The sequence below is a fragment of the Acinetobacter johnsonii genome, from assembly GCF_048551975.1.
Lineage (GTDB): Bacteria > Pseudomonadota > Gammaproteobacteria > Pseudomonadales > Moraxellaceae > Acinetobacter > Acinetobacter johnsonii_A.
This window is the reverse complement of record NZ_JBIMCF010000009.1, coordinates 1-57671: the sequence shown is the minus strand read 5'-3', so window position 1 is coordinate 57671 and position 57671 is coordinate 1. Positions and strand designations below refer to the sequence as shown.

The 57671-nt window shown below is 41.2% G+C and carries 52 protein-coding genes and 5 tRNA genes (1 of these 57 running past the window's edge); 33 read left to right on the top strand and 24 right to left on the bottom strand.

Annotated elements, in window-relative coordinates:
- From ACG9ZB_RS09210 to ACG9ZB_RS09195, 4 genes are all read right to left on the bottom strand, one after another.
- Positions 1-262: the 5' end (the start) of an ABC transporter permease subunit gene (locus ACG9ZB_RS09210; RefSeq protein ID WP_419325435.1), read on the bottom strand. The gene continues 422 nt to the left of window position 1, outside the view; 262 of the gene's 684 nt are visible here — the first part of the coding sequence; it begins with the start codon at positions 260-262; its stop codon lies off the left edge, out of view.
- Positions 262-1005, bottom strand: coding sequence for an amino acid ABC transporter permease (locus ACG9ZB_RS09205; protein WP_419325434.1), 744 nt, complete (start codon positions 1003-1005; stop codon positions 262-264). The genes ACG9ZB_RS09210 and ACG9ZB_RS09205 overlap by 1 nt, the downstream gene beginning before the upstream one ends.
- 68 nt (positions 1006-1073) lie before the next feature.
- On the bottom strand, positions 1074-2018 hold the full coding sequence (locus ACG9ZB_RS09200; RefSeq protein WP_419325433.1) for a transporter substrate-binding domain-containing protein: 945 nt from the start codon (positions 2016-2018) through the stop codon (positions 1074-1076).
- A 663-nt stretch (positions 2019-2681) separates the two neighbouring features.
- The gene (locus ACG9ZB_RS09195; protein ID WP_348928465.1) at positions 2682-3104 is read right to left on the bottom strand and encodes a hypothetical protein; all 423 of its coding nucleotides are present in this window, start codon (positions 3102-3104) and stop codon (positions 2682-2684) included.
- 287 nt (positions 3105-3391) lie between these two features.
- Here ACG9ZB_RS09195 and ACG9ZB_RS09190 point away from each other — a divergent pair, with 287 nt between their 5' ends.
- From ACG9ZB_RS09190 to ACG9ZB_RS09175, 4 genes are all read left to right on the top strand, one after another.
- Positions 3392-3670, top strand: coding sequence for a hypothetical protein (locus tag ACG9ZB_RS09190; protein ID WP_419325432.1), 279 nt, complete (start codon positions 3392-3394; stop codon positions 3668-3670).
- A gap of 163 nt (positions 3671-3833) precedes the next feature.
- Entirely contained in the window at positions 3834-5540 is a 1707-nt protein-coding gene (locus tag ACG9ZB_RS09185; protein WP_419325431.1) for a mechanosensitive ion channel, read from the top strand.
- Between the two features lie 61 nt (positions 5541-5601).
- Complete coding sequence (locus ACG9ZB_RS09180; protein ID WP_419325430.1) at positions 5602-5793, top strand: hypothetical protein; 192 nt, start codon at positions 5602-5604, stop codon at positions 5791-5793.
- A gap of 167 nt (positions 5794-5960) precedes the next feature.
- Positions 5961-6113 carry a hypothetical protein gene (locus ACG9ZB_RS09175; protein ID WP_168158387.1) on the top strand — a complete coding sequence of 51 codons (153 nt, stop codon included), beginning with the start codon at positions 5961-5963 and terminating at the stop codon, positions 6111-6113.
- A 21-nt stretch (positions 6114-6134) separates the two neighbouring features.
- Here ACG9ZB_RS09175 and ACG9ZB_RS09170 read toward each other — a convergent pair whose 3' ends face one another.
- The 5 genes from ACG9ZB_RS09170 to ACG9ZB_RS09150 all read right to left on the bottom strand — a co-directional run bounded on the left by ACG9ZB_RS09170 (position 6135) and on the right by ACG9ZB_RS09150 (position 11730).
- Positions 6135-7334, bottom strand: a complete 1200-nt coding sequence (locus tag ACG9ZB_RS09170; RefSeq protein WP_419325429.1) for an NAD(P)/FAD-dependent oxidoreductase — start codon at positions 7332-7334, stop codon at positions 6135-6137.
- Between the two features lie 64 nt (positions 7335-7398).
- Positions 7399-8268, bottom strand: a complete 870-nt coding sequence (locus ACG9ZB_RS09165; RefSeq protein ID WP_419325428.1) for a 1-aminocyclopropane-1-carboxylate deaminase/D-cysteine desulfhydrase — start codon at positions 8266-8268, stop codon at positions 7399-7401.
- Between the two features lie 63 nt (positions 8269-8331).
- Complete coding sequence (locus ACG9ZB_RS09160) at positions 8332-9486, bottom strand: HlyD family secretion protein (protein WP_419325427.1); 1155 nt, start codon at positions 9484-9486, stop codon at positions 8332-8334.
- Positions 9487-9519: 33 nt separating this feature from the next.
- Complete coding sequence (locus tag ACG9ZB_RS09155) at positions 9520-11169, bottom strand: MFS transporter (protein ID WP_419325426.1); 1650 nt, start codon at positions 11167-11169, stop codon at positions 9520-9522.
- A gap of 12 nt (positions 11170-11181) precedes the next feature.
- Positions 11182-11730: a TetR/AcrR family transcriptional regulator gene (locus ACG9ZB_RS09150; protein ID WP_126035733.1), complete on the bottom strand. Its 549-nt coding sequence runs from the start codon at positions 11728-11730 to the stop codon at positions 11182-11184.
- A 545-nt stretch (positions 11731-12275) separates the two neighbouring features.
- Between ACG9ZB_RS09150 and ACG9ZB_RS09145 the strand changes: the two genes are divergently transcribed.
- On the top strand, positions 12276-12479 hold the full coding sequence (locus ACG9ZB_RS09145; protein ID WP_419325497.1) for an NF038215 family lipoprotein: 204 nt from the start codon (positions 12276-12278) through the stop codon (positions 12477-12479).
- 207 nt (positions 12480-12686) lie between these two features.
- Here ACG9ZB_RS09145 and ACG9ZB_RS09140 read toward each other — a convergent pair whose 3' ends face one another.
- Together ACG9ZB_RS09140 and ACG9ZB_RS09135 are read right to left on the bottom strand one after the other, a co-directional pair.
- Positions 12687-13142: a DIP1984 family protein gene (locus ACG9ZB_RS09140; protein WP_419325425.1), complete on the bottom strand. Its 456-nt coding sequence runs from the start codon at positions 13140-13142 to the stop codon at positions 12687-12689.
- Positions 13143-13705: 563 nt separating this feature from the next.
- Positions 13706-15325, bottom strand: a complete 1620-nt coding sequence (locus ACG9ZB_RS09135) for an oleate hydratase (RefSeq protein ID WP_419325424.1) — start codon at positions 15323-15325, stop codon at positions 13706-13708.
- 446 nt (positions 15326-15771) lie between these two features.
- Here ACG9ZB_RS09135 and ACG9ZB_RS09130 point away from each other — a divergent pair, with 446 nt between their 5' ends.
- The 4 genes from ACG9ZB_RS09130 (at position 15772) to ACG9ZB_RS09115 (ending at position 18243) form a co-directional block, all read left to right on the top strand.
- Positions 15772-16395 (top strand): LysE family translocator, encoded by a 624-nt coding sequence (locus tag ACG9ZB_RS09130; RefSeq protein WP_419325423.1) that lies wholly within the window; start codon positions 15772-15774, stop codon positions 16393-16395.
- A gap of 111 nt (positions 16396-16506) precedes the next feature.
- Positions 16507-17178 carry a CsgG/HfaB family protein gene (locus ACG9ZB_RS09125; protein ID WP_419325422.1) on the top strand — a complete coding sequence of 224 codons (672 nt, stop codon included), beginning with the start codon at positions 16507-16509 and terminating at the stop codon, positions 17176-17178.
- 13 nt (positions 17179-17191) lie between these two features.
- A complete protein-coding gene (locus ACG9ZB_RS09120; RefSeq protein WP_419325421.1) occupies positions 17192-17569 on the top strand; it encodes a DUF4810 domain-containing protein in 378 nt (125 codons plus the stop codon).
- On the top strand, positions 17566-18243 hold the full coding sequence (locus tag ACG9ZB_RS09115) for a DUF799 domain-containing protein (protein WP_419325420.1): 678 nt from the start codon (positions 17566-17568) through the stop codon (positions 18241-18243). The genes ACG9ZB_RS09120 and ACG9ZB_RS09115 overlap by 4 nt, the downstream gene beginning before the upstream one ends.
- A 108-nt stretch (positions 18244-18351) precedes the next feature.
- Here ACG9ZB_RS09115 and ACG9ZB_RS09110 read toward each other — a convergent pair whose 3' ends face one another.
- The gene (locus tag ACG9ZB_RS09110) at positions 18352-19317 is read right to left on the bottom strand and encodes an MBL fold metallo-hydrolase (protein WP_419325419.1); all 966 of its coding nucleotides are present in this window, start codon (positions 19315-19317) and stop codon (positions 18352-18354) included.
- Positions 19318-19424: 107 nt separating this feature from the next.
- Between ACG9ZB_RS09110 and ACG9ZB_RS09105 the strand changes: the two genes are divergently transcribed.
- A complete protein-coding gene (locus ACG9ZB_RS09105) occupies positions 19425-20273 on the top strand; it encodes a restriction endonuclease (RefSeq protein WP_419325418.1) in 849 nt (282 codons plus the stop codon).
- Between the two features lie 66 nt (positions 20274-20339).
- Here the strand turns inward: ACG9ZB_RS09105 and metG are convergent, their stop codons facing one another.
- Complete coding sequence (gene metG / locus ACG9ZB_RS09100) at positions 20340-22412, bottom strand: methionine--tRNA ligase (protein WP_419325417.1); 2073 nt, start codon at positions 22410-22412, stop codon at positions 20340-20342.
- Positions 22413-22632: 220 nt separating this feature from the next.
- On the opposite strand from metG, the gene ACG9ZB_RS09095 reads away from it, so the two are divergent.
- From ACG9ZB_RS09095 to ACG9ZB_RS09085, 3 genes are all read left to right on the top strand, one after another.
- Complete coding sequence (locus tag ACG9ZB_RS09095) at positions 22633-22938, top strand: HNH endonuclease (protein WP_419325416.1); 306 nt, start codon at positions 22633-22635, stop codon at positions 22936-22938.
- 85 nt (positions 22939-23023) lie between these two features.
- Positions 23024-23824 (top strand): hypothetical protein, encoded by an 801-nt coding sequence (locus tag ACG9ZB_RS09090; protein WP_419325415.1) that lies wholly within the window; start codon positions 23024-23026, stop codon positions 23822-23824.
- A 149-nt stretch (positions 23825-23973) separates the two neighbouring features.
- Positions 23974-24438, top strand: a complete 465-nt coding sequence (locus ACG9ZB_RS09085; protein WP_419325414.1) for a hypothetical protein — start codon at positions 23974-23976, stop codon at positions 24436-24438.
- Between the two features lie 43 nt (positions 24439-24481).
- Here ACG9ZB_RS09085 and ACG9ZB_RS09080 read toward each other — a convergent pair whose 3' ends face one another.
- On the bottom strand, positions 24482-24811 hold the full coding sequence (locus ACG9ZB_RS09080; protein WP_419325413.1) for a hypothetical protein: 330 nt from the start codon (positions 24809-24811) through the stop codon (positions 24482-24484).
- 316 nt (positions 24812-25127) lie between these two features.
- Here ACG9ZB_RS09080 and apbC point away from each other — a divergent pair, with 316 nt between their 5' ends.
- Positions 25128-26405, top strand: coding sequence for an iron-sulfur cluster carrier protein ApbC (gene apbC / locus ACG9ZB_RS09075; protein WP_419325412.1), 1278 nt, complete (start codon positions 25128-25130; stop codon positions 26403-26405).
- 66 nt (positions 26406-26471) lie between these two features.
- On the opposite strand, the gene ACG9ZB_RS09070 is transcribed toward apbC, so the two are convergent.
- The 3 genes from ACG9ZB_RS09070 to ACG9ZB_RS09060 are packed head-to-tail and all read right to left on the bottom strand — an operon-like array spanning position 26472 to position 29943.
- Positions 26472-28466 carry a TRAP transporter permease gene (locus ACG9ZB_RS09070; protein ID WP_419325411.1) on the bottom strand — a complete coding sequence of 665 codons (1995 nt, stop codon included), beginning with the start codon at positions 28464-28466 and terminating at the stop codon, positions 26472-26474.
- Positions 28463-28936, bottom strand: coding sequence for a DUF1850 domain-containing protein (locus ACG9ZB_RS09065; RefSeq protein ID WP_126035754.1), 474 nt, complete (start codon positions 28934-28936; stop codon positions 28463-28465). The genes ACG9ZB_RS09070 and ACG9ZB_RS09065 overlap by 4 nt, the downstream gene beginning before the upstream one ends.
- Positions 28933-29943, bottom strand: coding sequence for a TAXI family TRAP transporter solute-binding subunit (locus tag ACG9ZB_RS09060; protein WP_004694518.1), 1011 nt, complete (start codon positions 29941-29943; stop codon positions 28933-28935). The genes ACG9ZB_RS09065 and ACG9ZB_RS09060 overlap by 4 nt, the downstream gene beginning before the upstream one ends.
- Positions 29944-30304: 361 nt before the next feature.
- Between ACG9ZB_RS09060 and ACG9ZB_RS09055 the strand changes: the two genes are divergently transcribed.
- From ACG9ZB_RS09055 to ACG9ZB_RS09030, 6 genes are all read left to right on the top strand, one after another.
- Positions 30305-30898, top strand: a complete 594-nt coding sequence (locus ACG9ZB_RS09055) for a LysE family translocator (RefSeq protein ID WP_201704000.1) — start codon at positions 30305-30307, stop codon at positions 30896-30898.
- Positions 30899-31011: 113 nt separating this feature from the next.
- Positions 31012-31581, top strand: a complete 570-nt coding sequence (gene dcd, locus ACG9ZB_RS09050; protein WP_004694514.1) for a dCTP deaminase — start codon at positions 31012-31014, stop codon at positions 31579-31581.
- Between the two features lie 236 nt (positions 31582-31817).
- Positions 31818-33260: a hypothetical protein gene (locus ACG9ZB_RS09045; RefSeq protein ID WP_419325410.1), complete on the top strand. Its 1443-nt coding sequence runs from the start codon at positions 31818-31820 to the stop codon at positions 33258-33260.
- Between the two features lie 9 nt (positions 33261-33269).
- Complete coding sequence (locus ACG9ZB_RS09040; RefSeq protein ID WP_419325409.1) at positions 33270-33953, top strand: DUF6160 family protein; 684 nt, start codon at positions 33270-33272, stop codon at positions 33951-33953.
- Positions 33954-33979: 26 nt separating this feature from the next.
- Positions 33980-36265 (top strand): DUF6160 family protein, encoded by a 2286-nt coding sequence (locus ACG9ZB_RS09035; protein ID WP_419325408.1) that lies wholly within the window; start codon positions 33980-33982, stop codon positions 36263-36265.
- Positions 36266-36288: 23 nt separating this feature from the next.
- Positions 36289-37608: a hypothetical protein gene (locus ACG9ZB_RS09030; protein ID WP_419325407.1), complete on the top strand. Its 1320-nt coding sequence runs from the start codon at positions 36289-36291 to the stop codon at positions 37606-37608.
- Between the two features lie 59 nt (positions 37609-37667).
- Here ACG9ZB_RS09030 and ACG9ZB_RS09025 read toward each other — a convergent pair whose 3' ends face one another.
- From ACG9ZB_RS09025 to ACG9ZB_RS09010, 4 genes are all read right to left on the bottom strand, one after another.
- Positions 37668-39386, bottom strand: a complete 1719-nt coding sequence (locus tag ACG9ZB_RS09025; RefSeq protein ID WP_279701182.1) for a proline--tRNA ligase — start codon at positions 39384-39386, stop codon at positions 37668-37670.
- Positions 39387-39481: 95 nt separating this feature from the next.
- On the bottom strand, positions 39482-42586 hold the full coding sequence (locus ACG9ZB_RS09020) for an efflux RND transporter permease subunit (protein WP_419325406.1): 3105 nt from the start codon (positions 42584-42586) through the stop codon (positions 39482-39484).
- Positions 42587-42607: 21 nt separating this feature from the next.
- Complete coding sequence (locus ACG9ZB_RS09015) at positions 42608-43735, bottom strand: efflux RND transporter periplasmic adaptor subunit (RefSeq protein WP_419325405.1); 1128 nt, start codon at positions 43733-43735, stop codon at positions 42608-42610.
- Between the two features lie 57 nt (positions 43736-43792).
- Positions 43793-44431 carry a hypothetical protein gene (locus tag ACG9ZB_RS09010; RefSeq protein WP_339399950.1) on the bottom strand — a complete coding sequence of 213 codons (639 nt, stop codon included), beginning with the start codon at positions 44429-44431 and terminating at the stop codon, positions 43793-43795.
- Between the two features lie 280 nt (positions 44432-44711).
- On the opposite strand from ACG9ZB_RS09010, the gene pilG reads away from it, so the two are divergent.
- The 6 genes from pilG to ACG9ZB_RS08980 all read left to right on the top strand — a co-directional run bounded on the left by pilG (position 44712) and on the right by ACG9ZB_RS08980 (position 53260).
- Positions 44712-45095, top strand: coding sequence for a twitching motility response regulator PilG (pilG, locus tag ACG9ZB_RS09005; protein ID WP_004694493.1), 384 nt, complete (start codon positions 44712-44714; stop codon positions 45093-45095).
- 28 nt (positions 45096-45123) lie between these two features.
- A complete protein-coding gene (locus tag ACG9ZB_RS09000) occupies positions 45124-45492 on the top strand; it encodes a response regulator (protein ID WP_004694491.1) in 369 nt (122 codons plus the stop codon).
- 5 nt (positions 45493-45497) lie between these two features.
- Entirely contained in the window at positions 45498-46034 is a 537-nt protein-coding gene (locus tag ACG9ZB_RS08995) for a chemotaxis protein CheW (RefSeq protein WP_004694490.1), read from the top strand.
- A gap of 50 nt (positions 46035-46084) precedes the next feature.
- Entirely contained in the window at positions 46085-48157 is a 2073-nt protein-coding gene (locus tag ACG9ZB_RS08990; RefSeq protein WP_348927725.1) for a methyl-accepting chemotaxis protein, read from the top strand.
- A 164-nt stretch (positions 48158-48321) separates the two neighbouring features.
- Positions 48322-52800, top strand: coding sequence for an Hpt domain-containing protein (locus tag ACG9ZB_RS08985; protein WP_419325404.1), 4479 nt, complete (start codon positions 48322-48324; stop codon positions 52798-52800).
- Between the two features lie 4 nt (positions 52801-52804).
- The gene (locus ACG9ZB_RS08980; protein WP_419325403.1) at positions 52805-53260 is read left to right on the top strand and encodes a hypothetical protein; all 456 of its coding nucleotides are present in this window, start codon (positions 52805-52807) and stop codon (positions 53258-53260) included.
- Between the two features lie 65 nt (positions 53261-53325).
- Here the strand turns inward: ACG9ZB_RS08980 and dapE are convergent, their stop codons facing one another.
- From dapE to ACG9ZB_RS08965, 3 genes are all read right to left on the bottom strand, one after another.
- Entirely contained in the window at positions 53326-54459 is a 1134-nt protein-coding gene (gene dapE / locus ACG9ZB_RS08975; protein ID WP_419325402.1) for a succinyl-diaminopimelate desuccinylase, read from the bottom strand.
- A 116-nt stretch (positions 54460-54575) separates the two neighbouring features.
- Positions 54576-54722 (bottom strand): entericidin A/B family lipoprotein, encoded by a 147-nt coding sequence (locus tag ACG9ZB_RS08970; protein WP_010326244.1) that lies wholly within the window; start codon positions 54720-54722, stop codon positions 54576-54578.
- A 157-nt stretch (positions 54723-54879) separates the two neighbouring features.
- Positions 54880-55758 (bottom strand): DUF1853 family protein, encoded by an 879-nt coding sequence (locus ACG9ZB_RS08965; RefSeq protein WP_419325401.1) that lies wholly within the window; start codon positions 55756-55758, stop codon positions 54880-54882.
- A gap of 97 nt (positions 55759-55855) precedes the next feature.
- Here ACG9ZB_RS08965 and ACG9ZB_RS08960 point away from each other — a divergent pair, with 97 nt between their 5' ends.
- The 7 genes from ACG9ZB_RS08960 to ACG9ZB_RS08930 all read left to right on the top strand — a co-directional run bounded on the left by ACG9ZB_RS08960 (position 55856) and on the right by ACG9ZB_RS08930 (position 57548).
- Positions 55856-56248: a YbaN family protein gene (locus ACG9ZB_RS08960; RefSeq protein ID WP_078388416.1), complete on the top strand. Its 393-nt coding sequence runs from the start codon at positions 55856-55858 to the stop codon at positions 56246-56248.
- Positions 56248-56751, top strand: a complete 504-nt coding sequence (gene elsL / locus ACG9ZB_RS08955) for a cell wall-recycling L,D-carboxypeptidase ElsL (RefSeq protein WP_419325400.1) — start codon at positions 56248-56250, stop codon at positions 56749-56751. Before ACG9ZB_RS08960 ends, elsL begins: the two co-directional genes overlap by 1 nt.
- 306 nt (positions 56752-57057) lie before the next feature.
- Positions 57058-57133 (top strand) — tRNA-Val (locus ACG9ZB_RS08950).
- Positions 57134-57158: 25 nt separating this feature from the next.
- Positions 57159-57235: transfer RNA gene (locus ACG9ZB_RS08945), tRNA-Asp, on the top strand.
- Between the two features lie 49 nt (positions 57236-57284).
- Positions 57285-57361 (top strand) — tRNA-Asp (locus ACG9ZB_RS08940).
- A 21-nt stretch (positions 57362-57382) separates the two neighbouring features.
- A tRNA-Val gene (locus ACG9ZB_RS08935) sits at positions 57383-57458 on the top strand.
- Between the two features lie 13 nt (positions 57459-57471).
- Positions 57472-57548 (top strand) — tRNA-Asp (locus tag ACG9ZB_RS08930).
- Positions 57549-57671 lie beyond the last annotated feature (123 nt).

The window sequence follows — 57671 nt, the reverse complement described above, 5'->3', positions numbered from 1 at the left end:
CTGTGGTGTAGATGAACGGTACAGCAAAGTAGAACCACATCAATACCAACAGCAGAGGAATCGAGCGAAATAAATTGACATAGCCTTGGGCAATTAAATTCAGGATGCGAATTGAAGACAAACGCATCAGTGCCAACAGCGTGCCAATCAAAATACCACCAAAGGTGGCAATACAGACGACTTTCAAAGTGATACTTAAACCATGCCATAGGGCGGGTGCAGATAACTGCAAATCATGGGTAAATGCGGTGAGCCATTCCATTATTTAGCTCCTGCAATTAAACCTGGAACACGTAAACGTTTTTCAAGCAGCGTCATTAAGGTAATTAAACATACGTTGATAACGATGAAAATAATCGTGACATAGGTATAGATTTCGATGGTGTTCTGCGTATATTCGCTGATGGTTTTCATCTGAGAAATAATCTCGGAGACCCCAACTAAAGAGGCGACAGAAGTATTTTTGACGCAATTGGTCAACTCTGAGCTCAGAGGCGGCAAAATCGTACGGAAGGACTGCGGTAAAATAACATAGCGATATAGTTGTGCAGTACTAAACCCCATGGCATAACCTGCATTGATCTGTCCAGTAGGTAAAGCTTCAATACCTGTGCGAACTTGTTCGCAGACACGTGCTGCGGTAAACAGTCCAAGACCGATACTGGCTGAAATCAGTGCTGTTGTTCCTGCACTTAAATCATTAATCCACCATGACTTAATCGGGCCAGGTAAGAAATTCGGCACCACATAAAACCAAATAAATAATTGGATCAGTAACGGTACATTACGAAAAATGGTGACGTAGCCAGTGCCGATAGCACGTGCGGTTTTATTGGGAAGCGTGCGCATAATGCCGAGAATACTTCCGAGCACCATTGCAATGCTCCAAGCCACAATGGCAATAACAACCAGCCAGCCTAAACCAATTAAAATCCAACTGAGATAGGTGCTATCTCCGACGCCTGTGGATTGCCAAAGGACGCCCCAGTTCCAGGTATAATTCATGACAATCCCCTAAAATAGGTCAGGCAAAGAAACTTTGCCTGAGTGAACATTAATTCTTCCTTTATCGTTTACTGATCACGGTCATGTGGGTTTGCAATTAAGGCTTTAAGTTGGTCTGACATAGCAAAGTTCAGGTTAATGTTTTTCGGTGGAATTGGTTGTTCAAACCATTTGTTGTACATCTTGTTAATTTCACCTGAGCTATAAGTAGCTTTAATTGCATCATCAACCACTTGTTTAAAGCCAGTATCGCCTTTACGCAACATACAGCCATAAACTTCTTGAATTGGTGCTGTACCGACAATGTGCCACTTGTTTGGATCTTTGGCTTTCGATTTTTCTCCAGCAAGTAAAATGTCATCCATCATAAACGCAGCAGCACGACCACTTTGCAGCATCAAGAATGATTCAGCATGGTCTTTGGCAGAAATCACCTCACCAATACCGAGTTCTTTTTCATGCTGACGGATATAGCGTTCAGAGGTCGTTCCTGCTGTCGTTACTAATTTTTTGCCTTTTAAGTCAGCAAAGTCCTTCACACCTGAATCGGTTGCAGTAAGTAAACGTGAACCCACTTCAAAGAAGCCCACAGAAAAATCAACTTGTTGCTGGCGTTCTTTGTTGTTTGTAGTTGAACCGCATTCAAGATCGACTGTGCCATTTGAAACCAATGGAATACGGTTTTGGCTGGTGACTAAGTTATAGCGAACTTTCAAATCAGGCATATTCAGCTTTTGTTTAACAGCCTCAACCACTTTGAGCTGTAAATCATGTGCATAACCGACAGGTTGATTTGGATTGTCTGCGATATAGGAGAATGGAATAGAGGAGTCACGGTAACCTAAAACAATGGTTCCTGATTTTTTAATCTTATCTAAAGTGCCTGACTGTGAAGCATCTGCGCCAGTGCTAGTTGCATCCGCTGCAGGTGCTTTGTTGTCGCTACATGCACTAAGGCTCAGCGCAAGTACACTTGCACAAAATAAAGTAGAAAGATTACGTTGCATGGTCATGTACAAACTCCTTTTGTTTGCAGCATCAATTGCATTGTTTTTATCAAAAACGTCAGAATTGGGTTAAAGCTTTATTCTGTGCAAAAGATGTTCTTTTTATGGTATTTTTTTACAGCTTAGTCTGCATCTTAATCGAGATTGCTTTTGCTGCTCAAGAGGGATATTTAATATTTTGTTAATAATGCTTTAAATAAGTGCATCACTATATTCCTCTGATATTAAAAAATAAAATTATGCATAATGTGTGCCATTTCAAGTTTTCTAATTCATTTTATTGGGCTAATGTCTAATGCTATAGGGTTGGTTATGCGTTTCGTTATGGATGCATGACAGAATGGCTTTTGTTCGTGTAGAACATGCTAAAACGGCAATAAAAAAGAAAAGTGCTTTATTTTGAAGATGAACTGTTTTATGACGCAGTATATAAAGGTTAGTTAGATTCGGTTTACTGTCCTACGCTTTCCGCAGGGGGATTAAAAACTAAAAAATAAAAGCGACTGTACGTTATGAACAAATGATATAGTCAAATCATTATAAAACCAATACAAATCATTCGGTGAATTATTTCGAGTTTTTTTCGAATCCTGTATGGATAATAAAGTAGTTTGACTATAGGGCACAATCGCAATGCGAGGATATGAGCAGATGTGTATCAAGAAGTGCTTAGTGCACAAACATATCCATATATTCACGGATTTCAGAAATAGCCGTTTCAATATCCGTCGTCAGCCATGTTGGCTCAAACAGTCCAATATAGTGATCTAAACGGTCTTGAGGTACAACTAAACGCACTGGACATTCTTCTTCCAGTAAGCGCCAAGGAATGATGGGTGTTTCATTATCTAAAAAGGCTTGCACATTTCGAATGTCAATAATCATGGCATTGACACATTCAGGAAAAGGCATCACTGAAAACTCTTCAGTACGACGACGGAAAAACTCCAGATCACCCCATTTTAAAATATAACTAGGCTTAAAAAATTCAATAATACCAATAAGATGTTGGTCTCGCGTGTAGTGCAAATGACATTGGTGCGTAACATCAGTGTCTAAATCAAGCGTTACACTTTGTTGACGATATGCCATAAAGTCCAAAAACAGCTAAAACAAGATGCATAATTATAACGCAAATTCATTTAAAGAACGCTGTTCGCCAGACTCTTTTTGTCTATGCCTATATGAAATACTTTTTATATGACTTTTAACACTGAATTGACAGAAGAGTTACTGTTTTTAAAAGTATAAAAAATAATAACTTAGATCAAAATAAAGCGTTTGTTTACTATCTCACTATGCTTTGAAACACAATGCTACACAAGCAGTTGTTAGTATAAAAACTCGACAACTTGATAATAGAAAATTGAGGGGGAGCTATGCCACATGATTTCAATAAACCGTCCCATGTGCAAACGCCAGAGGAGCGGCAGAAAAAAAAACGCGTGCCCTTGTATATATTGGCATTGGTCGGAATTTTCTTAATCGCATTATTATTTTATATGTTTGCAGATACCAAGCCAAATCCGAATGAGGCCCCTCCAGGACATCCGAATCCGAGTGCAGAGCCTGCAACACCAAATAACAGTACCACTGCAACAGCAGGTGACGAAGCGACAGCCAACGATAGCAATACGGCGGCTGCAACAGATCGCTAAATGTGACTAAAGCCCTTGTAATGTACAGGGGTTTTTTCTTTAGCAGTCATCAAAAGGTATTCCATTTCTCATTCATACCTCATGGCAGACAATCACTTCAAAACTAAAATCTGTAGTTGAGCAAAGGTCGCTGTGATGTAGACACAACAAGAGGGAGAACAAAATGAATGATTATGTAGGGCATCAGGGTCGATTTGATGCGATGTATTATTGGGACCAGTTTCACCCGATCCTGTCCGCAATCGCCATCCTGATCATTGGTTGGATTATTGCATTATTGATTGCAGGTGCTGTGAAAAAGGTTTTAACCAAACTCGGGACCAACCAAAAACTTTCCAGTGCTACTGGCCATCGCTCGAATATTGAAAATATTATTTCTCGAGTTGTGTTTTGGCTGATTTTGATTATTGCGGTGATCGGTGCACTCAATGTTCTCAATCTCACCAGTGTAAGTGGGCCATTTAGTAATATGGTTCAACAGTTCTTGTTGTTTATACCACAATTGTTGGCTGCTGTTGCTGTGGGCTTTATTGGCTGGATTGTGGCAAAGCTGGTCAAAGTGGGTTTACAAAAAGGATTGGATCGGACTCAGTTAGATGAAAAACTCAGTCAGGATGTCGGAGTCAGTACGCTGAGTCAAAACATTAGTGAAATTGTCTATTGGTTGATTTTATTACTATTCTTACCCATTGTTTTGTCTATACTCGGTCTGACTGGGCTGCTCTTTCCGATCCAAAATATGGTCAATGAAGCAGTACTGTATCTACCAAATATCTTTATTGCGGGTGTAATTGTTTTTGCTGGTTATATTCTAGCCAAAATTGTACGGGGCATTATTGAGGGCTTATTGAGAAGCCTAGATGTACAAAAACAGGTTGAAAAAGTAGGACTGTTTAAAAACTCAGATTTGGCTAAAGTGCTCGGATCTTTTATTTTTGCAATCGTTATTATCACAGCGCTGATTATTGCGTTTGAAGCTTTAGGCATTGATGCAATTTCTCAACCAGCGACGGCCATGCTGTATGAAATCATGAATGCAATTCCGCACATCATTGCAGCGGCATTAATTTTAATTTTGGCCTATGTGGTGTCACGTTTTGTCGCAAGTCTTGTGGTTGAAGTCTTGTCGGGAACAGGTGTAGATGACATTCCAAACAAAGTTGGCTTGCAACGTTTCTTAGGAAACACCAAAGCATCTTGCGTTGTGGGTTATTTTATTGTGTTCTTTACCATGCTATTTGCGGTCTCTGAAGCAGCAAATCGACTCGGCTTTGAACAGATCAGTGGTTTGATTGCGATGTTTATCCAGTTTGGTGCAAACATCCTATTAGGTGCAGTCATTCTGGGCGTGGGCTTCTGGCTGGCGAACTTGGTTGCTCAGGTGATTGAGCGTGGTGAATACAACAGCTCTCGTTGGGTGGCGAACATTGTACGTGTCTTGATCATTGGCTTGGTATTGGCGATGGGCTTGCGTGCAATGGGTATCGCAGATTCGATTGTGAATTTGGCCTTTGGCTTAACGCTTGGTGCGGTTGCTATTGCTTTTGCACTGGCTTTTGGTCTCGGTGGGCGTCAACCTGCGGAACGGGTTTTGACCGATTTGTTAGATAAAGCCAAAAAAGAAGGTACGCAACCGAATCCACTTTATCTGGCCAAAGCTGAAAGCACACAATCCGCACAAGGCAAAGAAGAGCATGCCTCACTGAAAGAACAAATGGATACACCAACGGTTGCAGAAGAATATCAACATGCAGATGATATTCCAACTACAGCAGAGGTCGATCCTGCGCATAAACCTTTAAATAAACCTTTTGGTTCAACGGGTGAAGCTGAGCAAGATATTGATGTTCATCCCAAAGATCCAGACTAAATTAATCACACTAAACACCGACCGCTGATGGCGGTTGGTGTTTTTTTATTGGAGTAAACTCATGTCAAAAAAAGCCCCAAATAAATATTTTGCCCCAATCATCATCGCGGGTATTACGGTTGGATTTTTTGTGAGTGCTTATAAATTTGTATTTGCAAAACCGAAGACTAGTGAGATAAAACATACCAATGCCGAAAGAATACCGACTGCGGCAACTGAAGGCCGTGATGCGGATGAATCTGATAAAAAATAATACAAAAGTCTATAGTGTTGAATGAACTTTAATTTGGTATATTTAATGCATATGGAATATGGATATTTCATAAATTAGAAATACTTAAATGCCTACACTTTTATTATAGCTGCATGGACATTTCACGATTTATTTTTATAAATTGCAGTTTAAAAAGGAAAAAACAGATGATCCAAATATTAAAAAAAACTTTGATGGCGAAACGTTCAGTAATCCAGCCGAGTCATGTCCATATTGCCATTGCGAAAATGGACTTAGCACTTGCCCGTCAGCAGAAGCAAAAGCAGTGCGTACTGCTACGCACTGACTATTTGGAATAATTTATAGCTTCAGTACATGGCCTAGACATATTCTGATGCGGCATGCGCAGATGACCATGCCCATTGGAAGTTAAAGCCGCCCAAATGTCCTGTCACATCCAGTATTTCACCGACAAAGTACAAGCCTTTTTGCTTTTTACTTTCCATGGTTTTCGATGAGACTTCAGTAGTGTCTACGCCACCTAAAGTCACCTCAGCAGTACGGTAGCCTTCGGTTCCTGATGGTTTGACTTCAAATGCATGTAAACGCGTTGCAATGTGCTCCAGTTTTTCATCAGACAGTTGACCAATTGCTGTTTCTGCCAGCTCAGGCCAAATGAGGTTTTGCAGTTCAACCACCACACTTTTAGGCAAATGTTCACCCATTAAAGTGCGAAGTAAGGCTTTGGGTTGACTGTGCTTCTTAGCTTTTAAATAGTCGTGCAAATCCACACTTGGCAGGAAGTCAATTTTGAAGCTTTGTCCGACATCCCAATAATTCGACAGTTGTAGCGAGCTTGGCCCACTGAGTCCACGATGGGTAAATAAAAGGGCTTCGGTGAACGCGTTTAAGTCATTCGATAAAGTCGCATCGACCGCGTTGCCACTTAAGCGTGTGGTCACTTCTTTGAAGCTATCCGAAAAGGTAAAAGGCACCAAACCCGCGCGGGTTGGATAAACATGATGACCAAATTGTTTGGCAATTTCATAGCCAATCCCTGAGCCGCCTAAGGTCGGAATAGATAAACCACCCGACGCAATGACTACAGATTCGGCTTCAAAATAACCCAGTGTCGTAGCAATTTGAAAACCTTGCTCATCGAGTGCGGTGATGGCTTTCACTTCACAGTTGGTTTTAATGTCGACCAAACCTGTTTTTTCACACTCGCTCAATAGCATGGCTAAAATTTCTTTGGCACCTTTTAGGGTGAACAGCTGACCGTGTTTACGCTCTTCATATTCAATGCCGTACTCACAAACCATCCCAATAAAGTCCCAATTGGTATAGCGAGTGAGGGCTGAAATCACAAAGTGTGGATTATGTGAAATAAAGTTGCTTGGCTCGACATACAGATTGGTAAAGTTACATTTACCCCCACCTGACATGAGAATTTTTTTGCCGACTTTATTGGCTTTTTCTACCACCACCACTTTACGTCCACGTTGAGCTGCCATATAGGCTGTCATTAAGCCAGATGCACCTGCACCTAAAATTAAGACATCATATTGATTTGTGGACATGACACACTCACGGGAGAATAAAGCAGGGCATTATAGACCATCTTTTTTGCTTTTTCAGGACTATCTAAAGCGCGACTAAACGACCTTGAAGTCCGCCAGAATGAATCACTAAAATGCGATGATCTTTGGGGAATGAACCTTCTTGAATTAAATCGGTTAAGCCCAATAGCATTTTGCCTGTGTAAATCTGTTCCAGTGGAATGTCATATTGCTGCTCAAAGTCTTGAATAAATTGCAGTAGTTCAGGCGTGGTTTTGGCATAACCACCACAACAATATTGATCAGTAATTTGCCAATTTCGCTTTTCAGTCAGTTGCTGTAGTTCTCGACTCAAAAAATCACCTTTGAGTGCGGAGAAGCCCAAAATTTGCTGTTGAGGATGACTGGCTTCAATCAGACCCGCAATGGTGCCACACGTACCGACTGCACAGCAAATCAGGTCGTAATTTTGTCGATCTTCATCAGAGAGAATTTCTGCGCAGCCTTGAATGGCAAGCGGATTGGTTCCCCCTTCAGGAATCACGTAATAATCAGGATAATCTTGTTGTAACTGTGCTAAGTAGGTTGTGCTTTGCTTTTGCCGATAGGCTTCTCGCGTCACAAACTGCAACTGCATGCCGAATTCCTGTGCAGTATTTAAGGTTGTATTTAAAGCTTTACTAGCCAGCTCTTCACCTCGAATAATACCCAGACTCTCAAAACCAAATAACTGCGCTGCATAAGCCGTTGCGGCAATATGATTGGAATAAGCGCCACCGAAGGTCAGCAGTTTTTTATAGCCTTGTTGCTGTGCCGCTAACAGATTGTATTTGAGTTTAAAAAATTTATTGCCTGAGATTTGCGGATGGACTAGGTCTAAACGTTTGATGCTGATCTCAAATCCTTCGACAGTAATCTGCTGATAAGGAATGGTTTGGGCAATCTGGTTAAACATAGGATTTTTATCAATTTGGCTCAAGGCATAGTGTAAGTGAAAAGTCGTGGTTTCTGCACAGAATTAACGCTGTGCAGAGTGGGTATCGACCGAACTAATCACGGACATGCCTGGGCGTAAATTTTCTATGCCCGTTTGATTCGGATCAATTGCAATCCGTACAGCAATACGTTGTACCACTTTGGTAAAGTTGCCCGTAGCATTATCGGCTTTAAGCACACTGAACTCTGAACCTGCGGCAGGGGAAATTTGTTCGACATGACCTGTAAATTTTTGATGATTGAGGGCATCCACCGTAAACCATGCTTTTTGCCCAATTTTCATGTTGGCAATTTGAGTTTCTTTAAAGTTAGCCGTGACCCAAGTTTGCTGTGGAATCAGATAGAGCAACTGTGTGCCTGCGGCTACATATTGTCCCACACGTGGATTGACTTCACCCAGTTGTCCATCCATTGGTGCAATAATACTGCTGTAGTTTTTGGTGGTTTGGGCTTGATCCAGTTGTGCAGCGGCATTGGTTACTTGCGCTTTGAGTCCAGTTTCAGCAACTTGTGCGGTTTTTAACGCTTCTTGAGCAACCAGTACATTGGCCTGTGCTTGTTGCAGTAAGGCTAAATTATTTTGGGTATCGGCAAAGGTTTTGTCTTGTTCCGATTTAGACGCTGCACCTGTGTCTCCCAGCTGTTGATAGCGCTGTTGTTGTGCTTTTGACAATTGATAGGCTGCTCGCGCTTGTTTGACTTTGGCTTCTGCTGCCACAATATCGGCTTTACGCTGAGCTATACTTTGCGTTTGATTAGATAGGTTATTTTGCGCTTGATCCACCCCAGCTTCTGCCTGTGTCACTTTCTGATCATAAGTGGTGGCATCAATATGCATCAACACCTGTCCTTTTTTGACGTGATCAAAATCACTGACCAACACATCTTTGACATAGCCGTTAATTTGCGAAGAAAGCACCGTGGTTTTGCCTTTGACATAGCTGTTGTCAGTGGACTCAACGGTACTGTCAAATGGCCCAATTTTCCATGCCCATAAGATGATGCCAATACCGATGATCAGTACTAAAAACATCAAAATCAAGGTACGTTTTGCTGTTGGAATCAGTTTACTCGAAGGCGGCGTAATCGGTGTCGTTGTTGCCACGGGCTGTTCAGGCTGAGTTTCAGACGTTGCAGTTGTTTCAGCGGGAGCTACTGGTTTTTGATCATCAGACATAACAATTTCTCAAATAAATAGGGAGCGGTGGCATTAGGTTTGACTGATTTTCGCTTGTTGCCGCTGTTGGTATTGATTCCGTGCAATCAGGAATGTCCCCCACAGCAACAGCAGCATGGCAACGACGCCATTGAAGCTAATCACATCGTTATAGGCACGTACTTGAGCTTCTCGAGTCACCACTTGATTTAAATTTTTTAAGGCTTGTTGTTGCTCTAACTGCTGATCGAGCGTGTAACTATGCGAACTTTGTTGATACGCTAAAAGACGCTGTGCAATCAATGGGTTGGTTTCGGGTAGCTGTTGAATCATCTCAGCACGGTAGTTTTGGGTTCGGACTTGTTGATAGGTGGAGTAAAACGATGAACCGACTAAGCCACCAAATGTTTGAGTCGCTGAAAATAAAACAATAAACGTGACAATATGGGTGGGGCCTTTTTGCATGGCACTTAAGATACCCGTGATTAAGAGTGGGCCAATAAATACACCACTGGCAAAGCCCACCAAAAACTGACTGCCGTAGAAGTTGGAAGGGCGAATATCGCTAGTGAGGTGAAAATCTAGTCCGCAAGCAATCAACACCAATACTTCTGCTAATAGTAGGTGCCAAATAATCCGTTCACGTGAAAAAGTGATGGCACTAAATAAGGTTCCAGACACAATGCCGAAAAAGATCACCACATAGAGCGGAACAAATTGATCGGGGCCCATGCCCATGGTTTTGAGAAAACTTACCGCAGCATAACTTTGCTCTGACATTAAGAAGCGAATTGCAAAGGCACCAATGATAAAACGGACCGTGGATGATGTCCCCAGCCAACGGGTCATAATCAGTGGATTGACCCGATAATGCTCATAGACCAAACCAATCACAATCAGGCTGAACCCTGCAATTAAAAGGTAAGCCAGCCATTTCACTTCAAACCACCAGAAGATAGGCCCTTGGGTCAGTACAATACACAAAAAAGCAAAACCGGGCGCAAGCAGGGCAAAGGTGAAGAAGTCCTGCTTTTCAAAAACAGCAATTCTTAGGCTGCGGGGTAACTTCAGCGACACCACCATTGCGAAACAGCACAGGGCTAAACCAATTTCAAAGGTATACAGGACATTCCAGTTATTGACGTCAATAAGATAGGGAGAAATGATCCACGCCAAGGGAATACCAAGCTGTTGGAAACCTAAAGCCAAATAAATACTGCGACCAAAATCCTCCCGCTTAAAGGCCTGCATAATGTAATACATGCCCAAAGAGCTAAGCGGTGCGGCAACTATGCCGCTAATGAAACGTACCAGTACGGCCATTTCAAAGGTATGCACAAAGACGTGTAAAACCAGAACCACAATAAAAATGAGTAGACCAATTTCAGAAAATAGACGTAAACCGTATTGCTGGCGGGCTTTAAACAGAATCAGGTTAGCACTGACATTGGCCATCACATAAGCTGCGGGGATCCATGCTACCTCAGAGGGTGTTAGTCCATATTCACCCTGAATTAAGGGTAAATTTGCGGTAATAAAACCGTTACTGAGACTAGCAGACAGTGCGATAAACAAACCAATAAAAAAATATATGAAGCGCTTAGGCGTGGAGTGCGCGATCACGGCAGGAGAGCCGGGTAGGGTTGGCTTTTCTTCTGCTGTCCAGTTTGGCGCAGGTTCGAGTAAATGCGGCGGCTGTGTCATGAGTGGTGACCTTTATGCCCGAATACCGTTGAGTAAGAGTTCAATTGCACGTTGTGCAAGTTGTTGTTGCTCTGTATCGGTCAGCCCTTGAAATGAAGTCCTTAAAATGGCCGTAATCATGGCGTAATCTTGAGTGGTCAAATCGGGGCGGCATACGCCGTGCTGTATGGCTTGATCAATTAAAGGTTGTAAAATCGCATTGCGGCGCGCGTAGATATCGACCATGACAGGATCATCACGATCAATCACCCGCCAATACTCCATCAGTGCGGTTAAATAGGGCAAGTTATAAACATGGTTTTCAATTAAACGGATAAAACCATCTTCATATTGAGAAAACGCTTCTGCACGAACTGCGAGACGTTCCAATGCTTGTTCCATGAGTGCAATCACCAAGGCACGACGGTCATCAAAATTACGATAAAACGTCGCCCGCCCGACATTGGCTGCATCAATGATCATTTGTAAGGGAGCATTGATTCCGTGTGTACGAAAAACCTGAACCGCAGCTTCCAGCAATTCCTCACGGTTTTGTGCAGCACGCTGTTGACGACTGGTCATGATGATTATTTCATTTGATTTGGGAGTGCTATTATTTAACGGACAAAAGTGTCCGTTGTAAATATTTAATCCTGTAAGATTTTGTAAATCAGTTTGTCTTTTTCTAATTTAATCTAATTTCGATAAGAAGTAGGCGACTCGGAAACGTCATCTGCAATCTGCATGGTGTAAATAAGCTAATGTTTTATTCGCTATATTTGAATAAATCCAAGGAATGAACAGGTTTTGCAGATGACAATCGTCTTATCTACTTTTATCGAAACAAAAGTAGGGCGAGCCGCAGGCTGATGAAGAAATTGAATAAAACAAGATAAGACTCCGCCAAGATATTTTTTTCAATACATCGGATAAATGTTTAAGTCTAATTTTAGTGAGCTTAAATCATTCATGTTTTTGTTTTATCTATGAATGATTGATATTTATTTTATAAAGAAAATTCGCAGAGAACCCTCATGTAGATGAATAAGAGTTGTAACAAAGTCGATAGGATTGGAAAAATAAAAGTGCTATGCTGAAAGCACAATAATGATAAATGAGGGGATATGATGAAAACCTTATCTACCCTAGTATTGGTTTTATTGCTCACTCAACTGACTGCGTGTGATGCAAAAAAGGAGTTGAATCAGCCTAGAACTGAGAATCGTACCATGATTATTGGTGGTGTTCCTGTGCATGATCGTGACTATAAACTTCCATCACAAGAAATGGCTTTTAATCAGAAAACGCCTCCACAGGCTGATGCCTACTAATAGGTAAAAATAGGGAGGCATATTGTCAGTACATGGTGGTGCAAGGTGCGATGTGCAGTATAAAAGATGCATTGTGCTACGCCAGATTTGTGAAAATGTGAAGTAGACGTCTTACTTCCTGCAAACGTTTGTTGAATTAAAGCCTTACAAACGTATAAAAGGCTTTGTACTCGCCCAATATGCCCAAACTGTTATGGCTCAAATTGGCTAGATCAGTTCGATTTGCCAATTTGAAGCTTGAATCTCTAAGTTATTTTGCCTGAGTTGCTGGCTAATTGCATCGGCTTGTTTTTGCAAGTCTGCAACCGTAATGGTTTTAACCCAGCGGATTTCACTCGAACTATAACGACCATTTTCACGTCGTGAACTGTCGATGGCCTGTTGAATAATACGATGCTGTTGTGTAAGCAAATCACGTGTGTTTAAAACACTGAGCATGGATTGACCCGTGCTGGTTTTAGCTTGAGCATTGGTCGCATGAATTCTTTCAATCAGATGATGTAACTCTGTATTTACACTAAAGGCCTCACGAATCAGCGCATTAGGGTCTTCACTCAGTTCATCGCCTTCTTGGATTAGCACATTATTGTTGATGCGTTGTTGTAAAGAGGCAAGTTTGGTTTGTAAATCACTACGCAATAAAAGTGCTTCTGCTAGTTTCATAGATTTGTTTTTAAAGTTTTAGATGAGTCTTATGCTGCATCTGTACAGTCAAAGCTTCAAGTGAGTTTTGTAATTTTTACGAAATCTTAAATCATGAGAAAAAGATAGAAAAGCACTTAGTCAGTTTCGGAGTATTATTTAAAACGTGGAGATGTTTTTCCTATGTTGATTAGTCAATTTATTTATGAATGAGGTATATAGTTAAGTTGTTATAAAAAATAAATATAAGTTAATGAATTATTTTAATTTTTTTAAAAATAATGTATGGGTAATAAAGTAGTTTGAATATAAAATTTTATCTAATTTTTCTTTTTATCCAATTTAAAATTAGGTGCGTACACGGCCTCAATTTTCAATAAAGTATAAAAGGTGTTTGTGTAGGCAATACCCTTACTTTTGATAAGCCAAAAGTAAGCAAAAGCCTTTGTTACCCATACATAACATCACTATTATGATGGATAACGTGTGGCATCCCTGCCACACTCATGTATCCAAACGTTGCTTAAATTAAACTATGTAATAGTGGCGACATAAAGGTGCTCTTATCGCTATATATTAAAAACTTAGTGGAACACTGTTTCTAAAGCTTTTAAACCCACTTTTGGATCAAGTAGACCATTGTAAATTTCAGGGATTTCACGTTCTACTCCAAAGAATTCATAAATGGCAAGCATCGCCCCACGAACTGAATATTCCACAGTAAAGACCACGTCATCTTCAATTTCCACAAACTGTCCAAGGAAAGCAAAGTTTTGTGAGCCTTGTGGAATTACCTGTGGACGATCCCCCGGTTTACGGCAGGCGAATAGGGCAGAGGCGTATGGCATCATGGCGGTAGTAACATCAGTCGTTGCCAAAACATGATCTAAAATGTCGTCAAAACCGAGCTGTTTAATCAGTTCTGTTAGGATTTCTTGCCCCGTGGCTTCGGACATTGGTTTTTTGATGTAATCGCCTATATGGTCAATTTGGAAACCGTAGCCCCATAAAGTATATAAACCTTCAGGTAAGTCGGCAAAGTGTGGCTGTGCAGGAACCACGATGGATAAATGCCAACCCGACTCATACCAAGTCATCAGTGCGCCTGTACCCGGTTCATTGCCTGTATAGTCAATAATACGTTTAAGTAGCACGTCATCTTTCATGGTCAGTGTAAATGACTCCCACTTATGTTCATCGACATTGCCATAAAAAGTCATTGGACGGCCAAAATCTGGAGCTTTTTGTGCCAGCGTTTCCCAAAGCGTCCAGCCATGATCTTCTCGATGACGAATGAGGGCAGGTACGTCATGATTACCACCATAACGCGAGTCTGCGGTAATAGAGCCTAAAGTGAAAATGGCTAAATCATTGGCTTTAAGATTAATTTGCTCTGTGCCTTCAGGCAGTTGTACATATAGGCGCGAGGCATGGCGCTCTTGGGTTTCAGCATTGGTAATGAAGTCTGCATCTGTGACATAGTGTCCAAAACGCACATCGACACCTTGTGCGACTAGCCAACGCTGTAGAGGTAGAATCATTGAATCATATTGGTTGTACTTGGTGCGTTTCACACCTGCTAAAGTATGAATACGCGGTAGTTCTTGAATAAAACGTAAGAAATAGCGTCTTAATTCTGCTGCGCTGTGCCATTTTTGAAAAGCGAAAGTTGTGCGCCACATGCGCCAGAAATTGGTTTCAAAAAAGGCTTCCTCAAAAAACTCATCTATGCGGCGGCTGCCAATTTTTTCTTCTTTTGAAGCCAATAAGCGAAGTATTTGTGCACGATGTAACGTATTCAGCCCAAGTTTTGCAGCATCTGTAATGACATGTTCGGCATCAATCAACCGTGCATTGGCGTGGGTTTTCACTTTTTCATTAAACTCACGACATTCTTCACGCACCGAAATGTCTGGATTTTCCAAAGATGGAATACTGGAAAATAAGTCCCATAGGCACAAATAAGTTTCATCGGTCAGCATTCGCCCACCACGTGTTACCCAAGCTTGCGCGGCATGCGGTGTATGTCCACCATCCATCGAACCACCTGAAATATCGAGTTCTTCTAAAATATGGATATTTTTGGCAGGGACTTTGGCATCACGGATTGCAAATGCAGCAGCAGCCATACCTGCGATACCACCACCAATAATCCAAAGATGTGATTGTTGCGCGTCTAATGGTGTGCGCTTCTTATTTTGCATGGTTCACCTTTAATTATGATGTTAAAAATTATGAAGTTAAAAAATGTGCTTTAGAGAAATAAAACCTTATAAATAGTATGTCTTTTTATATATGAAAAATGTATGAAATGGGAAGCAATCCCCTCATTATATTTTGTAATCAAAAATAGACGTATGATGACTATTTTTAATACACATTTGTCTTTTTATTAAAATTGAATATCATCTAAATAACTGATGTTAATGTTTATTGTTGAGTAATTGCTCTATTGTTGTTTTCACTATGCTCTATGCTAAATTTTTTTAAAAATAGGCTTTTTATTTATCATTAAAAAATATAATGGATGTATATGCTGCGGCTTGATCACGATATAAATGTGAAAAATAACTGATAAAGTGAATATCGTAAAAAATTTGTTTAGCGTAAAATCGCAGCTGATCAAATTCTCTCAATTTAGAGGTTACTCTTGGAATCATTTTGGATTTTGGGCTCGATTGCCTTTGCATTAATGTTAGGCGCAATGAGCCCTGGACCGACGTCGATTTATGTAGCAAAAAATTCGATTGCGATTTCTCGAAAGCATGGCCTCTTTACCGCACTGGGAACAGGAACAGGCGCAGCTGTTTTTGGTCTGTTGGCTGTACTTGGCTTACAAGCCTTTTTGTTGGCAGTGCCGTCAGCGTATTTGGCCTTAAAAATTTGTGGTGGGATCTATTTGCTTTGGCTCGCGTTTAAAATTATTAAACACGCCAAAGAGCCAATTGAGGCAGATCATTCCAGCTCGAAAGCAATGACTTTACGCCGTGCCTTTATGACTGGTTTAATTACTCAGCTCTCCAACCCTAAAATTGCGATTGTTCTAGCCAGTATTTTTACTGCACTTCTACCCAAAGAAATCCCAACCTATTACTATTTTGTACTGCCTATACTATGTTTCTTTATTGATGCGGGTTGGTGTTCGTTGGTTGCAGTGGCATTGTCTGCGGAAAAGCCGCGCAGTGTGTATTTGAAGTTTAAAGCCGTATTTGACCGCACAGCAGGGGCGGTGATGACGGTGTTGGGTTTAAAACTGATTTTTGGAATGAAGTGATAAGGTTTATAACAACAAAACTGGATTTTCTATAGGTAACTAAAAGTTAAATGGTTATAATCCCTTTGATTTTTTTAATGATTTTTAAATTAAAGATTTGAGGGATAAATTTTGAATAAATCTATATTTTTGGCCGTTTTGAGTGGCTTAGCATTATCTGCATGTTCAACAACAGAAACGTCAAAAACAATTCAAGCACCACAAGTAACAGCGGCAGTGGCGACAGTCAAATACGCTGGCGCTAAAATGCCTGTTTCTGTAGGAAAATTTGACAACCGTTCAAGCTATATGCGTGGCATTTTCTCAGACAATGTTGACCGTTTAGGTGGTCAAGCAAAAACTATTTTAGAAACGCATTTACAGCAATCGGGCTATTTCTCTGTCCTAAACCGTGACAACCTTGCTGAATTACAACAAGAAGCAGGCTTTACTAAATCCTCTCAAGCCATTAAAGGCGCACGTTATGTATTAACGGGCGACGTGTCTGAATTTGGCCGTAAAGAAGTGGGTGATCACCAGTTATTTGGCATATTGGGCCGTGGTAAAACTCAAATTGCTTATGCCAAAGTGAACTTAAATATTGTCGATGTAAAAACAGCAGAAGTTGTTCACTCTGTGCAAGGCGCAGGCGAGTATGCACTCAGTGAACGTGAAATTTTAGGTTTTGGTTCTACCGCTTCTTATGACTCAACTTTAAACGGTAAAGTTCTAGATTTGGCTGTGCGTGAAGCGGTTAATAATTTGGTGTTGGATATTCAAACCAATAAGTGGTCTGCGCAGTAATTGGTTTGAATCAATGAAAAAAATCGTATTGTTTTTAGGTGCGATCTGCACCATGACTTTGGTGGGCTGTGTTTCAGCGCCAAAATCGTTATATAGCTGGGGCGAATACCCTCAGCAAACTTATTTGATGTTGAGTCTGCCAGAAAAGACTTCTCCACAAGAGCAAATTGGCAAACTTGAAAAAGATATTGAAAAAGCCAAAGCCAAAAATGCAGCAGTGCCTCCGGGCTTGTATGCGCATTTGGGTTTATTGAATTTAAATATCAATAATGGGCCACGTGCTGTTCAGTATTTTGAACTTGAACGCCAAACTTACCCAGAGTCGACAGTATTAATAGATCGTCTTTTGAAAAAAATGACGGCTCAGTCTGCGGCAGGGAGTGTGAAGTGAAACATTTCAAAAAACTATGTTTACTTGGCCTTGCTGTGACACTCTTCACAGGTTGTGCTACGACACCAAAAAGTAAACGTGACTTATCTGCTTATCATGCCAATATGCCAAAATCTATTTTGGTGTTGCCGCCTGTAAATGAGTCACCCGATACAAGGGCAACCTATGGGTATTGGTCTACCGTGACTTTACCTGTAGCAGAAGCGGGCTATTATGTGTTCCCCATTTCTGTGGTCGATACGCTATTTAAAGAAAACGGCGTAACCAATGGCTATGATGCGCAGCAAATTCCAATTCAGAAACTCAATGAAATTTTTGGAGCGGATGCTGCACTGTATGTCAAAGTCAAAGAATATGGTTCTAAATATCAGGTGATTCAATCCGTTTCGACCGTTGCCGTAGAGGCAAAATTGGTGGATTTAAAAACTGGGGCATTATTATGGGAAGGTCAGGAAAAAATCCAACAAGCCAATAATAATAGCAACGCGGGTCTGGTCGGGATGTTGGTGGGTGCTTTGATTGACCAAATTTCCAATCACTTATCGGACAAAGCCTATGTACTGTCTAACAGTGTGAGTACGCAGTTGTATGCTCCACAGTTGATGCAGCAAAAAGGGTTGCTATATGGACCTCGCTCTCCGCATTTTGTACAAAATTCGATGAATCCACAGTAGTAAAAAATAATCCCCTCAAATGAGGGGATTTTTATGATTTAACAAATTTATATTTGGTTTGAAGAGACTTTTAACTCTCAGCCAAAGAAACGGGGATTTTCGTATAAATTAATCCTTAAAATGCACAGGAATCCATTGATAGCTTTTCCCATCTGCTGAATACATATGTCCAATAGCAGGGAATGGCAAGTGTGGTGCTGCAATGGTTTGCCCGCCTTTTGCATATTCAGCAAATTGCTTTAAGCGGGTTTGCACTGCTTTTTTCGGGTCGATATCATAATCAATAGCGGTTTCTGGCTTGTCGAATTGCACGGTATGTGAGTGCACAATGTCACCAATAAATACCACCGTTTCATCTTTGATTTTTAACTCATAGCTAAAATGTCCGGGTGTATGCCCCGCGGTATTAATGACTTTAAATCCCTGAACTTGATCGCCCAGTTGATACGTTTTGAAGCGGTTTTTGGCTTGATAGGGCGCAATGGCTTGTTTAATTTTTTCAACAGTTCCTAAGTAGCCTGCTTGCTTTTCTTTTGGGAGTCTGTCGACTTGTTTCGGACTTAGCCAATAGTTAGCTTCATCGTTCGATACATAGACCGTTGCATTGGGAAAGTTAGCGACGCCATTTTTGCTAATACCACAAACATGGTCAGGGTGTAGATGCGTCAGTAAGATGGTATCGACTTGCTCTGGTTGATAGCCTGACGCTTTTAAGTTGCTTAACACTGAACCTAAATGTGCGCCAAAACAGCTCGCAGCGCCGCTATCTACCAAAACTAGTGAATGACCAGTATTCACGAGAAATGCATTGACTGAGGTTTGTACGCCTTTGGCTTGGTCGGCAGCGTATTTCTTTAAAATTTCATGGACTTCTTTTTCTGGAGTGTTTTGAAAGAGTTTAGGCGACATGAAGTTAGTGCCATCGAGCAGGGCTGTAATTTGTACATCACCAGCTTGATATTGGTAATAGCCTGAAACTTGTTTTTGCTGGGGAATGGTTGATTCGGCGGCATGGGTGGTGATGGTTGTTGTGTTTAGTGCTAGTGCTATGAATAGGGGTTTTAAAGTCTTCATAAGTTTCTTATAAGTTTTAAAGGGATAGGTTGTTTCTATCATGATAGATTTTTTTGTGTTGGGTTAATAGATCAATTGATACAATATATAAATAATTGAAATTTGATATGAATAATGACGTTATGGAAAAAGATTGGTTCAATTTTCAGGAAAAAATTGCAGAACATTTTAGAAGTTTAGGTGTGCAAGCTGAAACAAACAAAACAATCAGAGGCGTAAGGACAGAACATGATTTAGATGTTTATGTAACTTCAAAATATTTAGGGACTAATATTAAGTGGGTGATAGAAGCTAAATATTGGCAGACAAAAATTCCAAAAGAAAAAGTATTAGCTTTAAGAACAATTGTTGATGATATTGGGGCAGATAAAGGATTTATTATTTCACAAGTTGGATTTCAGTCTGGAGCAATTGAGGCATGTCAAAATACAAATATTCAACTATATACGTTTGAGGAGTTTGTCACTCTTAGTAAGAATTATATTCAGAACGAAATTCTTGATACTTATGTTCGTAGAGCAAGATTGCTGCATATCAGGTATTTCTCACATAAAAAAAGAATCCGAAAAGATTATGGTTTAAGAGGTGAACTTGGTGAAGTTGCATGCTTTTCAGGTGCTTGGTTGTTAACAACAGTATTCGATGTATTGGAGGAAGCTAGAACTCAAAAATATCCAATTGATTTACAAACTCATATGGTAGAAAAAGTTGGAAATGATTTAGCTGAGGATTTTATTGAATTAGTTCAATGGTTAAATCTAAACCTTAATTGGTTAGATGAGAAAATTTTAAAGGCGGAATATCAAATGATGCAAGATGGCGTATTTGAACCTAATTTAATTGATCCTGATCTTAATCAAAAAACTTGGGATGAAATTGCTCAATCGATGAAAGGTGTAGAAGATAAAAGTTTTCAACAAATCATTCAAGATTTTCTAAAATTACGTTCAAAATAAGCTATCTATTTAAAATTAAAAAAGCCCCTACAACGTAGAGGCTTTTCTCATCTTAGATTCAAAATCTTAAGAAACTTTATCACCAGCTTTAGCGCCTGATTCAGGTGAGATTACCCAAACACCTTCGCCATTACCCGCTGCAAGTACCATACCGTTTGAAATACCAAAACGCATCTTACGCGGTGCAAGGTTAGCCACCATTACTACCAATTTGCCTTTAAGGTCTTCTGGTTGGTAAAACTCACGAATACCACTGAATACATTGCGCGGTTCAGCTTCGCCAACATTTAAAGTCAGTTGTAGAAGTTTGTCAGAGCCTTCTACCGTTGCAGCTTCTAAAACTTCAGCGACACGTAGGTCAACTTTCATAAAGTCTTCAATACCAATTACATTGTTTTCAGAAACAGCTTCACCTATTTTAGGCTCAACTTTGGCAGGTGCAGCTTTCTTTTCTTTTTTCTTTTCCACTTTTACAGGTTCAGCTGCAGCAGCTAAAGAGTCTTTAGATGCATCGACCATTGCCGCAACTGCTTTCGGGTCTACACGTTGCATTAAAGGTTGGAACAGTGCAATTTCATGATCAACCAATGCTGTTTGAGCAGAAGCAAAGTCGAAGCGGTCTAGTTTTAAGAACTCTTGCACTTGAGCCGCTAAAGTTGGAAGTACAGGTGCAAGGTACACAGCCAATTGACGGAACAGGTTAATCCCCACCGAACATACATCATGTACTTGTTGTTCTTCGCCTTCAACTTTGGCTAAAGCCCAAGGTTTTTTCTCATCGATATATTGGTTGGCTTTATCTGCAAGCGCCATAATTTCACGAATCGCGGCAGAGAACTCACGTGCTTCATAGGCTTTAGCAATTGAGTCACCCGCATCAATAAAGCTTTGTACCAATTCAGGCTCTGCACAAGTTGCTGATAATTTATTTTCAAACTTGGTGTTGATGAATTTTGCACAACGGCTGGCAATGTTGACCACTTTACCAACTAAGTCAGAGTTTACTTTCTGAACGAAATCATCCAAGTTCAAATCAGAATCTTCAACTTTATCAGATAGTTTAGACGCGAAGTAGTAACGTAAATATTCAGGGTTTAAGTGCTCTAAATAGGTTTCAGCTTTGATGAATGTACCGCGAGACTTCGACATCTTCTGACCGTTTACCGTCAAGAAACCATTCACGAATAAACCTGATGGCGTACGGTAGTTCGCACCTTCAAGCATGGCAGGCCAAAATAGTGCATGGAAATAAACAATGTCTTTACCAATGAAGTGATAGACTTCTTTGTCAGAGTCTTTCTTCCAAAAGTCGTCAAAACTTAAATCAGGACGTTTAGCTTTAATGTAGTTTTCAAAACTCGACATATAACCAATCGGTGCATCGACCCAAACATAGAAATATTTATTTGGTGCATCTGGAATTTCAAAACCGAAATAAGGAGCATCACGGGAAATATCCCAGTCGGATAGACCCGCTTCAAACCATTCATCCAGTTTGTTGGCAATTGAGACAGGTAGGCGACCTTGGTCACGCGTCCATTTTTGTAAATATTCTGAGAAATTCGGCAGTTTAAAGAAGTAATGATCTGAAGATTTCTCTACAGGCGTCGCACCACTTAAAGTCGATTTCGGGTTTAAAAGTTCGGTTGCATTGTAAGTGGTACCGCAGACTTCACACGCATCACCATATTGATCTTCCGACTTGCATTTCGGGCATGTGCCTTTAATGAAACGGTCAGACAGGAACATGCCTTTTTCAGGGTCAAAAAGCTGGTTGACAGGACGGATGGCAATATTACCTGCTTCACGGTTTTTCACATAAATTTCAGAGGCACGAGAGCGGTTTTCATCACTATGCGTTGAATCATAATGATCGAAATGCACACCGAAACCATCAAAATCACGGATGTGTTCTTTTTGCACATTGGCAATTTGATCTTCAGGTGAAATGCCATTGGCTTCGGCACGTAGCATGATCGCTGTACCGTGAGCATCATCCGCACATACATAAGTCACATCGTGTCCCATTGCACGCATGGCACGAACCCAAATATCTGCTTGGATATAACCGAGTAAGTGTCCCATATGGATGGGACCATTGGCGTATGGTAGGGCGTTAGTGACTAAAATATTACGCACGGATATGACTCTCTCATTCGTATTTTATATAAGGTCAACGATTTTACCTTAGATAGCCGCGACTTGCACAAGTGAATCGGTTAAAAGTTTTCAAATGAGACTAAAGCCCATATGAATTGATCGGCCCGAAGATGGATCTATTGCCAAATATTCATGAGCCCATAGTGCAAAGATCGAAAATATCGCTTTTAATATCTTAAAAAAGAAGGTGTACATCATTTTGTCTAACTCATGGGGAATACCCAAAAATATTGAAGAACTGGTTTTAGAACGTGATCAGTGTTGTGTTTATTGTGGCTGTGAATTTGGCACTGAAAGAGCTAAAAAGAAATCATGGGAGCACATCATTAATGATATCAATATTAAAACATTAGAGAATATTGCCTTATGTTGTGTTGGTTGTAATGCTTCAAAAGGCAATAAAGAATTAATCAGTTGGTTTTATTCTGAACATGCTCGAAAGAGAGGTATTAATTCCGCAACTATTGCTGATGTTATTAAAATAGCACTAAACCTTAAAAGCTAATGATGAAGTAATCTGCCTTCAATTTTAAGCACTGCTATATAATAGTGTTATTCAGTACATTCAGCCTATTTAGAGTATACCGTCCATGATCGATGATGATTTAGATTTCGACCAACCCGTGACCCGAATTCCACAAAATCCACAAGAGACCAAACTATTGGGCAATCGACTTTTACAACATGCTGAACAATATCTTTCTTCAATGGGCAGTCGACCACATGCACAATTGGTCGAGTCGCTCCGTCAGCTCGAGTCTGAAGATCCGTACTTTGCAGTCATGGCCGATCAGCTTGAGTATGAAAGTGATGAACCAATCGCCAATGACGTGCTTAATCTGTTGTTTTTCTGGCAAATGGCCAATGAAAAAGAAGCCGATATATCTGAGTTTCAATTGCCCGATTTAATTCAAACGGACTATTTCCAAACGACTTTGCTTGACGCTTACGACACGATGGATTTAGGGGCATTCCAGGCTCAGCGCCGCAGCGTGATTGAAGAAACTTTAAAACTGTATCAACAGCAGTGTTATGCAGGGTGCATTACGGTTCTTTATGGTCAAATAGAAGGGATTTTGACAGATGCGCTGATTGAGCATGGTTATTTACAGCAAAATCAAACCAAGTTCGTCGATGTCTATAAAATTGTACCGGGTTTGAAAGGCCATGAAGTCAAAAGCCTATGGCATAAAGTTAAAATTGCCAGTGAAATCAATCCGTATTTTCTGAGCCTTGAAGCATTGAAAATGGATACGAGTTCGAGTGTCACCGCTAGCCGTCATAATATGGTACACGGTGCGGATGTGACCCATTTCACGCAAGCACGCAGTTTCATTTTGTTTATTTGGCTGTTTGCAGTTATGAGCTTTATCAGTACGTTAAAGCGTTAGTCTCTTCTGTTGAGTGGTACAAGATGGAGTTTAAATTGCTGCATCCTGTACAGCTATTGTTTCCAAATGATGCAAATGAGGTCAGCACTTAAAAAGCAAGGTATAACTCTGAGTTAAGAAAATTTTTAAATACGAAAGAGGGCTGTGACATGACGAATGACAATAAACTCGATGATTTAAAAACTAAAGCGAATGAGTTGGGTGAAGACTTGAAGTTGAAAGCTCAAGCAGCAAAACTGGAAGGTGAGAAAGTACTGGAAGATGTCAAACATCAGGCCGCTGAAGCCAAGCTAGATGCTGAAAAGCAGCTGACTGACTTAAAGCAGAACGCAGCAGAAAGTAAAGCCGAAGGTGATGCAGCTTTTGAGCAAAAGTTGCAGTCTGCACAAGCCAAAGCCGAGCATGCTAAACAAGTTGCGCAGGAAAAATTGGATCATTTTAAAATTGAAGCAGGGCATAAACTGGATGAGGCAAAACTTAAAGCCACAGAGTTAAAGCATGAGGCTGAAATTAAACTGGAAGAATTTAAGGTGCAAGCCACTGAAAAGTTTGACGAGTTGAAAAAGAAAGCCACAGAAACACTGCAAAAGTTTAAAAAAGACGACCAAGCTTAATCCGTCCGAGATGGCGAATGTCGGCCTTAAATGTTCGCTACTGCTATGGCGTAGACTGTGTACTGAGTGCAGGGCCTGCGTCCAAGTTAAACCACATGATGCTCTGAATTTGGTTGTTCACGGTGCGAATGGTGTAACGATAGTTTGCAATTTCATATACATATACCGTCTCAAGTGGGCTATTCGGTGCACTGCTGATTGGTGTAGAGGACATAGAAGTCGGCGATAAATCGATTTTTTTCTGCATGTCTTGAACTTGATCACCGATAGTCACCGTTTGACCCGCAGGGGTTTTAAATGAATTGGTTGATGTATCTGCAAAACTAAAGCTAGATATGGTGCAAACCAAAACAACCACGGCCCAAAGTTTCATTTTTTTCTCCCCAAATCGCGTCAAGATAGAACAATAGAATATAGATATTTTGCTATGCAATAACATCACCTTAAATGGGGAGATTGGATTGTACTTACAATTCTTTACGTTCAAATTTGATCCAATTCACCGATTTTATTTTTTCAGTTAGCTTAAGCGACTAAGCTTCGCTCTTTGATATTCAGCGTATAAAACCAACTAAAAAGCTAGGAATACTAAATTTCATGGCATAATCCCTAAATACTGAACTTAACCTAAGTTCGTTTTGTGGTTAAACTATAGCATTCAGCTGAATACTCGAATTTGGAGTACATATATGTCGTGGCTTTCTTCTCTTAAATCAGTTTTTTCTCCTGCGCAGGAGGTAAAGGAAGAAGAAATCCAAACAGTACTGCAAAACTATATCTTGCCCAATTCAAACCATGCGTTGAAAGACCGCATTACTCAAGTGAATGTGCAGGGCAATATTCTGCAAATTACCATCAATACTTTTCCTGCCGAAGCCGATGATTTACAACAGATTCATGATGATTTGGCGGTTGCGCTTGAAGCATGCGGTATCAAAGAATTAAACATGCATGTGATTCAACAAAAAACTGGACATAAAGAAAAATCTGGTAGCTGCGGACATCAACACGCTGAAGGTGAGAGCTGTTCAAGCCAAGCAAAAGAGGCTGCGCCGAAAAGCAATTTACCCCCAGTGATTGATGCTTCAGGCTCAGCACCTCAAGTTGCTGCACAACCCGTTGAAACTGATCCAAACAATCCACCCATTCAAAAAGCAGCGCCACAACAACGTGATGTGCCGAAGCATCCGCGTATTCAAAATGTGATTTTGGTGTCCTCGGGCAAGGGGGGCGTGGGCAAATCCACAACCACGGTAAACCTTGCACTTGCTTTGCAAAAACTCGGCTTAAAAGTTGGGGTCTTAGATGCGGATATTTATGGTCCAAGTATTCCGACCATGTTGGGCAATGCGGGCAAAACGCCGATGATTGAAGCGGAAAATTTTGTACCCTTAGATGCCTACGGTTTGGCAGTGTTATCGATTGGACACTTAACGGGTGATCATAATACTCCTGTGGCTTGGCGTGGGCCGAAAGCGACAGGGGCGTTGATGCAACTGTTCAATCAAACCTTATGGCCTGACTTAGATGTCTTGATGATTGATATGCCACCGGGTACAGGTGATATTCAGTTGACGCTTGCGCAGCGTATTCCTGTGACAGGTGCAGTGATTGTAACCACACCGCAAAACGTGGCACTTATGGATGCGACCAAAGGCATTGAGTTATTTAACCGCGTACATATTCCAGTTATGGGTGTTGTGGAAAATATGTCGACCCATATTTGCTCAAATTGTGGATTTGAAGAGCAAATTTTTGGTACAGGCGGTGGTGATCAACTCTCGGAGCAATATGCTATTCCGCTTTTGGGACGTTTACCTTTGAATGTACAAATCCGTGAAAATGCTGATGCGGGCAAGCCTTCTGTTTTAGTTGAAGACAGCGCAGCAGACAGTTATATGCAAATTGCTGAAAAAATTGCAGCAGCCCTACCTCAAGCTGAAAAAGACCAGACCCGTATTTTCTAAATCAGCCATAAAAAAGCCCAACACATTAATTTGGGCTTTTTTGGGTTTTTAGGAGAGTGAATAGGACTAATTTTGTTTTTTGGCTTGCATAATATTAATGCTAATGGCGATCACCACCATCACAATTCCGATAATATCAGTCACAGTTTCAGGGATAATCATACATAAAGCACCTGCACCTAAGAAAATTCGCCAGAACCAGTTCAAACCAACTTTAAAGTAACCTTCAACTGCTGCACCCAGCGCCAAAATACCAACTACTGAGGTAAAGACAATACTCACAATAGTTGTCCATGCAGGAAAAGCAAACTCACGTGCATTGACTGCGACATTCGCTGTATCAATCATCAGCATGGCAGGGTTATAGACGAACAGGAACGGGACAATGAAACCTGCCAAAGAAAGTTTCAAGGCTTGGAAACCTGTGCGCATTGGATCACCCCCTGCGATTCCCGCACCTGCAAAGGCGGCTAAGGCGACAGGGGGAGTAATATTGGCAAACAGACCAAAGTAGAACACAAACATATGCGCCACCAGTGTGGGAATATCAAAGTTTGCCAAAGCGGGTGCAGCCATGGTCGCGGTAATGATATAGGCTGGAATCGAAGGAAGTCCCATGCCTAAAATCATCGATGCAATCATGGTAAAGAACAGCGTTAGAAATAGGCTGCCTGCACCGATGCTCATAATCGAGGAGGTCATGACAGAGCCAAAGCTGGTCAGGCTCACTACACCAATAATAATCCCCACCACAGCACAGGCTGCCATGACCGAAAGGGATTGTTTTGCACCATCGGCGAGCGCTTCTAATATTTCTTTGAATCCCATACGGGTCGATTTGCGGAAACTCGCCACAATCACAGTTAAGACAATGGTGTAGACCGCGGCATAACTGACAGGGATGGATTGAAAGAGGAAAAACACCAAAGCCACGATTGGAATAAGTAAGTGCCCTCGCTCTTTTAGGACATCTTTAACCCGTGGTAAATCCGCTTTCGGGACACCTTTTAAATTGTCTTTACCAGCACGGAAATGAACCTGCGCCATCACGCCTAAATAATAGAGCAAAGCCGGAAGAGTGGCTGCAAGGGCAATGGTGCCATAACTGACACCCGTGGTTTCAGCCATAATGAAGGCACTGGCTCCCATCACTGGGGGTAAAATTTGTCCACCTACAGAGGCACTGGCTTCAACAGCACCTGCAAAATTTTTGTGGTAGCCAATTTTTTTCATCAGGGGAATGGTAAATGAACCAGTACCTACGACATTGGCCACCGCTGTGCCATTAATGCTGCCCATAAATCCACTGGAAATGACGGCAACTTTTGCAGGACCACCTTGTTTATGTCCCGCAAGTGCCATCGCAAGATCATTAAATAGTTTTCCCATGCCTGATTTTGCCAGAAAAGCACCAAATAAAATAAATAGGAAAATGAAAGTGACTGAAGCGCCAATTGCGGAAGAATAAAGCCCTTCGGTTTTTAAATACATTTGCGCGAAAATATCACTAATACTATATGGACGTGTCAATAAACGATCAGGGACCCAGTCATAGTGGCTAAAAAACGGATAAGACAGAAAGACTAAACCTAAAATAGGCAGCATCCATCCCATGACCCGCCGAGCACCTTCAACCACCAGCACCACGGCTAAAATGGCAAAAACAATATCTAAAGTGTTTGGAATACCCCCACGCGTAGTCATAATGGCTTGATATTCTTTCCAAAGGTACAAAAAGGTTGCTAAAGAGGCTAAGGCAAGTAACCAATCCAACCAAGGGATGCTTTGTCGTGAACTGGACTGACGCGCAGGATAAAGTAGAAAGATCAAAACCAAGCCAATAGCGACATGGGCGGAACGTTGAATCAGTTCGGGTAGTGGATTAAAGGTAATAAATAAATGAAATAAGGAATAGAAAATAGCAATAGCCGCTATGAACCATGCCACAGATTTGTTGCTTGGGGAACGAGTCACTGACTCACGATCAAATTTTTCTAAAATGGCTTGTTGTTGTTGCTCATCTAATTGTTCAGGGGTAACTTTGTCTTCATTTTGAGTCATCGGCATTCTCCGATCTGCCATGCTTTCCACAAGGGCTGTTGTTGTGCTGTAATTTGCACCAAGGTGTAATCTGGATATTGTTGAAAAATGGGCCAGACGCTCTGGTGAATAATGATACTGCCTTGCATATTCTTGGAAATGATCCAGTTGATTTGATCAATTCGCCGATTAACTTTCATTCTGACCATACCGTCTTTTTGAAAGATGATGGGATAGTCATTCGGTGTGCCTGCACCGAAAGAAATCAGGTCGGTGTAGCGCAATATAAAGTGCTGTTGCTCCCGTTGATAGTTTTCAATCCAACGAGTTTTTTCAACTGAATGTTTCCATTGCAAACTAAATTGTGCTGTTGAAATTCGGCACTGCATTTGAGCAACAGTCACTTCGCTATAGCGAACAGGCAAGAACAGTAGCCCGCATAAGCCGAGTAGAAAAAGTGCAGTAAACACTGCACTTTTTTTTAGCTTCATTTTTTCGCTGCGAGTTCGTCGTAATAACGCTTAGCCCCAGGGTGTAGTGGAGCAACCACGCCTTTTTGGGCCGTTTCCAGATTAATTTCTGTCGCTGCCTGATGTGAGTTGGCCAACTGTCCTAAACTATCAAAGAAGGTTTTGGTCAGTTTATAAACATCATCTTCAGAAAGATCGGAACGTACCACTAAAGCATTCATAATAGCTGCAGTTGGAATATCTTCTGCATTGCCATAAGTGCCTTTTGGAATATTTAGAGATAGGAAATAGGTTTGGTTTTTGGCGATTTGTTTCACTTTCTCAGGATCGATCCCGACCAGTTGTAAATCGAAACCTTGTTGCAGTTCCATCAAGGATGAGTTAGGGATACCACTGGTTAAGAATGCAGCGTCAATTTTTCCACCCTTTAAAGCATCCGCGGCTTCTGCATAGCCTAGATAATCGACCTTCACGTCATTGTAAGTAATACCAAAACCATTTAAGAGGGTGCGCGCATTAACTTCAACCCCTGAGTTTTGGGCACCGACGGCAATGCGTTTACCTTTTAAGTCTTCAAGCTTTTTAATGCCTGATTTTTTTGATGCCACAATTTGTACATAGTTGGGATAGAGTGCCGCCACTTGTTGGACATTATCAATTTTCCCACTGGCAAAACTGCCAGTGCCATTCAGTGCTTCGGTTAAGCTGTCACTCATGACAAAAGCCATTTCGACTTTTTTCTGTTTGAGTAAGTTAAGATTTTCTACCGATGCACCTGTGGTTTGGGTTTTTGAATTTACACCGTAGGTTTTATTATAAATTTCAGCCAAACTGGTGCCAATCACGTTATACGGCCCAGATGCACCACCTGTCGCTATATTGACAAATTTACTTTGGAGTTTGTCGGATGCTTGTGCACTGGCTTCGGTTTGAGCATCGGCTGAAGTTGCGGTTTTATTGTCACTTGAGCATGCTCCTAGACCTGCAAGTGCAATTGAAAGTAGCGTGAGTTGAGTCCATTTTTTCATATACTTTTCCTCGTTTTATTATCTTCAAAGCCATTCACTTGGCTCTTTTATCCTTGACTTAGCGTGATCAGATTGATGAATAAAAATACGCATGTTTTAAAAAGTAACTGATTAAAAATCATTTGAATAGTCTTTTTTCATTAGGCATGTCTATTTGATTTATAAAATCATTGATTTGAAAAAAGAATAAAGCATGTGGCGTCATTTTTATGAATGCTAGATTGGGTAAGGTTCTTATACGGTATTTATGTTAAGTATTGAATGAAAATTAAAAAAACTGTTATCACGGTTCACTAAATTTGATTGCTTTCAGCAAGGCAAGTCATTACGCTTATAGCTATATATATGTGGGTCTGTGAATATGGTCACTTGGTTTTTTATTGGTTTAGTGATAACCATTCTTTTAACTCCAGGACCGACCAATACCTTACTTGCCTCTTCGGGCATTCAAGTCGGTATTCGTAAATCTTTGCGTCTTATTCCTGCAGAAGCTTTTGGTTATCTCATTTCAATCACGGCATGGGGCTTCCTTATTGGAAAAGTGTCCGTACACTTGCCTTTATTGCCGACTATTTTAAAACTGTTCAGCGCAAGCTATATCATTTATTTGGCCATCAAATTATGGCGTACAGCCGATGCTGAAGTGAGTTTTAATCAACCGACTATTCGGGCACGTGAACTGTTTTTTGCAACATTATTGAACCCTAAAGCATTGTTATTTGCTTCTGCCATTTTTCCAACCATTGCGTGGACAAAACTAGATTATTATCTTTCACATATGTCACTGTTTTTGGTTTTGATTGTTCCAATTGCTTTCTTTTGGACTTTTATCGGGTCAATTTTAGCGAGCAATAAAATTCGTTGGCTGAACCAATCTAACCTGCAAAAAACAGCATCGCTGGTTTTGATGAGTTTTTCGATTCCGCTGAGCTATTCTGCGATTTTAAGTTTTTAATTTAGTAATTAAAGACAGGAATTTTGCGAACTTAAACGCGCTTATTTTCATTGAAAGCGATTTCAGTTAAAGTACAACGCAATTATTGAAATTAAGCTTTTTGGAAAGAATAAATGGCTATTAAGTCCGATCGTTGGATTCGCGAAATGAGCGAAAAACACGGCATGATCGAACCGTATGCAGAAAACCAAGTTCGTTTAGATGAAAATGGTCAAAAACTCATTTCTTATGGCGTGTCGAGCTATGGTTATGATGTTCGTTGCGCGCGTGAGTTTAAAGTTTTTACCAATGTTCACTCGGCAATTGTAGATCCAAAAAACTTTGATGATAAAAGTTTTATCGACATTGAAGCTGATGTTTGTATTATTCCGCCGAACTCATTTGCTTTAGCACGTACCGTTGAGTATTTCCGTATTCCACGTAATGTGTTGACTGTGTGTTTGGGTAAATCGACCTATGCACGTTGCGGTATTATCGTAAACGTCACACCACTTGAGCCTGAGTGGGAAGGTCATGTTACTTTAGAGTTCTCGAACACAACCAATCTTCCTGCACGTATTTATGCAGGTGAGGGTGTTGCACAAATGTTGTTCTTCGAATCTGACGAAGTGTGTGAAACTTCGTATAAAGACCGTGGTGGTAAGTACCAAGGTCAAACAGGTGTGACTTTACCGAAGACCTAAGTTTTTGACATAAAAAAAGCGGATCATTGATCCGCTTTTTTTATGTCAATTCATTCATCGGAAAATAAATATTATCGGACAGTTGGTTTTGCATTTGTACTGAGTTTCAGCATAATCAATTATGAAATAGAGTGCTTTGGTTGACGCAAATAAAAATTATAGTGCGCACAGTAGAATGCCAAGTAAAGGATGCAGTACATAAAGATGCGGAGCATCGAATAATAAGGATGGTCGAGATGACGAATCGTATATATCCCGCAGGATTGAAAAAATCCTGTTTAGCTAGTCTTGTTGGACTCATGCTTGCGCAGTCTACATTTGCCCTTGAGTCACTTTCTGATGAATATCTAGCGGATACTATAGGTGAAGGCATTGCTTTACTTCCTGAAAACTTCAAGATGGTATTCCAAGGGGCCAATGATCTCTCCACTGCTTCTAGCTACAACCGTGACGTGGCCAATCCACAACAATACGACACGGGTTTCATTCGTATTATTCCTGTGGGTGAGAACTACTCCAAATATACCGATGCTGATGATCTGAGTGCGAAACGAACCAAAGCGGACATCTTTATTTATGGTTTAGCGCTTTCGCGGTCTGATAATAATGCCAATAGTCGTTTCAGTAATCAGGGCTTCACATGGGGAAGCGATGTTAATCCTTGGTTATTTCGCGCTGGCACAGCCACGGGGATTAAACAGTTTCATCAGTCGAATGCAAGTTCAGATGTAAGTTTTCTAGGGCTGGAAGCGCCTTTAGCAACGGTTGTAGCGAGTGACACAGATAATAATATTAAATTAGGTCTATGGTGGGATGCTTTTTCGCGTAGCTGGAATTCCCAAAATAAAGTGGATACTATTACAGGCGCACCGACAACAACCAATGCGGCTGCGGATCCTGATTTAAGTTTAAACCAAAGAATACGTTTACAGGCGGTTGCCAACGGATTGAGTTTAAATGGCTCACAGGTTCGTATGTTTCAAACTCAAGCATCTACCTTAGACCAGCAAAATAAAACCTTTGGGATGGCAGCCTTACTTCGGATCAATACTAATGATGATCCATCTACATTAATCTATGAAAATACAGATGCAAATAAAGCGCAGTTGAATGGCAAAGTCCTTCGACTGAGCACAGCCGCGACCAACGATGGTATGGCAGTCACACCCGCATTAGATCGTTCATTGGCTCCAATCTTTGATGCCAGTGAAGGACTTTATTTATACAGCCCAAATATTAATTTGGTCTTGGGTAATATGTATCAGCCTTTTGTTGTAGGTTCGGAAGGACGCAATATTATTCTTGAAGTCACGCGTATTCCGAACGTGCCTGAAATTTATAAGCAGATTTATACCTACTACCCCGATGTACAGGGTGGAAACAATGCTGACTATAAAGGATCAACCTGTAATGTGGCCTATTGTGGTTCGAATTTTGTTCAAATTGGGGCAGGGAGTACTGCGATTCAATACCAAGGAAATAACGCAACACATAGCAGTATTTCGATTGGTAGCGTGACAAGAGATCCGACCACCAATACGCTCAAAGCCAATACGGCGACACAGTCTACTGGTGTGGTATTCCGCGGGACTGGAACAGCAGTTCCTGTAAATCTCGGTTCGGTTGCTATCGATGGTGTATTGATCCAACACTTAAAAATTAAGACCACAGGGCTATAGGATACTGACATGATGAAAAAATTATGTGTAACCATGTTGCTGTCTGTATCCATGTTGTCTCAAGCGGGTTTGGTCGATTTGGATAATAAGGAACTGGTCGGTGTGACTGGACAGGGCGGCGCAGATTTGAGCTTAACGCTATCGATCAACCACCAATATACCAATGATATGAGTCTAAATACGATTTCCAGAACCAATGGTATAGATGCGAATGGGCGGGCTATTGTCACTGAAGCGTATTATCAAATGCGCGCAAATCAAGATTGCGCTTTATTAGAACTGTGTCGTATCGCTATTTCCCCAAATAATCATAAGGAAAATGGGCAACGAAAATGGCTGGTGTTTAAGCAGTTCCAAGGCACCATACAAATTGATAAATTTTCGCTGGAAGGTACCACAATTCTGAATAAAGAAGGCAAGCCACAAACTGCAATGCTGTTAAAGTTTTTCGATGATAAACCCCTTAAAATTCGTAACTTGGGCTTTGCTAGCCTTTCAGTGGAAAGTGGTGAAAATGGGTATTTCAATACCTCAACATATAACAGTTATGGTACGAGTAAAACGGTACCAAGTTTTGATAAAGGTCAGGAACAAGGTTTTATGGGCTTAAATGTCCATGGAAACTTACATCTAGATGGAAATCTAAAAATCTTTAGCTATAACTGCTCGGGCACTGCGGGTAGCCGCTGTTAGACATATAGTTTCAAAAGGATATTGAAATGCATAAAATAATAAAACTAAACCTTCTGACACTGTGTATTTGTGCAGCGAATCAAAGTTATGCATTACAAGCTTTAAATGATCAGATTTTAAGTGATGTAACGGGTCAAGATGGTATTTCAATTACCCATGAAGCTTCAAAAGTTGACATTAAACAACTGAATTGGGTCGATCCTGCGGAAGTCGGAAAAACACCGATAAAACTGGGTTTGCATAATATTGAAGTGAAAACGGCAACTGGTTATAACAATATTAAAACCAAACTCGATTTTGATGTGGGAACAACACAATTAGCCAATGGTACGCAAGGTGTCGGCATTCAGCTCTCTGCAAGTGTGTCACCTTTTACCGCAACAGCTGCCCAAATCATGCTGATGTGTTCACCGAATTGTGCAACAGGTGAAACGGATCAAAATTTAGGTAGTTTTAAGCTTTCAACTATTTCACCTTTTGAAGTGTACTTGGCAACGACGAATGGTTTGTTTAACCGCGACTCAAAGGTGCATTTAGATTTTAAATTGCACAATGCTAGTATTAGTTATGGGCAGAATAATCAAGATTTAACCTTAAAAGATTTCAACTTCAATTTATCTGCTGATGGATACCTCTATATCGATGAAACGGAAGGTGTGGTTCTCACCTCAAAGGGTAGTGTTGGCGATAATATTGTTGTTTTAGGTCGAGTGGAAGATAAGACAGATGTACATGACAGCCGTGTAGGCAATGCCACAAATCCGGGGTTAAACGTTGATTTACGTTATGGCTCAGCAAACTCGACTCATCGGAACTTAATTCGAATAGGGGCATCAGGTGCTTTAACCAATGGCAAGATCGCGTTAAATGCTGACCAGACAGGTGTTGCTAAGTTTAATACGGTCAACCGTGTTAACGGTAATGCCCAAGAAAATGAGGTGGTTGCCTCTGCGGGTTATGGTTTTAAGAATGCAGGTGGCTTACATTTAAATGTGTCTGCTGACTTTATCCGTGCAGGAAATAGTTTGCTCGGCGCTGACACACCAACAACGTTTGAATTAGGACACACTGGTACAGGCAGTTACGCCATCGAGTTTTCAAATTTATCACCGCTCAATGTACGTTCTTCTACTGACCCTAATTCAGCAATAAACAGTCAAAATGCTTATATTGATTTTGGCCAGATTTATATCAATAACATTCGCACCAACTCAATGGGTTTTGTGGTCAATGACCAAATTAAGACGATATTGGGTGCGCAAAACTATGAACTGATTTATAACCCATCGCCAACGGGTAATGCTTCAAATATGGCTTTTATTGCTGTACGTGGGCTCGATTTTCAAGCGATTGCACGTAAAGCCCGTTTTATTTCAGATAATTCTATTACAGTAAACAATACTAACGAAGGAACATGGGGTTTAGGTATTCCAATTTATAACCTAAATGCCAATGCAGCATTTTTTGCCAAGAAATATACCAATACCGCTGGAACGGTGAAGGATGGGTTGGGCTATGACATCGCGGTATCAACCGATGGTTACGGTGAAGATAGTCAAGGCAATCCGAAAACAACGTCTATTATCGTCATTGATGGTGCGATGAGTAAGCATGGCGAAGAAGTTAACTACTATACAGGCTTACGTAATATTGACTCATATTTTAAAGCCAATGGGGTGATTGGTTTTAATGAAAATGAAATCTATATCAAAGCCGATAGCTTATTGTTTGCCGCCAATGCGGAAATCGCAATCGGGCAGCTTCCAGGTGCACTATATAACTGTCCAGCAGGGATAAATAGTTGTGCCAAAGAAGTCGTGCCGATTAATAACTTTGCCAAAAAAGATGATGTTCTCGCATCGATCGCTTTTATGTTAGATGGTAAAGGTGAACTCTTTATTATTCCAGGACTTGAGGCTGTAGGTGGGACACCGCAAAGCAATTATCTGTCATTTAAATCCAATTTTGAGTTTAATACGTTGAGTAGTACAGACCTGAGTAGTGAAAGTAAAAAAGGCAGTTTTATTAGCCTCAGTAATACCGATAGCAATGGAACCACAACAAAAACATCCAGTATGAACTTGAATAAAATGCAAGGTCACTTAGGTTTCAATGGAAAAATTCATATGCAAAAGGATTCGGTTGTTATAGACAATCAAGTGCAATTTAACCATAAGGCATTAGCAGGTGGGCAAGGGACTGCCTTTAGAGCGGAGATCGCATTATCTCCAACGGGTACCATGCAGAAGGTTGCCGATATAGCCATTACAGGTGGGGCTATGCGTAGCACATTAGGGATTACGCCGCGCTAAAAAAATGACAAGGAATAAATAAAATGAATAAGTCTTTAATTTCAATTTTAATCACAGCGACGTTAGGGTTTAGTCAAAGTTATGCGATGACTGCTTTAAATGACGAGGAGTTGTCAGAAGTCGAAGGCCAAGCTTTGATGAATTTAGAATATACCGCTGGATCAAATGGCACGGACTCGCTTGGACAATCTTATACACAATCAAATCTTGGTTTTTATAAAATGGGGTTAAGTGCGGAAATAGAACTGAATGCCAATATTAAGAAGTTGCAACTAGGTTGCGGTGGGAGCAATAATTCGATAAGAGCTGGCTGTGATATTGATATTGATAATCTGAGTCTAAGTGGTATACCCGAAGCAGGTCAAGAGAGACCTGAAACATCAGCGAAGCTAACCAATCCATTTATAGAGTTTGCCATTAAGAATCCTACGAGTGCTGCGACAAGAGAAGTGATGGGCTTTCGAGTCAGCGCAGAAAAAATTGTGGGGTTACTTACAGCGGGAACGAATGACGGTACTCCAAATGGTATTAATACATTAAGCGGCTATATGAAAATTGCACCAGCAACGGGTTCCACAAAAACTCAAGAAACACCATTTACACAATCTTTAACAGGAAAAGTAAATATTGACGGCTGTTTTAATTGTCCAAGAACGTTTGTCACGAGTAATAGTACGATTAAAATTCCATCTATGCCTGTGAATTTTACCACTAAAGAAGCTATTTTAAATGGATCAAGATTAACATCAGTGAATGTTAAGGCTCTAGCGGATGTTCCTACTATCTCCTTGACCGAAAATTCAGGAAATATGAAAGCAGTGGTACAAGGGACAACTTGGGTAGCATTTATTCCTTTAAATAACTTTACTATTTCTGATATGCGCGTAAATATGCAAATCTCAGGTTTAAAAACTGATATTGCACTCAATCAGAGTTTGGGATTGATCCATTCTCTACCTCTGAACAACCCTGTAAGCCTATCACTTCAAAAATCAAAGCTTTTTTGGCCTAAAGAGCATGCGGTGGCTGAGCAGGGATGGTGGTTGGCGGTTAATGATCCTGTACAGCTTGGAACATTAAATGCCAGTGAAAATTACGCAGTTGATATTAATCCAATTTTACCCAATGTAGCGACTTATTTAAGTGATTGGTTTGATGTTAATCCGCTTCATGTAGATTTTGGCTCTGCTGTAAGTGCATTATTTACATCCAAACTTGTAAGTAATGTTGGGCCAGTGGAATTAGATAGATTGCCAGCATTGCCTTTACCACTAAATAATATTCCATTAGGAGCAAGCCAAAATGTTATTTCCAATTGCTATGGTGGTTTAAAATTCTGCTAGATACATGATCTAATAAAAAATCCCGCGATATACGCGGGATTTTTTATTCTAAAAATGAATTATTTTGCAATTTTCGCCAACAACTCGTCTTTAGAAATGTTTACAGATTCAGCATCACGACGGCCTTTATATTCAAAAGTACCTGCATCCAAGCCTTTCTCACCAATCACAATACGGTGAGGAATACCTGTAAGCTCAAGATCGGAGAATTTTACGCCTGGACGTTCGTTACGGTCATCCAGTAAAACATCATATCCTGCTGCCGTAAGTTCAGCGTATAGTGCTTCAGCTGCTTCTAAAGTACGTGGAGACTTATGCGCATTCATAGGCACAATGGCAACTTCAAATGGTGCAATTGCCGTAGGCCAAATAATACCTTTTTCGTCAAAGTTTTGCTCAATTGCTGAAGCAACTACACGTGTTACACCAATACCGTAACAACCCATGGTTACCGTAAATGGTTTGCCATCTTCACCTAGAACTTTACAGCCCAAAGCTTCTGAGTACTTTTGACCGAGTTGGAAAATATGCCCCACTTCGATACCACGTTTAATTTGCAGCGTACCTTTACCGTCTGGAGATGGATCACCCTCAACCACATTACGTAAGTCATAAACTTCGGTGAACTGTGCATCACGTTCCCAGTTTAGACCAGTCACGTGTTTATCAACCTCATTTGCACCCGCAACAAAGTCAGACAGTACTGATGCAGCACGGTCGACAATGACCGTTAAGCCTTTTTCTACCAAGCCTTGTGGTCCACAGAAACCAGCGGTTAAACCCAGTGCAGCAAGTTGTTCTTCTGTTGCAAAAGTTAATGGTGATGCAATGCGCGGATGCTTCTCGGCTTTAATTTCATTTAGCTCATGATCGCCACGTAAGAACAATGCCACTACCGGTGTTGCTTGGCCTTCTTCGGCTGCAATACCTTGCACTAACAAGGCTTTGACAGAGTGTGCAGGATCAGATTTCAAGAAGTTAGAGACATCAGCAATGGTTTTTTGATTTGGTGTGTCGACAACTTCCAAAGCTTTGGTTGGCGCTGCACGTTCACCGACTAAAATGGCCTCAGCCATTTCAATATTTGCCGCATAGTCAGATTCAGTTGAGAAGGCGATATCATCTTCACCACTTGACGCTAACACGTGGAATTCATGTGAGCCTGAACCACCAATTGAACCTGTATCGGCTTGTACTGGACGGAAATCTAAACCTAAACGGCTAAAGATTTTACAGTACGCGCCATACATGATGTCATAGGTTTCTTGCAGTGATTCTTGGTTTGCGTGGAAAGAATAAGCATCTTTCATGATAAATTCGCGTGAACGCATTACACCAAAACGTGGACGAATTTCATCACGGAATTTGGTTTGTACTTGATAGAAATTTGCAGGCAATTGTTTATAGCTTTTGAGTTCATTGCGCGCAAGATCGGTAATGACTTCTTCGTGGGTAGGACCAAGTACAAAAGGGTTGCCATGCCGGTCTTTGAAACGAAGCAATTCAGGACCGTATTGGACATAGCGACCAGATTCTTCCCATAAAGACGCTGGCTGAGTTACGGGCATCAGGACTTCGAGTGAACCTGCATTGTTCATTTCTTCATGAACGATCGCTGCAACTTTATTTAATACGCGAACGCCCATCGGCAGCCAAGTGTATAAACCTGAAGCCAATTTACGAATCATCCCAGCACGTAGCATTAGTTGATGTGAAATCACTTCTGCGTCATTTGGGGTTTCTCTTAACGTTGCAAATAAAAAGCGACTCGCGCGCATGGAAACTGTCCTAAAATTTTAAACTTTGAAAGTCAAAGATTATACGATAAAAAATGAGGAGGCATGTCGACACCGCCTCAGAAAAATGTCGATTATTATGACATGATTTTACGGACTTGACGCAGCATAAAGTGCTTAAAGTCATCTAAATAGGTGAAGATCACAGGAACCACTACCAAGGTCAGCAGTGTCGATGTAATCACACCGCCGATCACTGCATGCGCCATCGGTGCACTTTGTTCACCTCCTTCACCTAACCCTAAAGCCAGAGGCACCATGCCCATCACCATGGCACTTGTAGTCATCAAAATAGGGCGTAGACGTGTTTTACCCGCATCAATAATCGCTTGATAACGATCAACGCCGTGATCCATGGCTTTTTTAATGAAATCGATCAATAGAATTGCATTTTTGGTCACCAGACCCATCAACATGATAATACCGATAATAGAAAACAAGTTCATTGTGGAGTTAAATAAGAAGAGCGCTAAAAATACTCCTATCAGCGATAACGGAAGGGAAGCCATAATCGCTGCAGGGTGAATAAAGCTATTGAACTGCGAACCTAGCACAATATAAATAAACACGATTGATAAGGTGATTGCGGTCATGGCATAACCTGCAGATTCAGCCATGTCTTTGTTTGAACCTTGCGTGTCAAAGCTATAACCTGCAGGAAGATCAAAGTTGTCTTCAATTTTTTTAATATCTGCACCAATATCGCCTGCAGGGCGACCTGCGGTGTTGGCTTCGACTAAAACCTCCCGTGCTAGATCGCGACGATTAATCTGCGATGCCCCCAGACTTTCTTCTAAATGTGCAACGCTAGAAAGAGGAATCAATAAAGCTTGACCATTTGCATCCGTTTTTTGCGATGTGAGGTAAAGGTTCTGTACATCACTAGGTAAGCCACGTGCAGTTTCAGTTAGGCGCAGGTTAACGTCATAAGTTTCGCCTTTGTTGTCTTGCCATGAGGTGACATCATCGCCTGCAATTAGTGGGCGAATGACATTGGCAATTTGGTTGACCGATAGTCCTAAATCGCTGGCTAAGACCCGATCAATATGTACGCCTAAAGTCGGTTTAGGGGCTTTAAGTGAGCTTTCTAAGTCAACGATGCCTTTGACTTGTGCAATTTCAGCCATAAAGCGGTCTGATATCTTCTGGAGTTGGGCTAAGTCAGGACCTTTGATGGAAATCATGACGGGCTTTTGTCCGCCCGATACCGTTTCATCTGCCGAGGCAATTGAGGTCACAGTAATGCCACCTACTTGTTGTAGGCGTTGGCGGAACTCATTGTTTAAGTCGGTTAAGCTTTTCTTACGCTCTGTGCGTGGTGTAACGGTTACGCGAATACTCACATGATTTTTACCACGATCCGTAACGCCATTAATCACCGCATAAGTTGCTCGAACGTCAGGGTGCTGCTGAATAATTTTATCGACTTGCAGCAGTTTGGCTTGTGAATATTCCAAAGATGCATCGACAGGTGTTTCGAACTTAATCCGAATCTCACCTTTATCTGGAACAGGGACAAACTCTGTTCCAATCAGTTTAGATAAGCCTAATGCACCGAATAGCGAGACCACAGCAATCATGAGGGTGATGAATCGGAAGCGCAGAGCAAGCTTGAGTAATTTCTCATAGCCATGGCTGAGATTATCTAGTTTGCTAGAAATCCAATTGAAAAAACGTTTGACTCGATTGGGTGGCTTATGTGGATTTTTCTGTTCAGCCCAATGTGCAGATAGCATGGGATCTAAAGTAAAGCTGACAAACATTGAAATCAGCACAGCAGTACTGACGGTTACGCCAAACTGATAGAAAAAGCGACCAATAATACCGCCCATAAATGCCACGGGTAAAAACACCGCAACAATGGTTAAGGTAGTGGCTAAAACAGCGAGTCCAATTTCTTTGGTCCCATCAAGGGCTGCTGTGACAGGGTCTTTGCCCATGTCTGCATGTCGCACAATATTTTCACGTACCACAATCGCATCATCAATCAGTAGACCAATGCTGAGTGATAGTGCCAGTAAGGTCATCATATTGATGCTAAAGCCGAAGATCCAAATAAACGTCAGAGTGCCAAGAAGAGCAATCGGCAACGTCATGCCTGTAATGGCGGTGGAACGGAACGAGCCTAAAAACAGCAGGACAATCAAAACGGCAAGAGCCGCGCCTTCAATAATGGTACGTGCAACATCGGTGATGCTGTTACGAATGCCTTTGGATGAATCTACCACGACTTTTGCTGTGGTGCCTTCAGGTAACTGTTTTTGGATATCTGCTAAGGTCTCATAAGCACCATCGACTACATCAATCACATTTGAATCGGAACTGCGTAAAATATCAATCGCAACCGCGGTTTTACCATCTAAATAGGCACTCGACTCAAGTTCGGCTTGGCTGTCTGAAATGCTTGCAACTTGGCGCAAATAAATCGGTACACCATTTTTATTGGCAATCACCAAATCGCCGAAGGCTAAAGGATGAATCACTTTAGACTTTATCTCGACCACGAGTTCACTGTTACCATGTTTCAATGTTCCACCCGGAACCTCGACATTTTCAGCTTTTAGCGTGTTGATGATCTGGTCAATACCAATCCCAAAACTTTGTAGTTTGTGGGGTTCAATCTGTATGCGAATTTGTCGCTTGGCGTCACCCAATAAGTTGACGGTCCCGACACCAGAAACGGTTCTAAACTGCGGAACGATGCGCTGATCCAGATAAGAGCTGAGCTCTTTTAGTGACATGTTTTGTGATTCAAATACAATTGACATCACGGCATTGGCAGAAGGATCGTAACGTTCAACGATCGGGTCTTGAATTTCGTCTCGAAACTCAGCGGTGACTGGTGCAATTTTATCGCGGACATCTTGCGCGGCTATAGCAGAAGAAACATCGAGATCAAACTCAGCAATAATGGTCGATAAGCCTTCGCTAGACTGAGAAATGACCTGTTTTAAACCTGAAATGGTATTGATTTGGTCTTCCATTTTCTTGCTAATTTCAGATTCAACTGTTTCAGGGGATGCTCCTGGATAGGTGGTATAAACCACGACGAAGGGGAAATCGACATCAGGAAACTCCTCAACTCCCATTCTTTGCCAAGAGGCTAAGCCTAAAACCATCAGACAAAACATCATCATGATGGTAAAAACAGGATATTTCACACTAATACGGGTTAACCACATAGCAACAACCTTTTCTTATTTTTATGGATTGATTGTCACCATTTGATGCAAATCTTTGTCATTAAACTTTATACGACTAATTTGGTCGCCTGTTTGTAGTCCCTGTACCACAGCACTGTTGTTGCTATAGCGTTGTTCCAATACTTTTATATGAACACGTTCAATCTTATTGTGGCGAATTACCCAAACATAAGGTGAATTTTGTATATCTTGAATGGTATCAAGCGGGATAATTTGGCCTGTGATGGACTGTGAACCAAGCATGTCGCCTTCTACAAAGGTCCCGATACTCAATGAATTAATACTTTCCATTGGCTGAGCAAAAAACTCAATTTGACGGCTTGCGGGGTCAGCAATCGGGGAAATACGAGTAAGCTTGGCGGTTAGCTTTTGAGGATTGCCTTGCAAGTGATATTCAATTTTTCCTCCCAAGCTTAAAGCGGCTTGGAGATCGCTTGGAATTTTGGCCTGTATTTCTAAATAACTCGGGTCAATAATTTCAAATAGGGTTTGTCCTGCGGCTACCGTTTGTCCAGGTTCTACCTGACGTTGAGTAATAACCCCTGAAATCGGGCTTAAAATAGTGCCATCGCGATCCGCCTTTTCGGCTATATCAACATTGGCTTGTTGCGCACGTACATTTTCTAATTGAGCTTGATAGTCTACAAGGCTTTGTTCATATTCCACTTTAGAAATAAAGCCCTGATCGAGTAAACGTTTTTTTCTTTGAACCATGCTTTTTGCAAGATTGGCTTGGGCTTGGGTTGAAGCAAGATTGGCTTGAGCTTGGGCAAGCCGCGCAGCATTATCTTGATTGTTTAATCGAACCAGTACTTGACCTTTTTGAACGGTTTGTCCAACTTGAACTGAAACTGCAGTTGCTGTCGCTGTCACTTGAGCCTGAATGGAACTTTGATTGACGGCTCGAATAGTACCAGTAAAGGCTGTACGTTGGATGGAAGGTCCTTCTTGGAACTGGACCAAGTCTTGTGCTATCAGCTCGATTTTAGCTGTAGACGAAGTAGGGGAGGTGACTTCATCTTGTTTTTGGCAGGCCGAGAGGAGTAAGCACAAACACAGCGGACTGAGTTTAAAAATAGGGAGCACTTGGCGGCTTAATTTGTTTTTTATAAATGGTGCAGCCTGCATTGAGTCAAATCCTTTGGTCTAGCGGCGAAAGTCAGCACACTGTAAATAAAACGCAGATTATTCAAGTGTTTTTAAACGAGCAATAATTCTGTCGTATTCAGCCTTGGTATTACGATAGTGACTTTGTAACGACTGTATTTGCTCTTTTTTCATCACAATATTTTTGGAATTATAATCAATCATATCTTGGAGCGGTTTCGGATTGCTTTTGCCTTTACGCATGTTCTCTTTTTCTTGGCGTAAGAATCCGATACGGTCATTCTGTAATTGTTTTAATTCATCCTGCTGGAACTTAATCTGCTTTAAGATATAGGAAAGGGCGGTATTGCGTTTTTGAGTGGCGACTTGGCTGTTGGTATAAGCACGTTTTAATTTAAGATCTGACTCGCGTTGCTTGGCCGCAGCTGCGCGTTGTGGCGCATATTGCGCATCTTTTTCTGCGTTGTATGGTCGAGCCCGTTGAATCACTTGCATGTTGCTATCGAGTGCTTCATAACCATAACGAATATGGTTGGGAGTGACATTGCTACTGACGTTCGCGATGCCTTTACTGTCGTAATATCGATACCAGACCGCTTTAGGTGGATCGGCCATAATCGAGATGGTCTGCAAACTTAGCAAAGCCAACAAAATGACTTTCGCAGTCATCCTTTTTTTCACGATCAAAGCAAGTTTGTGATTAAACTCCCTAAGCATCGATACCCCCAGTTTAAAGTTGACTAAATTACTTATTTACAAGCAATAAATAGTGCTATATTAGTCCTAAATTTAGGAATAAAAAATAGAATCAGTTAAAAAAAAATCGACGGGTATGGGAAAGTGTGAAACTGTTCTTAAAAAAAAGATGAAGTGTGGTTTTATGCGGAAACTGTTCATTGAAAATATAAGTAAATATATGTTAAAAGTGTACGTAACTTGTAAAGCGTCTACGAATCTGTTTCTACAAACATTCTAAAAATGGGAAGGGTCATATTAAATGGACGATAAATTCCAGAATCTAAAAGTAATGGTCATTGATGATTCAAAAACCATTCGTCGTACAGCCGAAACATTATTGCAACGTGAAGGTTGTGAAGTGGTGACTGCAGTCGATGGTTTTGACGCATTGTCAAAAATTGCTCAAGCCAATCCTGATATCGTATTTGTCGACATTATGATGCCACGACTAGATGGCTATCAAACATGTGCATTAATCAAAAATTCACAAAATTATCAAAATATTCCTGTCGTGATGCTCTCTAGCAAAGATGGTCTATTTGACCAAGCCAAAGGGCGTGTTGTCGGTTCAGATGAGTATTTAACAAAGCCGTTTAGTAAAGATGAATTATTAAATGCGATTCGTAATCACGTTTCAGCATAAATAATAGTAAGTGTAATTGGGGAAAATTATGGCGCGTATTTTAATTGTGGATGACTCACCTACAGAGACATTCCGCTTTAAAGAAATTTTGGGGAAACACGGTTTTGAAGTGATTGAAGCGTCGAATGGTGCCGATGGTGTAACTATGGCTCAAGCTGAACTTCCTGATCTTGTGTTGATGGATGTGGTGATGCCAGGCGTTAATGGCTTCCAAGCAACTCGTCAAATTGCGCGTGGCGCAACAACAAAACACATTCCTGTAGTGATCGTCAGTACTAAAGATCAGGCTACAGACCGTGTATGGGGTAAGCGTCAAGGTGCGTGTGATTATTTAACTAAGCCTGTTGATGAAAACCAACTGATTGATGTGATTAAGCAACACCTGAACGCAGGATAAGCTCTATGGCAGCAAATGGATTTATCGAATTACTTCGACTTGCTAAACGTGGTAATAAAAACTACGTTTCAAACGAAAATGAGGTAAACCGCTGGTCGGGCATTGCTTTTGAGATGATGGGGCAATATTTCGTTGCGCCATTAGGTGAAGTTGCAGAGGTGATTTATCCTCCGAAATATACCTTAGTGCCAAATACTCAACCTTGGGTTGTGGGTTTGGCTAATATTCGGGGACGTTTACTTTCTGTTGCTGATTTAGCGCACTATGTATCAGGGCATCGTAGTGCGTATTCGCCGACTCAAAAAGTACTTTGTATTAGTCACAATGACCACTATGTCGGTTTAGTTGTAGATCAGGTTCTGGGGATTCAGCACTTTAATAAGAAAAGTTTCTTTTCTAAACATGAAGATTTAGATCGGAATTTAAAAGAATATTGCCAAGGGTATTTTCACCAACATAACCAACAATGGCATGTTTTCTTATTCAGTCGCTTATTAGACAATCCAAAGTATATGAACGCATCTATAAAATTTATAAATTAATATCATTGTCGCGCGCGAAATTATAAGGGCGTAAATCGGGGAGAAGCTGCATGGGCTTTAAACTTAAAAAGAAAAATACGGATGGAAGCAGTAACCGCTCAGGTGGAAATGCTTTAGTAGCAAAACTTCAATCACAGACGGAACAGTTTTCACGTGTATTTGGTGATAGTGAAAAGTCCAAGCCATTAATTTTGGGTGCGGCATTTTGTATCGTACTGGCAATTTTCTTACTGTTGTACCTATTCTATAACGTACCTCGAAATAACGAATTCACCCGTAGCTTGGGTGAATTACGTCTTTTATCACAAACGATTTCGCGTCAGGCAACTGAAGCAACAGCATCAGGTACGCCTGAAGCCATTAAAAAACTGACAGAATCACAAAAGTCTTTTGCTGAAAACTTAGAAACAGTAAAAGATATTCACGCGAGTACAGATGCACTGCGTGAAGTAGATGCGCAGTGGAAAAAAGTTTCTGAAAATATTGATTTAATTGCATCACAACAAAAAATCATTAACCAGCTTTACGATACCAACATCGCGATTAGTGAAAGTATTCCAGGGATTCAGGCCGAATACAACTTAATGGTTGACCAAATGGCACGTCAAAATGTGCCAGCCAACCAAGTCGTGATTGCAAAGAACCAAGTATTCATTGCTGAACGTATTCTTCGTTCGATTGGTTCGGTATTGACGGGTTCAGACAACTCACGTGAATCTGCGGATGACTTTAGCTCAGATACAGAAACCTTCGCATCATACTTAAACGCACAATTAAATGGCAGTGCCGACTTAGGTGTAGAGCGTATTAATGACCCTGAAATGCGTGACTCTTTAACCAGTATTCAATCAGAATATGATGCTGTACTGAAGTCAGCAGCAGCAACCGTCTTAAAGAACTCATCACAAATCGTTAAAGTACGCCAAGCGTCATCATCGATTTTTGAACAGTCTGATGCTTTGTTAAGCAATTTGAACAAATTGTCAGGTGGTACAGGTTTAGCCATTGCAATTCCTGCCTTAGGTTTAATTCTAGCCTTGATTGCTTTCTTATTCTGTGTATTTAAATTACTCGTACTTCGTGGCGAATCAGATAAAAAACGTGTATCTCGCCTACAAGATGAATATGACCGTAACCAAAACGCGATTTTACGTTTACTGGATGAAATTGCCGATCTTGCAGATGGTGACTTACGTTCATATGCAACGGTATCTGAAGACTTCACGGGTGCAATTGCCGACTCGATTAACTTCGCAATTGACCAATTACGTGACCTTGTATCGCGTATTACCGAAACATCTCAAGAGGTTGCGCAATATACGGCAAATACGCAGGGTATTACCAACCAGTTAGCCGAAGCATCTGAACACCAAGCGCAAGAAATTGCGGGTGCATCTGCTGCGATTAATGAAATGGCAATGTCTATTGACCAAGTATCTTCAAACGCTGAAGAATCAGCGGTGGTAGCAGAACGTTCAGTAAAAATTGCTGCAAATGGCGCGAATGTTGTAAACCGTTCAATTGAAGGTATGGATATCATTCGTGAGCAGATTCAAGAAACCTCTAAACGTATTAAACGTTTGGGTGAATCTTCGCAAGAGATTGGTAACATCGTTGCCTTGATTAACGATATTGCCGACCAAACGAACATCTTGGCTTTAAACGCAGCGATCCAAGCATCGATGGCAGGTGAAGCAGGTCGTGGTTTTGCCGTGGTTGCGGATGAAGTACAGCGTCTAGCTGAACGTTCAGCATCAGCGACCAAACAGATTGAAACATTGGTAAAAACCATTCAGACCGATACCAACGAAGCTGTAATTTCGATGGAACAAACCACGTCTGAGGTTGTACGTGGTGCGAACTTATCTAAAGATGCGGGTGTTGCACTGGATGAGATTCAAAACGTATCGGGTAATTTGGCGAAATTGATTGCAAACATTTCGGATGCAGCAAAGCTACAATCCGCGTCTGCAGGTCATATTGCAACTACGATGAATGTCGTACAAGAAATTACCTCACAAACCACCACTGCGACTTTCGATACTGCACGTTCAGTCTCTGAACTTGCGAACATGGCGGAAGCGTTACGTGAGTCTGTTACTGACTTTAAACTGCCTGATTAAGCACTTGCTTTGGGGATGGTATGCTGCTCATCGCTTGAGTTGCATACCAAATCAGGATACACATCAACTCAATTAGCTTGAGCCAAAAGAGTGGTTTGGGATGATGGTTATAATGAAGTTTATGCACCTTTTTTGGGTAGCTGACAACGCAAGAAGCCTTAGCTATGAAAGAAATATTAAAACATTTAGTTGAAACGACAACGCTTCCGGAAGATAGTTATCTAGATCAAGATGCAGAAATTCTTGAAATTTTTGTTGAAGAAATTGAAGAAATCTTCGTTGAGTTAGATCCATTATTTGAAAAGTGGTACGCTGAACCGACCCATCAAGAAACTTTGTTGAGCATACGTCGTCACTTCCATACCTTAAAAGGCTCTGGTCGTATGGTGGGGGCAAAGTCAGCAGGTGAAACAGCATGGGCGGTTGAAGATACCTTAAATCGTGTGATTTCAGGGGCTGTACCGCTTACGGCAACGGTTCAAAAGTTTGCTAAAACAGTATTCAAACTGTATCAATTTAAACTGTACCCGATATTCAAAGCGGTGCAGGAAATTGATCTTGACCTTCGTCCAATGGTTTTAATTGGACAACAATTACAACTAAATCATAGTTTAGAACCTGCTCTAGAAGAGTTGCTACAACTGTCTAATCATCTAAATAGTAATGATGTCGTGACGGGATTAGAGTTGATCGATATCGAAGTTGCTGAACCTGAGCCACAAGTTGCAGACGTTTCTGAGCAGGATGATCAAGTGCATGATGTACTTGAAGAAACTTTAGCGATCTTCATTGAAGAGGCGGAAGACCATTTAGCGACTATCGATCAATTCTTAAATGCAGATCAAACCAAAGTACAAGATTACAATGGTTTAATCCGTGCTTTACATACATTGCGCGGTAGTTCGTCTATGGCGCAAATTGAGCATGTCTTTAATGCCAGCTCAAAAGTTGAAAATCTATTTAAAACATTGGTACAAGAAGAGATTGTTTCTACCTCGAAGGAGATCTCTTTACTCACCCAATATGCTGAATTTGTACGTGACTATTTACATGTGCTTGGGCGTGGTACGAACGCACAGCTTGACGTGATTTACGCCACGTTCACTACGGCTTGGGATAACTATGGTTTCAGTATAGAAGACGTAGATGGTGAACTGAACCCACAAGGTATGGTCTCGAAGCTGATCGAGTTAAATATTGATCTGTTGCTTGATGCCGAGTTTGAGTTTGATCAGCGGGCTAAAGTTGAATATCCAAACTATATTCAGCACTTAGGTGAACAAGCAAAACAATTGCTGGAATTCACCAATAACCGTGCTGCTCAAGGAATTCATGATTTTACTTCTGAGCTATACGCGGGTTATCAAGCCTTACTGGTAAAGCCTGAATTACTCAATGTAGATTATGCATACGAATTATTTGGTCAGGCACATCAAGAATTTATCCATTTATTTGACACTTTAGCTGCGGGTCAGCGCGTCATTCTGACTGAAGAAGTGCATAAAGTTCTGAATGAATTAATGGCCTTTGTACAGCAAGATGTTTATTCGACTTCGATGACGGTAGTTGAACCTGTTGCTGAGGCTATTGTTTCTGGAAATACTTTACAACCAAGCCTTGATCTTGCGCAGATTTCGCAGCAAATTGCCTCGGATCATCAGTATAAGCAATCGAATACAGCCAATACCGATTTTGATGATGATTTGCTTGATATCTTCTTGGAAGAAGCTGAAGAATTATTGATGGGGATGGATCAGGATCTTAATACTTGGTCTAAAAATGGCAATGATACCGCGGCACTCAATAATTTAATGCGTTATTTGCACACCTTAAAAGGTGGTGCCAATATGATTTCTGCACCTTTTATTGGTTCGATTGCACACGAATTAGAGTCTATTTATGAGCGTGTGATTCGTCATCAAATAGCTACAACGCCACAGTTGATTAGCATCATTCGCTTAGTGCAGGATGATGTTGCAGACCGAATTCAGGTCATTCGCACGGAGAAGGTTGATTATCCAGCAACAGCGACTATCAATGTACTGCATAACATTCAGAGCTTAGTTGAGGGTACGACTGTTACAACTACAGTATCTGAGCCTTTAGTTGAAGCGTTTGTTGCGGCAGTTGAAGAACCTTTATCTAATATAGATAGAACGATTGAAGCTGAGGCAGCTGCGGTTGAGTCAGCAACTGCGATTGAAGAGCCGAGTATAGTTGATAACACTGACATTACTGTCGTTGAACAGCTGGATATTCCGTCACTTGTCCAAGAAGAAGCAGTCAGCGCTGTTGAAGAAGCAGATAGTCTTTTATCAATTGTTGAAGAAACCTTCTTGGAAGAAGCTGAAGAAATTTTAGCGACTACGGATGGCTTACTGAAACAGTGGACTGAACAACGTAGTGACCGTAGTGTGTTACTACAATTGCAACGTGCTGCGCACAGCTTAAAAGGCGGCGCGCGTATGGCGGAGAATGAACCCGTTGCTGCGATTGCTTATGAACTAGAAACTACATTTGAGCAATTTGCTGTACATAATTTCAGTTCAAACGTGTATGACCCATTATTGCAAACCGCATTTGAATGGTTAAAACAAGCCATCTTCAAACGTGATTTTAGTAATTATGATGGTTTGAAAAATAGCTTAGCATCTATTGATTATGTGGATGTGATTGCGCAATTACCGACGCGTGTAACTCAAATTGATTTACTCAATGCGGTACCAAGTTTTGAGTTTGTGCAGGGTGATGGTACTGAGCCGCCAGCAATGCTGGGTGAGTGGAAAGAAATGACTCACTTGGATGGTGGTAATGAGATGATCCGTATCTCAGCTGATTTGGTTGAGAAAATGATCGATCTGTCAGGTGAAAATGCGATTAACCGTTCGCGTATCGAGATGGATTTAGGTCAACTCGGCAATACGTTGAACGAGATGGAGCTTGCAATTAAGCGTTTGGCGGATCAGTTACGTCGAATGGAAGGAGAGCTTGAAAGTCAAATTATTGCCAAGCACGGTTCTGAAAACTCGCGCTATGCAGACTTTGACCCCTTGGAGATGGACCAATATTCATCGCTTAATCAATTGTCTAAATCCTTAGCTGAATCAGCTTCGGATTTGGTCGACTTCAAGAGCACTTTGGCTGAGAAAATTCGTGATGCTGAAGGTTTGTTATTACAACAATCCCGTATTCAAGCGGAGATTCAAGAAAGCTTAATGCGGACACGTTTGGTGCCGTTCTCACGTATGTTACCTCGTTTGCAGCGTATTGTGCGTCAGACCGCCTCAACCTTGAACCGTCCAACGGAATTGGTCGTTCATAACACTGAAGGTGAGTTGGACCGTACAATTCTTGAACGTTTGGTTACGCCGTTTGAGCATATGCTACGTAACGCAATTGACCACGGTATTGAAGATGCGGAACAACGTAGTGCTGCGAAAAAATCAGCGACAGGCCAAATTGAACTAAACATTAGCCGTCAAGGTACAGACGTTATCGTCAGTTTTAAAGATGATGGTAAGGGTATTGATGAAAGCACGATTAAAGCGAAAGCGCTAAACTTAGGTTTAATTAAAGCCGATCAAGTGTTGGATAAACAGGAAATCTTACAGTTTATTTTCCATCCGGGTTTCAGTACAGCCAAAGAAGTGACGCAAATTTCTGGACGTGGTGTTGGTCTTGATGTGGTACAAAGTGAAATTAAAGCACTAGGTGGACATGTCACGGTTGAATCGGAAATTGGATTCGGTACAACCTTCATTATTCGTGTACCGACTACGGTAGCGGTGAGTGATGCCTTGATGGTAAAAGCAGGTGATCAACAATATGCGATTCCATTGGCGCAGATTGATCGTATTGTGCGTATTGCTCCAACAGCATTGGATCAGTATTTCCACAGCAAAGATGACCAATTCAAAATTGATGGTGTGAGTTATAAACTGCGCTATTTATCTGAGTTTTTATCCAATCAGCCGATTCCGCGTTTGAGTAATATTGGACATTCATTGCCGGTGTTGTTGATTAAAGGCAACAGTGGACAAACCATTGCCTTATTGGTCGATCAGTTGATTGGTTCACGTGCGCAAATTGTAGTGAAGCCAGTTGGGCAACAGTTTGCCAGCATTGGTGCAATTGCTGGAGCAACGATTTTGGGTAATGGACATGTGTGTTTGATTTTAGATGGTCAGAACATTGCACGTCAGATTTTAAGTACCAAGCGTGTGACGCATGCAGTTGATCACCGTGACTTTGGTCGCCATCAGGATACACGTCGTTTAGTGATGATTGTGGATGACTCGGTCACGGTACGTAAGGTGACATCGCGCTTATTAGAGCGTCAAGGCTTTGATATTGTGACAGCAAAAGACGGTGTCGATGCGATGGAACAGCTTGAGAGCGTTAAACCAGACCTGATGTTGCTGGATATTGAAATGCCACGTATGGATGGTTTCGAAGTAACGAACTTGGTTCGTCACCACGAAATTCACCAGAACTTGCCGATTATTATGATTACATCGCGTACGGGTGAAAAACACCGTGAGCGTGCTTTCAGCTTGGGCGTGACACACTACATGGGCAAACCATTCCAAGAGGCAGAATTACTTGCCAACATTCAGCAACTATTGGCTGAAAAGCAGGGGTAAATAAATGAACGCAAATGTTTCAAAGAGCATGAATGAGCAAATCAGTCAGCAAGAATTACAATATCTGATTACAGTATCGACTGGTTTTATTGATGCTTATATTATTGAGTGTCATGGTAAAAAACCCATGCTCTTGCCGCAAAATATTGTTCTATCTGCACTCGATAGTGATACGCAAGTGAAAACGGTGGAATGGCATGATCTTCATCTGCCTGTTTATGCCATCAACCGTCCCGACCAAACGGAAGGCGTGGCGCTGGTGATTGAGGGGGATGATGCTTCTCAGCGCTTTGCTTTGATGTGTAATGAAATGCCGAAGTCAATTCGTTTGCGTATTTCTGAAATCGTTGATGATGAAAGCCCTGTGAATGATCCCACTATTTTCCAGTTGGTGCGTATGGGAGATGAGACTTACCATGTACCGAATTTAAATAAAATTCAGGCGAGTTTAGGGATTTAAGCTTAAGTTTGAATGTAAGAAAAAAGGAACTCAACTGAGTTCCTTTTTTATATGGGTTTGAATGCTTATACCAAAAGGCCTTCTAAAATTTGTTCGTAAATTTCAGCAAGTGGTTCAAGATCAGCGACATTCACATGCTCATCAATTTGATGGATGCTGGCATTGAGAACACCAAGTTCAAGTACTTGAGCACCTGTAGGAGCAATAAAGCGACCATCAGATGTTCCGCCTGAAGTTGAAAGCTCAGTTTCTACACCAGTCACATTTCGAATGGCATTTTTAGCTGCATTCACCAACTCACCCACTGGCGTCAGGAATGGTAAGCCTGAATGTGTCCATTTAATGTCGTAGACTAAACCATGACGATCCAAAATTTCTAAAACACGTGCTTTTAATTCCTCAGCGGTCAATTCAGTTGAATAACGGAAATTGAAAGTCACGGTCATGGTACCTGGAACGACATTGGTTGCCCCTGTACCAGCTTGAATATTTGACACTTGGAAAGACGTTGCAGGGAAGTATTCGTTACCCTGATCCCAAACTGTATCACAAAGTTCAGCAACGGCTTTAGACGCCATGTGAATCGGGTTAATAGCCAAATGTGGATAAGCCACGTGACCTTGTTTTCCTTTGATTGTGAGTACTGCATTGAGCGAACCACGACGACCATTTTTAACAATATCACCCAATTGATGGGTACTTGAAGGTTCACCCACCAAACACCACTTCATTTTTTCATTACGGGCTTCGAGTGTTTCGATCACTTTGACTGTGCCATTGATCGATGGACCTTCTTCATCTGAGGTGATGAGGAACGCGATTGAGCCTTTATGATTTGGATGTTTGGCAACAAAGCGCTCAGACGCAACCACCATTGCAGCCAAGGCAGTTTTCATGTCTGCACTGCCACGACCATAAAGCTTGCCATTACGAATTTCAGGGGCAAATGGGTCTGAGTTCCAAGCATCTAAATTACCTGTAGGAACGACATCGGTGTGACCTGCAAAGCAGAAGACAGGTGATTCAGTACCTTTTCGTGCCCATAGATTATCAACATCATCAAAGCGCATAGACTCAATGTTGAAACCAATTTTTTTTAAGCGTTCAGCCATAATATTTTGACAGTTGTGGTCCACAGGTGTAACCGACGGCTGACGTAAAAGTTGGAGGCTTAAATCGAGAGTAGCAGAAGAGGTCATGCGCATTTCAAAGTCAATAAAACAGTCGGCACTATAATAGGCGATTAATCTCTGGAATGCGAAACTTAGCAATAAAAAAACCTTATCTATTGATAAGGTTTTTATGCAAATATTAACTACTTGCGGATTTCATCTTGGGTTTTTTCAGCGGTATGTGATACAGCATTACCTGCTGAAGAGACATCTTTACCCATACCTTTGACGGTATTACAGCCTGTTAAAACAAAAAGCATAACTAGTGAACTTAAAACAATTTTTTTCATCTCTATCTCCAAAATTTTTAGTGTATTCATCAAATGATTTTGTTCTGATGTTGTTTAAGATTAAAAAATAAACACTTTAAAAAATAGCATGGTTTTACAGGAGATAAGTAAGCGTATGTTGCATTATGTATTTTTGTATAAAGGAACCTCTGCAAAATCAAGTTAAAATCAAATTTGGATTTCTGTACATATAAAACTGATTGTTTTGATCTTGTAAGTACAGACCATTGGTCCACCAATGTGCATTTGGGCTACTAATTTCAGCATTTGGGCAAATCCACTCCTGACGTTGTAGGCGATAGTAATTCAAGTCGGCCTTTGGAATTATGTTACCCCAAGTACCTAGTCGACGGTCTGGATTGAGCCAATCGGGAAGGCAGTACTGATTTAAAGCATCAACTGCCGTGAAACCATTTGTTAGAGGGAGAAAGAGTTGCCCCTTTAAAATGGCAAAGCGCGTCTGAATGTCTGTGTCTAAAGCTTGCTGGAATTGAAACTGTTTATGGGTAAAGTGTTTTAATTTTCGGTTTAAAGTATCAGTACGATTCAACCCATACCATGTGGTTAAGCTCAGATCTGTTTCACCTAAATAATATTTCAACGCAACTTCCCAATGCTCGATTTGATTGGTTTCGGTATTTTTTACTAAGAAGTCCAGCTCACCCGTAGTCCGCGCACCATCAATGATTTGGATACTATGACCCAATAATTCATAGGCATGATAGCGATGATCCAATAACCAAAACCACATGAACATTTCAAAGCGCAGACCCAGGCGGGTACTTTTCAGTTGAGCCATAAAGTCTTCAAGTTCTTTCGGGTCTTGATCGAGCTGTTTAAGGCGAGGTAAATAGATTTGAAAGTGCTGTTGCCAGATCTGTGAGGGATGGAAATGAAAAGCATGTTGTATATCGAGCTCTAACGGCAACGCAGACAAAATGTTTGGACTTGCTACAGCAAAAGCCAACTGGCGAACCAATGGATGTTTGAATTGGAGCCAAGGTTCGAACAACTGATGCTGTGAAATGAGATGCATGTGAGTGCCTTAAAAAAGAAGCTAAATATGCAGAAGGACAACGGATAAACTTAAAAAACACTTTATACTACCGCAATTCGGTGTTCAGGAAAGCGGTATGAAAACGTTGTTTTGGCGTTGTTTAGTGGTGATCTTTGTCATCCTAGGCTTTATCGGTGCACTGTTGCCGGGTATGCCAACAACTGTTTTTCTGATTTTGGCCGCTTGGGCTGCATCTAAAGGTTGGCCACAAATGGATGCTTGGTTACTCAACCATCCTAAATATGGTGCAACGTTAAGAGCATGGCGTGCCAATGGCACTGTACCACGTAAAGCAAAATGGTTTGCCAGTATCATGATGTTGATCAGTGGACTGATCATGCTACTGACCAATGCACCATTTTTAGTGAAATTATTTACCAATACGACCATGCTGCTTGTCGCAATATGGTTATGGTTACGTCCAGAACCCAATATATCAATAGATAAAAAACAAATAGAGGACAACTGATGTCTTATGTAATTGCTGATGCAGACGTCTTGATTGATCTGGCTGAACAGACTTTAACGCTGCCTAAAAAGAATAAATTTTATCTGATCTCGTCAGGAAAAAATGGCATTGGCGAAACTGAAAATAGTGGTAAAACGCCGCGAGGTTGGCATCGGGTTGCTGAGAAACATGGTGCCGAGCAACCGCAAAATGCCGTTTTTATTGCTCGAAAGGCTACAGGGGAAGTTTACGATACCGATTTAGCCAAGCAGTTTCCTGAACGGGACTGGATTTTGTCTCGGATTTTATGGCTGAGTGGTTTAGAAGGAGGCTTCAATCGCGGGGAAGGCTGCGATACCTATCAACGTTATATCTATATTCATGGAACACCAGATAGTGAACCCATGGGGATACCAATGTCGCATGGCTGTATTCGTATGCGTAATAAGGATGTCATAGAGTTATTTGAACTAATTGATTGCAATGCGCTGGTTTATATTTCCGAATATAAACTTGAACTCTAAAAATAGCTGTTAAAAAATGTGCAAGCTTATTTTATTGAGTATTCAACGCAGTAATTTAAAATATGAATATTGAGTAGAAGAAGGGTATTAATCATAGAAAATGTGTATTTTGAGGAAAAGAAATTTAGCGAATAATCATTTTAATTTTCGCAAATATGTTAAATAACATACAGAAAATACTTGTTTTTATACCATTTGACCTATTTTTTAATCACTCGATTGCAAAAAAGTGAAAACAAGCCGAAAAGCGTTTGACAGCCTGTAAAGATTCTCTATAATGCACCTCACAAACGATAAAGACGTTAAGGGCGCTTAGCTCAGTTGGTAGAGCGTCTGCCTTACAAGCAGAATGTCGGCGGTTCGATCCCGTCAGCGCCCACCAAGCCTTTACGTTAAATATCTTAAGTGCAGCGGTAGTTCAGTTGGTTAGAATACCGGCCTGTCACGCCGGGGGTCGCGGGTTCGAGCCCCGTCCGCTGCGCCACTTAAGATTTTTAATATTGTTTGTACCACATTAGTGACTTTGTGTAAGTGCAGCGGTAGTTCAGTTGGTTAGAATACCGGCCTGTCACGCCGGGGGTCGCGGGTTCGAGCCCCGTCCGCTGCGCCATTTATACAAAATCCTTAATGAGGGCGCTTAGCTCAGTTGGTAGAGCGTCTGCCTTACAAGCAGAATGTCGGCGGTTCGATCCCGTCAGCGCCCACCAGATTTTTTGCGATGCAGCGGTAGTTCAGTTGGTTAGAATACCGGCCTGTCACGCCGGGGGTCGCGGGTTCGAGCCCCGTCCGCTGCGCCATTTAAAGAATCTATTAAATTTAAGTTCCTGAGCTTAAATTTGAAAACTAAGACTGACAATCTTAATCAGGGCGCTTAGCTCAGTTGGTAGAGCGTCTGCCTTACAAGCAGAATGTCGGCGGTT

Excerpts from the sequence above, each read along its gene's own strand:
- elsL (WP_419325400.1), top strand. The coding sequence starts at position 56,248 with ATGTCTTATGTAATTGCTGATGCAGACGTCTTGATTGATCTGGCTGAA.
- ACG9ZB_RS09030 (WP_419325407.1), top strand. The coding sequence starts at position 36,289 with ATGAATAAGTCTTTAATTTCAATTTTAATCACAGCGACGTTAGGGTTT.
- ACG9ZB_RS09105 (WP_419325418.1), top strand. The coding sequence starts at position 19,425 with ATGAATAATGACGTTATGGAAAAAGATTGGTTCAATTTTCAGGAAAAA.
- ACG9ZB_RS09110 (WP_419325419.1), bottom strand. The coding sequence starts at position 19,317 with ATGAAGACTTTAAAACCCCTATTCATAGCACTAGCACTAAACACAACA.
- ACG9ZB_RS09145 (WP_419325497.1), top strand. The coding sequence starts at position 12,276 with ATGAAAACCTTATCTACCCTAGTATTGGTTTTATTGCTCACTCAACTG.
- ACG9ZB_RS09000 (WP_004694491.1), top strand. The coding sequence starts at position 45,124 with ATGGCGCGTATTTTAATTGTGGATGACTCACCTACAGAGACATTCCGC.
- ACG9ZB_RS08990 (WP_348927725.1), top strand. The coding sequence starts at position 46,085 with ATGGGCTTTAAACTTAAAAAGAAAAATACGGATGGAAGCAGTAACCGC.
- ACG9ZB_RS08980 (WP_419325403.1), top strand. The coding sequence starts at position 52,805 with ATGAACGCAAATGTTTCAAAGAGCATGAATGAGCAAATCAGTCAGCAA.
- ACG9ZB_RS09155 (WP_419325426.1), bottom strand. The coding sequence starts at position 11,169 with ATGACACAGCCGCCGCATTTACTCGAACCTGCGCCAAACTGGACAGCA.
- ACG9ZB_RS09070 (WP_419325411.1), bottom strand. The coding sequence starts at position 28,466 with ATGACTCAAAATGAAGACAAAGTTACCCCTGAACAATTAGATGAGCAA.
- ACG9ZB_RS09010 (WP_339399950.1), bottom strand. The coding sequence starts at position 44,431 with ATGCTTAGGGAGTTTAATCACAAACTTGCTTTGATCGTGAAAAAAAGG.
- dcd (WP_004694514.1), top strand. The coding sequence starts at position 31,012 with ATGGCTATTAAGTCCGATCGTTGGATTCGCGAAATGAGCGAAAAACAC.
- ACG9ZB_RS09165 (WP_419325428.1), bottom strand. The coding sequence starts at position 8,268 with ATGTTTAACCAGATTGCCCAAACCATTCCTTATCAGCAGATTACTGTC.
- ACG9ZB_RS09085 (WP_419325414.1), top strand. The coding sequence starts at position 23,974 with ATGACGAATGACAATAAACTCGATGATTTAAAAACTAAAGCGAATGAG.
- ACG9ZB_RS09055 (WP_201704000.1), top strand. The coding sequence starts at position 30,305 with ATGGTCACTTGGTTTTTTATTGGTTTAGTGATAACCATTCTTTTAACT.
- ACG9ZB_RS09190 (WP_419325432.1), top strand. The coding sequence starts at position 3,392 with ATGCCACATGATTTCAATAAACCGTCCCATGTGCAAACGCCAGAGGAG.
- ACG9ZB_RS09205 (WP_419325434.1), bottom strand. The coding sequence starts at position 1,005 with ATGAATTATACCTGGAACTGGGGCGTCCTTTGGCAATCCACAGGCGTC.
- ACG9ZB_RS08995 (WP_004694490.1), top strand. The coding sequence starts at position 45,498 with ATGGCAGCAAATGGATTTATCGAATTACTTCGACTTGCTAAACGTGGT.
- apbC (WP_419325412.1), top strand. The coding sequence starts at position 25,128 with ATGTCGTGGCTTTCTTCTCTTAAATCAGTTTTTTCTCCTGCGCAGGAG.
- ACG9ZB_RS09180 (WP_419325430.1), top strand. The coding sequence starts at position 5,602 with ATGTCAAAAAAAGCCCCAAATAAATATTTTGCCCCAATCATCATCGCG.
- ACG9ZB_RS09040 (WP_419325409.1), top strand. The coding sequence starts at position 33,270 with ATGATGAAAAAATTATGTGTAACCATGTTGCTGTCTGTATCCATGTTG.
- ACG9ZB_RS09170 (WP_419325429.1), bottom strand. The coding sequence starts at position 7,334 with ATGTCCACAAATCAATATGATGTCTTAATTTTAGGTGCAGGTGCATCT.
- ACG9ZB_RS09160 (WP_419325427.1), bottom strand. The coding sequence starts at position 9,486 with ATGTCTGATGATCAAAAACCAGTAGCTCCCGCTGAAACAACTGCAACG.
- ACG9ZB_RS09185 (WP_419325431.1), top strand. The coding sequence starts at position 3,834 with ATGAATGATTATGTAGGGCATCAGGGTCGATTTGATGCGATGTATTAT.
- ACG9ZB_RS09025 (WP_279701182.1), bottom strand. The coding sequence starts at position 39,386 with ATGCGCGCGAGTCGCTTTTTATTTGCAACGTTAAGAGAAACCCCAAAT.
- ACG9ZB_RS08970 (WP_010326244.1), bottom strand. The coding sequence starts at position 54,722 with ATGAAAAAAATTGTTTTAAGTTCACTAGTTATGCTTTTTGTTTTAACA.
- ACG9ZB_RS09020 (WP_419325406.1), bottom strand. The coding sequence starts at position 42,586 with ATGTGGTTAACCCGTATTAGTGTGAAATATCCTGTTTTTACCATCATG.
- ACG9ZB_RS09065 (WP_126035754.1), bottom strand. The coding sequence starts at position 28,936 with ATGAAGCTAAAAAAAAGTGCAGTGTTTACTGCACTTTTTCTACTCGGC.
- ACG9ZB_RS09140 (WP_419325425.1), bottom strand. The coding sequence starts at position 13,142 with ATGAAACTAGCAGAAGCACTTTTATTGCGTAGTGATTTACAAACCAAA.
- ACG9ZB_RS08960 (WP_078388416.1), top strand. The coding sequence starts at position 55,856 with ATGAAAACGTTGTTTTGGCGTTGTTTAGTGGTGATCTTTGTCATCCTA.
- ACG9ZB_RS09045 (WP_419325410.1), top strand. The coding sequence starts at position 31,818 with ATGACGAATCGTATATATCCCGCAGGATTGAAAAAATCCTGTTTAGCT.
- ACG9ZB_RS09150 (WP_126035733.1), bottom strand. The coding sequence starts at position 11,730 with ATGACCAGTCGTCAACAGCGTGCTGCACAAAACCGTGAGGAATTGCTG.
- pilG (WP_004694493.1), top strand. The coding sequence starts at position 44,712 with ATGGACGATAAATTCCAGAATCTAAAAGTAATGGTCATTGATGATTCA.
- ACG9ZB_RS09015 (WP_419325405.1), bottom strand. The coding sequence starts at position 43,735 with ATGCAGGCTGCACCATTTATAAAAAACAAATTAAGCCGCCAAGTGCTC.
- ACG9ZB_RS09035 (WP_419325408.1), top strand. The coding sequence starts at position 33,980 with ATGCATAAAATAATAAAACTAAACCTTCTGACACTGTGTATTTGTGCA.
- ACG9ZB_RS09060 (WP_004694518.1), bottom strand. The coding sequence starts at position 29,943 with ATGAAAAAATGGACTCAACTCACGCTACTTTCAATTGCACTTGCAGGT.
- ACG9ZB_RS09195 (WP_348928465.1), bottom strand. The coding sequence starts at position 3,104 with ATGGCATATCGTCAACAAAGTGTAACGCTTGATTTAGACACTGATGTT.
- ACG9ZB_RS09090 (WP_419325415.1), top strand. The coding sequence starts at position 23,024 with ATGATCGATGATGATTTAGATTTCGACCAACCCGTGACCCGAATTCCA.
- ACG9ZB_RS08965 (WP_419325401.1), bottom strand. The coding sequence starts at position 55,758 with ATGCATCTCATTTCACAGCATCAGTTGTTCGAACCTTGGCTCCAATTC.
- ACG9ZB_RS08985 (WP_419325404.1), top strand. The coding sequence starts at position 48,322 with ATGAAAGAAATATTAAAACATTTAGTTGAAACGACAACGCTTCCGGAA.
- ACG9ZB_RS09200 (WP_419325433.1), bottom strand. The coding sequence starts at position 2,018 with ATGACCATGCAACGTAATCTTTCTACTTTATTTTGTGCAAGTGTACTT.
- ACG9ZB_RS09080 (WP_419325413.1), bottom strand. The coding sequence starts at position 24,811 with ATGAAACTTTGGGCCGTGGTTGTTTTGGTTTGCACCATATCTAGCTTT.
- ACG9ZB_RS09135 (WP_419325424.1), bottom strand. The coding sequence starts at position 15,325 with ATGCAAAATAAGAAGCGCACACCATTAGACGCGCAACAATCACATCTT.
- dapE (WP_419325402.1), bottom strand. The coding sequence starts at position 54,459 with ATGACCTCTTCTGCTACTCTCGATTTAAGCCTCCAACTTTTACGTCAG.
- ACG9ZB_RS09175 (WP_168158387.1), top strand. The coding sequence starts at position 5,961 with ATGATCCAAATATTAAAAAAAACTTTGATGGCGAAACGTTCAGTAATC.
- ACG9ZB_RS09120 (WP_419325421.1), top strand. The coding sequence starts at position 17,192 with ATGAAAAAAATCGTATTGTTTTTAGGTGCGATCTGCACCATGACTTTG.